General features: G+C 64.7%; 51 protein-coding genes and 1 tRNA gene (1 of these 52 only partly in view). 24 read left to right on the forward strand and 28 right to left on the reverse strand.

Going from position 1 to position 48,305, the window contains the following annotated elements; all coding sequences use genetic code 11:
- Together AB4099_RS29820 and AB4099_RS29825 are read right to left on the reverse strand one after the other, a co-directional pair.
- Positions 1-2,291 carry the 5' portion of a hypothetical protein gene (locus tag AB4099_RS29820; RefSeq protein WP_441480763.1) on the reverse strand. 1,111 nt of this gene lie to the left of the window's left edge, so 2,291 of the gene's 3,402 nt are visible here — the first part of the coding sequence; its start codon is at positions 2,289-2,291; its stop codon lies off the left edge, out of view.
- On the reverse strand, positions 2,288-3,397 hold the full coding sequence (locus AB4099_RS29825) for a restriction endonuclease-related protein (protein WP_441480764.1): 1,110 nt from the start codon (positions 3,395-3,397) through the stop codon (positions 2,288-2,290). Before AB4099_RS29825 ends, AB4099_RS29820 begins: the two co-directional genes overlap by 4 nt.
- On the opposite strand from AB4099_RS29825, the gene AB4099_RS35245 reads away from it, so the two are divergent.
- Entirely contained in the window at positions 3,339-3,692 is a 354-nt protein-coding gene (locus AB4099_RS35245) for a hypothetical protein (protein ID WP_465248480.1), read from the forward strand. The genes AB4099_RS29825 and AB4099_RS35245 overlap by 59 nt on opposite strands.
- A 251-nt stretch (positions 3,693-3,943) precedes the next feature.
- Here the strand turns inward: AB4099_RS35245 and AB4099_RS29830 are convergent, their stop codons facing one another.
- The gene (locus AB4099_RS29830; RefSeq protein ID WP_441480765.1) at positions 3,944-4,525 is read right to left on the reverse strand and encodes a hypothetical protein; all 582 of its coding nucleotides are present in this window, start codon (positions 4,523-4,525) and stop codon (positions 3,944-3,946) included.
- A 291-nt stretch (positions 4,526-4,816) separates the two neighbouring features.
- Between AB4099_RS29830 and AB4099_RS29835 the strand changes: the two genes are divergently transcribed.
- The 3 genes from AB4099_RS29835 (at position 4,817) to AB4099_RS29845 (ending at position 7,304) form a co-directional block, all read left to right on the forward strand.
- Entirely contained in the window at positions 4,817-5,203 is a 387-nt protein-coding gene (locus tag AB4099_RS29835; protein WP_441480766.1) for an ArsR/SmtB family transcription factor, read from the forward strand.
- A gap of 21 nt (positions 5,204-5,224) precedes the next feature.
- Positions 5,225-5,665: an SRPBCC family protein gene (locus AB4099_RS29840; RefSeq protein WP_113514690.1), complete on the forward strand. Its 441-nt coding sequence runs from the start codon at positions 5,225-5,227 to the stop codon at positions 5,663-5,665.
- Between the two features lie 61 nt (positions 5,666-5,726).
- On the forward strand, positions 5,727-7,304 hold the full coding sequence (locus tag AB4099_RS29845) for an MFS transporter (RefSeq protein ID WP_441480767.1): 1,578 nt from the start codon (positions 5,727-5,729) through the stop codon (positions 7,302-7,304).
- A gap of 35 nt (positions 7,305-7,339) precedes the next feature.
- Here AB4099_RS29845 and AB4099_RS29850 read toward each other — a convergent pair whose 3' ends face one another.
- Positions 7,340-8,566: an SMP-30/gluconolactonase/LRE family protein gene (locus AB4099_RS29850; protein ID WP_441480768.1), complete on the reverse strand. Its 1,227-nt coding sequence runs from the start codon at positions 8,564-8,566 to the stop codon at positions 7,340-7,342.
- A 312-nt stretch (positions 8,567-8,878) separates the two neighbouring features.
- Here AB4099_RS29850 and AB4099_RS29855 point away from each other — a divergent pair, with 312 nt between their 5' ends.
- Together AB4099_RS29855 and AB4099_RS29860 are read left to right on the forward strand one after the other, a co-directional pair.
- Positions 8,879-9,712, forward strand: a complete 834-nt coding sequence (locus tag AB4099_RS29855) for a sulfite exporter TauE/SafE family protein (RefSeq protein WP_113514694.1) — start codon at positions 8,879-8,881, stop codon at positions 9,710-9,712.
- A gap of 36 nt (positions 9,713-9,748) precedes the next feature.
- Complete coding sequence (locus AB4099_RS29860) at positions 9,749-10,225, forward strand: GNAT family N-acetyltransferase (protein ID WP_113514696.1); 477 nt, start codon at positions 9,749-9,751, stop codon at positions 10,223-10,225.
- Here AB4099_RS29860 and AB4099_RS29865 read toward each other — a convergent pair.
- Together AB4099_RS29865 and cobS are read right to left on the reverse strand one after the other, a co-directional pair.
- On the reverse strand, positions 10,222-10,416 hold the full coding sequence (locus AB4099_RS29865; protein ID WP_113514698.1) for a DUF1289 domain-containing protein: 195 nt from the start codon (positions 10,414-10,416) through the stop codon (positions 10,222-10,224). The two genes, AB4099_RS29860 and AB4099_RS29865, sit on opposite strands and share 4 nt — an antisense overlap.
- On the reverse strand, positions 10,413-11,267 hold the full coding sequence (cobS, locus tag AB4099_RS29870) for an adenosylcobinamide-GDP ribazoletransferase (protein WP_113514700.1): 855 nt from the start codon (positions 11,265-11,267) through the stop codon (positions 10,413-10,415). The genes AB4099_RS29865 and cobS overlap by 4 nt, the downstream gene beginning before the upstream one ends.
- A 111-nt stretch (positions 11,268-11,378) precedes the next feature.
- Here cobS and cobT point away from each other — a divergent pair, with 111 nt between their 5' ends.
- Positions 11,379-12,398, forward strand: a complete 1,020-nt coding sequence (gene cobT, locus AB4099_RS29875) for a nicotinate-nucleotide--dimethylbenzimidazole phosphoribosyltransferase (RefSeq protein WP_113514702.1) — start codon at positions 11,379-11,381, stop codon at positions 12,396-12,398.
- Positions 12,399-12,501: 103 nt separating this feature from the next.
- Here the strand turns inward: cobT and AB4099_RS29880 are convergent, their stop codons facing one another.
- Both AB4099_RS29880 and AB4099_RS29885 read right to left on the reverse strand, forming a co-directional pair.
- The gene (locus tag AB4099_RS29880) at positions 12,502-13,830 is read right to left on the reverse strand and encodes an MFS transporter (protein ID WP_113514704.1); all 1,329 of its coding nucleotides are present in this window, start codon (positions 13,828-13,830) and stop codon (positions 12,502-12,504) included.
- A 438-nt stretch (positions 13,831-14,268) separates the two neighbouring features.
- Entirely contained in the window at positions 14,269-15,786 is a 1,518-nt protein-coding gene (locus tag AB4099_RS29885) for a sensor histidine kinase (RefSeq protein WP_441480769.1), read from the reverse strand.
- Positions 15,787-15,871: 85 nt separating this feature from the next.
- Between AB4099_RS29885 and AB4099_RS29890 the strand changes: the two genes are divergently transcribed.
- The 5 genes from AB4099_RS29890 (at position 15,872) to AB4099_RS29910 (ending at position 18,715) form a co-directional block, all read left to right on the forward strand.
- Positions 15,872-16,423, forward strand: coding sequence for a thermonuclease family protein (locus tag AB4099_RS29890; protein WP_113514708.1), 552 nt, complete (start codon positions 15,872-15,874; stop codon positions 16,421-16,423).
- A 96-nt stretch (positions 16,424-16,519) separates the two neighbouring features.
- A complete protein-coding gene (locus AB4099_RS29895; protein ID WP_441480770.1) occupies positions 16,520-17,131 on the forward strand; it encodes a glutathione S-transferase family protein in 612 nt (203 codons plus the stop codon).
- Complete coding sequence (locus AB4099_RS29900) at positions 17,131-17,598, forward strand: hypothetical protein (protein ID WP_113514712.1); 468 nt, start codon at positions 17,131-17,133, stop codon at positions 17,596-17,598. Before AB4099_RS29895 ends, AB4099_RS29900 begins: the two co-directional genes overlap by 1 nt.
- Complete coding sequence (locus tag AB4099_RS29905) at positions 17,595-18,065, forward strand: hypothetical protein (protein WP_113514714.1); 471 nt, start codon at positions 17,595-17,597, stop codon at positions 18,063-18,065. Before AB4099_RS29900 ends, AB4099_RS29905 begins: the two co-directional genes overlap by 4 nt.
- Entirely contained in the window at positions 18,062-18,715 is a 654-nt protein-coding gene (locus AB4099_RS29910) for a uracil-DNA glycosylase family protein (protein WP_441480771.1), read from the forward strand. The genes AB4099_RS29905 and AB4099_RS29910 overlap by 4 nt, the downstream gene beginning before the upstream one ends.
- On the opposite strand, the gene AB4099_RS29915 is transcribed toward AB4099_RS29910, so the two are convergent.
- The 7 genes from AB4099_RS29915 to AB4099_RS29945 all read right to left on the reverse strand — a co-directional run bounded on the left by AB4099_RS29915 (position 18,702) and on the right by AB4099_RS29945 (position 24,198).
- Positions 18,702-19,088, reverse strand: a complete 387-nt coding sequence (locus AB4099_RS29915) for a hypothetical protein (protein WP_441480772.1) — start codon at positions 19,086-19,088, stop codon at positions 18,702-18,704. The genes AB4099_RS29910 and AB4099_RS29915 overlap by 14 nt on opposite strands.
- Positions 19,089-19,129: 41 nt before the next feature.
- On the reverse strand, positions 19,130-19,996 hold the full coding sequence (locus AB4099_RS29920; protein ID WP_113514719.1) for an NAD(P)-dependent oxidoreductase: 867 nt from the start codon (positions 19,994-19,996) through the stop codon (positions 19,130-19,132).
- 112 nt (positions 19,997-20,108) lie between these two features.
- Positions 20,109-20,825, reverse strand: coding sequence for an ABC transporter permease (locus tag AB4099_RS29925; RefSeq protein ID WP_113514721.1), 717 nt, complete (start codon positions 20,823-20,825; stop codon positions 20,109-20,111).
- Positions 20,822-21,550, reverse strand: coding sequence for an ABC transporter permease (locus AB4099_RS29930; RefSeq protein ID WP_069877202.1), 729 nt, complete (start codon positions 21,548-21,550; stop codon positions 20,822-20,824). The genes AB4099_RS29925 and AB4099_RS29930 overlap by 4 nt, the downstream gene beginning before the upstream one ends.
- 80 nt (positions 21,551-21,630) lie before the next feature.
- On the reverse strand, positions 21,631-22,407 hold the full coding sequence (locus AB4099_RS29935; protein WP_113514723.1) for a transporter substrate-binding domain-containing protein: 777 nt from the start codon (positions 22,405-22,407) through the stop codon (positions 21,631-21,633).
- A 220-nt stretch (positions 22,408-22,627) separates the two neighbouring features.
- A complete protein-coding gene (gene rocD / locus AB4099_RS29940; RefSeq protein WP_441480773.1) occupies positions 22,628-23,848 on the reverse strand; it encodes an ornithine--oxo-acid transaminase in 1,221 nt (406 codons plus the stop codon).
- A gap of 131 nt (positions 23,849-23,979) precedes the next feature.
- The gene (locus tag AB4099_RS29945) at positions 23,980-24,198 is read right to left on the reverse strand and encodes a hypothetical protein (RefSeq protein WP_441480774.1); all 219 of its coding nucleotides are present in this window, start codon (positions 24,196-24,198) and stop codon (positions 23,980-23,982) included.
- 101 nt (positions 24,199-24,299) lie between these two features.
- Here AB4099_RS29945 and AB4099_RS29950 point away from each other — a divergent pair, with 101 nt between their 5' ends.
- On the forward strand, positions 24,300-24,902 hold the full coding sequence (locus tag AB4099_RS29950; RefSeq protein ID WP_441480775.1) for a TetR/AcrR family transcriptional regulator: 603 nt from the start codon (positions 24,300-24,302) through the stop codon (positions 24,900-24,902).
- A 29-nt stretch (positions 24,903-24,931) separates the two neighbouring features.
- On the opposite strand, the gene AB4099_RS29955 is transcribed toward AB4099_RS29950, so the two are convergent.
- The 3 genes from AB4099_RS29955 to speB form a co-directional block, all read right to left on the reverse strand.
- Entirely contained in the window at positions 24,932-26,176 is a 1,245-nt protein-coding gene (locus AB4099_RS29955) for an MFS transporter (protein WP_441480776.1), read from the reverse strand.
- A gap of 159 nt (positions 26,177-26,335) precedes the next feature.
- The gene (locus AB4099_RS29960) at positions 26,336-26,821 is read right to left on the reverse strand and encodes an Lrp/AsnC family transcriptional regulator (protein ID WP_043240876.1); all 486 of its coding nucleotides are present in this window, start codon (positions 26,819-26,821) and stop codon (positions 26,336-26,338) included.
- A complete protein-coding gene (gene speB / locus AB4099_RS29965) occupies positions 26,818-27,870 on the reverse strand; it encodes an agmatinase (RefSeq protein ID WP_113514733.1) in 1,053 nt (350 codons plus the stop codon). The genes AB4099_RS29960 and speB overlap by 4 nt, the downstream gene beginning before the upstream one ends.
- Positions 27,871-28,196: 326 nt before the next feature.
- Here speB and AB4099_RS29970 point away from each other — a divergent pair, with 326 nt between their 5' ends.
- From AB4099_RS29970 to AB4099_RS29980, 3 genes are all read left to right on the forward strand, one after another.
- Complete coding sequence (locus tag AB4099_RS29970; protein WP_113514735.1) at positions 28,197-29,282, forward strand: TRAP transporter substrate-binding protein; 1,086 nt, start codon at positions 28,197-28,199, stop codon at positions 29,280-29,282.
- Between the two features lie 291 nt (positions 29,283-29,573).
- Entirely contained in the window at positions 29,574-30,668 is a 1,095-nt protein-coding gene (locus AB4099_RS29975) for a TRAP transporter substrate-binding protein (protein ID WP_113514737.1), read from the forward strand.
- Between the two features lie 191 nt (positions 30,669-30,859).
- Entirely contained in the window at positions 30,860-31,240 is a 381-nt protein-coding gene (locus AB4099_RS29980; protein ID WP_113514807.1) for a porin family protein, read from the forward strand.
- 74 nt (positions 31,241-31,314) lie between these two features.
- On the opposite strand, the gene AB4099_RS29985 is transcribed toward AB4099_RS29980, so the two are convergent.
- The 5 genes from AB4099_RS29985 to solA all read right to left on the reverse strand — a co-directional run bounded on the left by AB4099_RS29985 (position 31,315) and on the right by solA (position 37,145).
- Positions 31,315-33,027, reverse strand: coding sequence for a TRAP transporter large permease (locus tag AB4099_RS29985; protein WP_441480790.1), 1,713 nt, complete (start codon positions 33,025-33,027; stop codon positions 31,315-31,317).
- A 104-nt stretch (positions 33,028-33,131) separates the two neighbouring features.
- A complete protein-coding gene (locus AB4099_RS29990) occupies positions 33,132-33,731 on the reverse strand; it encodes a TRAP transporter small permease subunit (RefSeq protein WP_113514808.1) in 600 nt (199 codons plus the stop codon).
- Between the two features lie 118 nt (positions 33,732-33,849).
- Positions 33,850-35,040 (reverse strand): multidrug effflux MFS transporter, encoded by a 1,191-nt coding sequence (locus tag AB4099_RS29995; protein ID WP_113514810.1) that lies wholly within the window; start codon positions 35,038-35,040, stop codon positions 33,850-33,852.
- Positions 35,037-35,939, reverse strand: coding sequence for a DMT family transporter (locus AB4099_RS30000; protein WP_441480777.1), 903 nt, complete (start codon positions 35,937-35,939; stop codon positions 35,037-35,039). The genes AB4099_RS29995 and AB4099_RS30000 overlap by 4 nt, the downstream gene beginning before the upstream one ends.
- 63 nt (positions 35,940-36,002) lie before the next feature.
- Positions 36,003-37,145: an N-methyl-L-tryptophan oxidase gene (solA, locus tag AB4099_RS30005; protein ID WP_441480778.1), complete on the reverse strand. Its 1,143-nt coding sequence runs from the start codon at positions 37,143-37,145 to the stop codon at positions 36,003-36,005.
- A 212-nt stretch (positions 37,146-37,357) separates the two neighbouring features.
- Between solA and AB4099_RS30010 the strand changes: the two genes are divergently transcribed.
- Complete coding sequence (locus AB4099_RS30010) at positions 37,358-39,130, forward strand: methyl-accepting chemotaxis protein (protein ID WP_441480779.1); 1,773 nt, start codon at positions 37,358-37,360, stop codon at positions 39,128-39,130.
- Positions 39,131-39,256: 126 nt separating this feature from the next.
- Positions 39,257-39,790, forward strand: a complete 534-nt coding sequence (locus AB4099_RS30015; protein WP_441480780.1) for a GrpB family protein — start codon at positions 39,257-39,259, stop codon at positions 39,788-39,790.
- 295 nt (positions 39,791-40,085) lie between these two features.
- On the opposite strand, the gene moaA is transcribed toward AB4099_RS30015, so the two are convergent.
- Positions 40,086-41,087, reverse strand: coding sequence for a GTP 3',8-cyclase MoaA (gene moaA / locus AB4099_RS30020; protein WP_113514865.1), 1,002 nt, complete (start codon positions 41,085-41,087; stop codon positions 40,086-40,088).
- A gap of 174 nt (positions 41,088-41,261) precedes the next feature.
- On the opposite strand from moaA, the gene AB4099_RS30025 reads away from it, so the two are divergent.
- On the forward strand, positions 41,262-41,630 hold the full coding sequence (locus AB4099_RS30025; protein ID WP_441480781.1) for a gamma-butyrobetaine hydroxylase family protein: 369 nt from the start codon (positions 41,262-41,264) through the stop codon (positions 41,628-41,630).
- A gap of 93 nt (positions 41,631-41,723) precedes the next feature.
- Here the strand turns inward: AB4099_RS30025 and AB4099_RS30030 are convergent, their stop codons facing one another.
- Positions 41,724-42,305, reverse strand: coding sequence for a L,D-transpeptidase (locus AB4099_RS30030; protein WP_113514822.1), 582 nt, complete (start codon positions 42,303-42,305; stop codon positions 41,724-41,726).
- A 172-nt stretch (positions 42,306-42,477) separates the two neighbouring features.
- On the reverse strand, positions 42,478-43,470 hold the full coding sequence (locus AB4099_RS30035; RefSeq protein ID WP_441480782.1) for a lytic transglycosylase domain-containing protein: 993 nt from the start codon (positions 43,468-43,470) through the stop codon (positions 42,478-42,480).
- Positions 43,471-43,587: 117 nt separating this feature from the next.
- Here AB4099_RS30035 and AB4099_RS30040 point away from each other — a divergent pair, with 117 nt between their 5' ends.
- Positions 43,588-43,788 carry a hypothetical protein gene (locus AB4099_RS30040; protein ID WP_113514826.1) on the forward strand — a complete coding sequence of 67 codons (201 nt, stop codon included), beginning with the start codon at positions 43,588-43,590 and terminating at the stop codon, positions 43,786-43,788.
- Between the two features lie 392 nt (positions 43,789-44,180).
- The gene (locus AB4099_RS30045) at positions 44,181-44,636 is read left to right on the forward strand and encodes a hypothetical protein (RefSeq protein WP_113514828.1); all 456 of its coding nucleotides are present in this window, start codon (positions 44,181-44,183) and stop codon (positions 44,634-44,636) included.
- 84 nt (positions 44,637-44,720) lie between these two features.
- Here the strand turns inward: AB4099_RS30045 and AB4099_RS30050 are convergent, their stop codons facing one another.
- A complete protein-coding gene (locus AB4099_RS30050; protein WP_113514830.1) occupies positions 44,721-45,026 on the reverse strand; it encodes a hypothetical protein in 306 nt (101 codons plus the stop codon).
- Between the two features lie 371 nt (positions 45,027-45,397).
- Here AB4099_RS30050 and AB4099_RS30055 point away from each other — a divergent pair.
- Positions 45,398-45,472, forward strand: a tRNA-Val gene (locus tag AB4099_RS30055).
- Between the two features lie 142 nt (positions 45,473-45,614).
- Here AB4099_RS30055 and gph read toward each other — a convergent pair.
- On the reverse strand, positions 45,615-46,316 hold the full coding sequence (gene gph, locus AB4099_RS30060; RefSeq protein ID WP_113514867.1) for a phosphoglycolate phosphatase: 702 nt from the start codon (positions 46,314-46,316) through the stop codon (positions 45,615-45,617).
- A gap of 131 nt (positions 46,317-46,447) precedes the next feature.
- Between gph and AB4099_RS30065 the strand changes: the two genes are divergently transcribed.
- Both AB4099_RS30065 and AB4099_RS30070 read left to right on the forward strand, forming a co-directional pair.
- Positions 46,448-46,852, forward strand: coding sequence for a hypothetical protein (locus tag AB4099_RS30065; protein ID WP_441480783.1), 405 nt, complete (start codon positions 46,448-46,450; stop codon positions 46,850-46,852).
- A gap of 117 nt (positions 46,853-46,969) precedes the next feature.
- Positions 46,970-48,305 (forward strand): NAD-dependent succinate-semialdehyde dehydrogenase (locus AB4099_RS30070; RefSeq protein ID WP_441480784.1); only part of this gene is annotated, 1,336 nt, incomplete at its 3' end.

A 48,305-nucleotide genomic window follows, 5' to 3' on the forward strand; every position in this document is an offset into this window, starting at 1 on the left:
CCGTCGTGACGAAACATCTCTTGCAAACGATACATGAGCACCCGGGGAGCGCCGCGGAACGCAACGTACTGGATCTTCGCGCTTGGCTGTTCCTTTCCCTCGTCCAAGTGGTAGCGAACGCCGGACATCCTGCCGATCAAGGATTCCGGGACGACGTGCGCAAGATCTTCAGAGATGCCCTTTTGGAATAGTGGCGCGCTGTGGATGCCTTCCGCCACCATGGCTTGTTGGGCGGGAATTAGTGCCAGAAACTGCATTACAACCGTGGTAACCCCGACAAGGAAACGGAAAAGGTCGGCGGCTTCCTCCCGACCAAGATCTGCCCTCGGCGGGATGAGCGCGAAAAGTCGGGCCCTCATCTTATCTAGAGTGGCATCTTTCTCCGTCTGGAGCGGCTCAGAAATCCAGTCTCGCATCGCGTTGGCGATGAAGACGGCGGCCTCCTCGACGTCCTGTTGGGACCGGCCTATCGCCGGCGCGATCTCCATGGGTTCGAAGGTATAGTCGTCATCATCGGCGGCTGTTCGCCGAAACATGGCAGCGCGAACGCAGCCGTCCCAGAACTTGTTTATGGCGTTGAACCGGTGATCCTCGATCACTCGGTCCTGTCCCTCCAATAGAGAAATGTCTGGTGGGCAGAACAACGTGGTGACGACGTTGTTACTGGTGATGAAGGTGTCCTTGAAGCGGCTGAGCGGCCCTTCAGAACCGTGGCGGGCACGGTCGGTCTGGATGTTCATCACGAGATTTTGGTTGAGCGCTCGGAAGTCTGAGGCTGCCATACTGTACTGCCTCACGTTAGAGGCAGTCATTGCATTCCTTCCGAGCGACACCGGCGTAAACAGGTCGCGCATCAGAGCATGCTCGTAGCTTTGTTCACTTCCCGTCAGGTCGAGGTCCGAGATCGCCTTCTTGTCGAGAACGGCCTGCGCCCCGTCTGCCTCGTCGATAATGACGAGATCAGCTGAACGGGCGATGGCCTCGAAATGCCTGATTTTCAAATCTGTGAAGTGTGGTTGGATGCGAGTGTCCATGGACAGCACATGACCGAGCCAAATCCGCTTTCGGGTCAACTCGCGCGGCGCGCGGAGGCGCCCGCACCAACCAGCGACTGGGCAGAGGCGTGTAGATTCAGCTTCGCCTTCGGTCCCGTCTTTCCTCAGCGGCCGCTGCTTAATCGAGGTGCAGGGCGGCTTTAGATGCGGGAAGTCCCGCCCCGCGTCAGGGTCCGAGTCAAACGCGCCGATCGCGCAGTTCAGGGCGAGCAGACTAGCGCCCGGTGCCGTTCTGCCGAAGCCGTGAAACTCGTCGCCGGCCAATCGCTCAGCTAGCTTCCGCGCGTGTTCGATCCGGGTCTCGGGGGACTGCCCTACCAGGAGGCCGACCTCGGCGCCGTAAAATGATAGATCGGAAAGGAGATTGAGCGACGTCTCGATCGATGGGAGCAGAACGACGCTACGGTAGTCATTCCGATCGAGCCACATCAGCAAGAGCACGATCAACGTGGTCTTGCCCGTGCCCGGTAGTCCGATCAGATGCTTGAGCCCCTCTAACCGGATGCTTTCGGTTTCGATCAAGCGCCCGGCTGCCCTATCGGGGACCAGGACATGTACCTTGCGATTGCCGGTAGATTCGCGCAGCCGCGCGAGCCAGTTCCCCTTGGGACGGCCTGGCGCGGCATCATCGCGAGCATCTAACTCGGCGGCTACCGCTTCGAGGTCTGCGATTGGAACCTCGATAGGCCCACGAGGTCGGCGTTCATGATCATGCGTCGGAGGCGCGGGCAGAGCGGGCAATTCACTCAGGTCAAGGCCGATGCGCTCAGTGCGTTCTCCTTGGCCGGTGATCACGCTCATCCGGCGGGCAGGGTCCGCGCGCCGGATCGTCTCCGGGTCGAAGGGAAGCCCAGCTTGCAGCTTCGCGATCATTCCCGCGAGCGTTGGGTCGTCCGACCTGACACGGCAAAAAAACGGATAGCCAGCGCGATCGGCCTCGATCCGGTAAGGCGGCTCGATGTATCCGGGACTTCCGGCGTTATCGTATTCCCAGCCCACCGCGTCGTATATGAACTGCCGAAGTTGGATGTCCGAGGCTGGGGCGACGCCCATCTGGCGCAAAGAAAACAACGCGCGGGAAGCGTCCGCGCTGCGTGGGTGATCGAGGATTGAACCGAAGCCCGACATAAGCGCCGGAACATTGGTCATGTCGGTCTGCCCGAGAAGCTTGTCCAGGACGACACACAGCCACTGGGCGCCCATCGCCTGTACGAAGCCTTCGGGCTTCGTCCTCACGAGCCGAACTCCCGCATGATCTGTGAAACAAGGAGGAACTCGATGGTTTGATCTCCGCCGTAGCTGCTTCGCAATTGTTGGATGTAACTCGGATTGCGTTGCAGCTTGTCGTCAGGGATCGCCACAATTCGCCTGTCGAACATCGGCAAGCGCCCGAGCGACCTTGTCAGCTTGCCGCCGAGTAAGATCGGGCTAGCATAGGTTTTGACGTCGATCCCGACTGCCAGCCCATCGACACCGACGTCGGCTGCGTCGGAAAAGGGATATAAGACGACGTCCTTGCCGGCTGTCTTCAGGGCATCATGAATCCTGATCTCGTCGATACCCGGCCCAACCCAAAACGCCAGAACCGCTGTAGTTGCCAGGCGCCAGCGGCGCGGCTCGTCCAGCACTTCTCCCAGCTGAGCGTCCGGATTCGCCAACCGGCACTGACGCACGCGGCAACGACCTTGGGGATAGCTCTGCCGGTCTGCATCCGGCCACAAGAGGGAACGGCAGTGCGCGCAACGGTGGGCGACTTCGCCGAATAGCGCCCCCAAAGGGATAGGCCGATAAAATTCCATGATGGTGCGAGCCGCTGCGATGTGGCTGCCCAGAGCGATCTTCGCATGCAGATCGTCCTCATGGATCAACGGATGACGGACGCACAGCTCGCGGATGTCGGTGTATGCCTTTGCTCTAGCTTTCTGGGACAGGTCCCTTATCGCTGCCTGTAATCTCTCGTGATGGATCTCCTCCAGCGCGGCTATCTCGATGCCGCCGCCGGCCCTCGCCATTTCCCGACAGTCCTCGGTGGGAGCGCCGGTATCGGGATCGACCAAGCTGACGTCGGCATAGCGGAAACCTTCCGCAAAGGCTGGAAGGCCCCAATCGCGGAATGGCTCGGCCGCTTTCGCCATCAGGTCATGGATACTCGCGCCGAGGTCAAGTTGGTCGGGCCCTGCCAATAGACATTGCGCGGAAAGTAGCGCCAACGCACGTCTAGCTGAAGCGGGCAAAGTCGCGTCCTGGCGAACGGGTATTGCGTCGTTGACGACGCGCCCATGAATGTCCGTCAAACCCTTCGCGAGACGCAGGGCAGTAACTTCCGCCTCAAGCCCGCGCATAGTGCCCAATGATCGGCATCGGAGTTTCGCGGATTTCCTCGTAGGACAGATTGCTCGGGCGGAACCGGGCAAATCCTATCCGTGGATCGATGGGGGCCCGGATATCCTTTGGCATGAGACCATCGTCCTCGGGCCACACGAGGAACTCAGTAAGCCGCAACGGGCGGCAAGCGAGCTGGAATTTGGAATGAGGAAGGGAGAGAGAATCATTCCCGTGCGCAAGGGCCTCGTCGTCTACCTCTTGGCAAGGCTTGGGCTGCTTGATGCCGTGCGACAGGGTCGGGATGTCGAATAGACACGGGGCATAAGGTGTCTCAATCCGACTGAACTGACCCAATTCCCGCCTTGAGGCAGGGTGATCAGATCCTATCCTCAATGAGTATTGCATACCTGCCCCCAAGTCGGCGGCCTTCTTGTGCCGCTCGTCGAGCCCAATGATCGACGACTATCGTATAGGTTGCAAGTTGCGAATGCAGTCAATTAACATCAGCTTCGCCTGAAACTGGCTGGCTCGATGTCGAATTATTGATTGCCGACAAGTTCCACTTAATGAAACCAGTGGAACGGCCGATCGTTCAGTTTCGCTGGAGGTCGCGAATCAGGGCATCCCAATAATACTCCGCGGCCCCCTCGAAGGTCAGGTGCTGCTTCGGGCTCGCCGCCGAAATGCGACATGCCCATGATGGGCTTCAGGAACATCCCCTGGGCGTCGGTCTCGACCGCAAGGCTGTCGTTGCAGCGGTTGTCGTTGGCCTGGTCGTTCGAGGAATACGAGATGCCCCGACCGAGCATTCCTCCGAGCACGATCTTGCAGCGCGAGACGGCCTTACCGTTCCTATAGATCACGGCGGTGAAGCGGTTCGCGTCGATGCGCTTGAAGGTGGTGTCGATTTCCGGATTGCGCGCCTTGAGCTCCGAAAGGGATCCCTCGAAGAACTTGGCCATGAAGTGGAACGCCTCGTCCAGGAAGCGGTCCTGGTCGGCTTCGGTGAAGGCCTTGCTGATGCGCAGGTTGCTGGATCGAGGCCTTGGGCCGGCGAGGGGAATGGAATGGGAGGCCACCATGGGACTGGCTCGGGCCGGGGCGACGGCCGCCTTCGGCAGGGCGTCTCGGATCTTCTTGGCCACGTCGAGGAATGCCTCGTCGAGATCGGGCCGGGATCGGATGGCCTTGCCGTCGCGAGGGGCAGCGATCAGCCTGCCGAAAGGCGTCGGATGCCAGTCGCAGCCTCGCAGGATCACGGGTATGATACATGCCTCGTCGGCATGGTGTCGTTCCACGGCATGCGGACATACTTCACTCACAAGCGCCGACACACTACCCTCTTGTGCCGACAAAATTCGTGCGTCGGCACAAACGTCGTTTCCCCTTAGGTCACAAGCTTGACGTAGCCCGCGCCGACTCCTAAACTTAACTCAATGGTTAAGTATCAAGAGCCGTCGCTCGACCGCACCTTTGCCGCTTTGGCCGATCCGACGCGGCGGGCACTTCTGGCGCGGCTCGAGGAGGTAGATTCCGTCTCGGTCAGTGATTTGGCGCGACCCTTTCCGGTCACGCTACCGGCCATCATGAAGCATCTCGACGTGCTGTCGGATGCCGGGCTGATCACGCGGGAAAAGACAGGCCGCACGGTATCATGCCGCCTGAACGCCGCACCGATGGAGGAAGCTATGGGGTGGCTGCGCCGCTACGAGCGCTTCTGGCGCGAAAGGCTCGATGCGCTCGAGGCCTATTTCAACCGCCCGCGCAAGGATCGGGAGCCTGATCGCGGCGCTCCACCACGCAAGACCAGCGACAAGACCTGATCGATCGACCGGAGGATAGTCATGGACAAGAAGGTCGAGACCGCGCCCAGCCTGACGATGAAGCGGCGGCTCAATGCGACGCCGGCCGAGGTCTACCGCGCCTGGACGCAACCGGAACTGCTCGCACGCTGGTTCGGGCCGGAGAACGTCCGGGCCGAGAAGGCGGAGATCGATGCGCGCGTCGGCGGCTATTATCGCATCTCGATGCGCGGCAGCGACGGTGAATTGCATCAGGTGTCCGGCGAGTATCACGAGGTCGTCGAGAATGAGCGCCTCGTCTTCAGCTGGGCCTGGATCTCGACGCCGGAGCGCGTCTCGCGCGTGACGGTGACGCTCAAGCCGGACGGGGATGTCACCATCCTGACGCTGCTTCACGAACAGTTCTACGACGAGGCTGCTGCGGGCCGCCATGTGCATGGCTGGACGGGGTCGCTGGTCAAGCTGGAGCAGCTCTTCTCCTGACAGAGACGGGCGAGTTCAAGGGACATTATTGTCAAAGGGCGGCAACGCCCCCGGAGCCTTCATGACGATGCATGATCAAGCCCCTCAGGCCGGTCGGCGCGAATGGATCGGCCTTGCCGTCATCGCTCTGCCCTGCCTGCTCTATTCGATGGATCTGACGGTCCTGAATCTCGCTGTGCCCCAGCTCAGCGCAGTGCTCAGGCCCAGCGCCTCGCAGCTGCTCTGGATCGTCGATATCTACGGCTTCATGATCGCCGGCTGCCTGATCACCATGGGCACGCTCGGAGACCGGATCGGCCGGCGCCGGCTTCTGCTGATCGGTGCTGCGGCGTTCGGCCTCGCATCGATCCTGGCAGCCTTTGCCCATAGCGCCGGCACGCTGATTGCGGCGCGCGCTATATTGGGAGTGGCGGGGGCGACGCTCGCGCCCTCGACGCTCTCGCTGATCCGCAACATGTTCCTCGATCCCCGCCAGCGGACCGCGGCCATCGGCATCTGGATCGCCAGCTTCTCGGCGGGCGGCGCGATCGGCCCGCTGGTCGGCGGCATCATGCTCGAGCATTTCTGGTGGGGCTCGGTCTTCCTGATCAATGTGCCGGTGATGGTGCTGCTGCTCGTGCTTGGCCCCATGCTGCTCCCGGAGTTCCGCGACCCGAATGCCGGCAGGCTTGATTTCGTAAGTGCTGCCATGTCGCTCGTTTCGGTGCTGGCCGTCATCTACGGGTTGAAGCGAATCGCCGAGGATGGCCTGGGCTGGCTGCCCATCATGGTGATCCTGGCGGGAATGGCGCTTGCCGGCCTCTTCCTGCGTCGGCAGGCGCGCGTGGCCGAGCCGCTGGTCGATCTGACACTGTTCCGCTCCAGGGCCTTCAGCGCTTCGCTGACGGTCAACATCCTCGGCTTCTTCATCGCCTTCAGCAGCTTCCTCTTCACCGGCCAGTATCTGCAGCTCGTGCTGGGAATGAAGCCGCTGGAGGCCGGGCTCTGGTCGCTGCCATCTGCGCTTGGCTTCATTCTGGGATCGATCTTCGCGCCCCGTATCCTCGGCAGCGCAAGCCCTGCGCATGTCATGGCAGGCGGCTTTGCGCTGACCGCCCTGGGCTTTTCGACACTGGCCGGGATCAGCCATGTCGAAGGCCCGATGATCATTGTCATCGGCACGGTGCTGCTCTCGCTGGGCCTGGCACCGATCGTCACCCTGACGACGGATCTCGTGGTCGGCAGCGTTCCGCCCGAGCGCGCCGGAACTGCGTCGGGCCTGTCCGAAACGAGCGCGGAATTCGGCGGCGCTCTCGGCATCGCCATCCTCGGAAGCGTGTTGACGGCGCTATACCGCTATCAGATGGGCCTGGCCGTGCCGTCTGGCGTGCCGCCGGAAGCTGCCGCTGCTGCGCGCGATACGCTCGGTGGCGCGCTGACCATCGCAAAGGAGGTCGCAGGGACGACTGGGGCCGATCTGCTCGCGACGGCGCGTGTGGCCTTCACACGTTCCTTCGCCATCACGGCCGGGCTCTGTTCGGCGATTGCGGTCCTTGCCGGTCTCTTCGCGGTCGTGATGCTGCGTGGCGTCGGCGGTGGACCGGATCAGAATGGCGAGGCCAGCGGTGCGGACGCCGCGCCTGCGCCGGTTGCGCGCTAGCCGCGGCTAAGCGGCTAGCGCTACATGGCGAAGGCTCAGCCCGGCCCGGCGCCCTGCGTGTTGACATAGACCGCGTAGATCGACTGGCTCGCCGCCATGAACAGGCGGTTTCGCTTCGGCCCGCCGAAGCAGATGTTGCCGCAGACCTCCGGCAAGCGGATACGGCCGATCAGCTTGCCCGCCGGGTTGAACACCTGCACGCCGTTATAGCCGACGGCGCGGCCGGCATTGCTCGAGACCCAGAGATTGCCGTCGACATCGCTACGTATCCCGTCGGGCCCGCATTTCACGCCGTCGAGCATGCAGTCGGAGAACAGCTTCTGGTTGCCGAGCTTGTTGTCGGCGCCGACATCGAAGACATGCAGGTCGCCCTTGCCGCCGGGGCCGGTATCACCCGGCCCCTTTCCGGTCGAGACAACGTAGAGCTTCTTGAAATCAGGCGAGAAGCAGAGCCCGTTCGGGTCCGGCACCTGCTCCTCGGTGACGACGCGGTCGATGCGGCCGGACGGGTCGATGCGATAGCAGTTCGTCGGCAGTTCGCGCTTGGCCGTGCCAATGCCGGCGATCTGGCCGAGCCGCGGATTGAGCCGCCCGCTCGTGTTGCTCGGACCTCCGGCGGCGTCCGGCGCGCCCTCGTAGAGCTGGCCGCCATAGGGCGGATCGGTGAACCAGTAGCTGCCGTCGGGATGGGCAACGATGTCATTGGGCGAATTCAGCTTCTTGCCCTCGAAATTGTCGGCGAGCACAGTTGCCGACCCGTCGAGCTCATAGCGCACGATACGGCGGTTCAGGTGCTCGCAGGAGAGCTGGCGGCCCTGGAAGTCGAAGCTATTGCCATTGCTGTTGCCTGACGGTGTGCGGAAGATGCTGACCCGCCCATCATCCTCCAGCCAGCGCAATTGCCGGTTGTTGGGGATGTCGCTCCAGACCAGATAGCGACCCTGCGCGTTCCAGGCCGGTCCTTCGGCCCAGAGTGCGCCGGTCCAGAGCCGCTGGATCGCGCTGTTGGGCTGGGCATAGTTGTTGAAGACCGGGTCGATCGCGAGGATGTCGGGATCGGTGAAATAGGTCGTCGGGGCGCCGTTGCGGCTGAAATCCCGGGGAGGGCTGGTAATCGTGCTGGGCGGTCCGATCGGGCCGGGCGGGGCCTGCGCGAGGGCCGGGTTCGTCGCCATGGCGAGCGCTCCGGTTCCCATCGCAGCGATGAGATGTCTCCGTGAGAGCTCCGGGCGTTGCTGCGTGTCGGTCAGTTGATCTGTCATCTTTAACCTCCCTGAGTGGCCTTTGATGAGATATCCCCCCGATCCTGTGGCCTTCGTCTCCGTGCGAATATTGTCCTTTCCTGTCAGATCCGACTTGAGGCCGCACTCAGCACTGCAACGCTGCAGCAACCGGCCGAGCCTTTGCCGTTTGCGGGCGGGATTGCAGCAACGGCATGGACAGGCAGTCCCCTGCGCGCCCCGGGCCATACAATCACCGAAACTGCCGCAGACATAGCGGCCTTGCCGCGCAAGCCTTGCCCCGGCGTGCAAAATCGCCCAGAGGTGGCCGCCCGCCGCCAACGGAACGTTTCGATGATTGCTGGAATCCCCTTGGGCGATCTCGCCTTTCTTGCCGTGTCGCTGGTTCTGGCCGGTGCGGTCACCGGTGTTCTCGCCGGGCTTTTCGGTGTCGGCGGCGGCGCGGTCATCGTGCCGATCCTCTACGAAGTCTTCCGTGTCATCGGCGTGCCGGAGGAGGTGCGCATGCCGCTTTGCGTCGGCACCTCGCTCGCGATCATCATCCCGACCTCTATCCGTTCCTTCAACGCCCACCGGGCCAAGGGCCTGGTTGATCTCGACATTCTCAAGGTCTGGGCGGTCCCTGTCGTGCTCGGTGTCATGGGCGGCAGCTATATCGCGCGCTATGCGCCGCCCGACCTGTTCAAGATCATCTTCGTGCTGGTCGCCGTGGTGAGCGCGATCCGCCTGCTCTTCGCCTCGGACCGCTGGAAGCTCGGCGACGACATGCCGGGCAAGGGGCTGATGACCGTCTATGGCGGCATCATCGGCGTGCTCTCTGCGCTGATGGGCATTGGCGGCGGTCAGCTCTCCAGCCTGTTCATGACCTTCTATGGCCGGCCGATCCATCAGGCGGTGGCGACCTCCTCAGGCCTCGGCGTGCTGATCTCGATCCCGGGAGCGCTCGGCTATATCTATGCCGGCTGGCCGAAGATGGACGTTCTGCCGCCGCTCTCGCTCGGTTACGTCTCCTTCATCGGCTTCCTGCTCTTCATCCCGACCAGCATCTGGACGGCCCCGATCGGAGCGCGGCTGGCGCATCGGCTCTCCAAGCGCAAGCTGGAGGTTGTCTTCGGCATCTTCCTGCTCTTCGTCGCGAGCCGCTTCATCTGGTCGCTGCTGTTCTGATCCACCCAATAATGTGCATGCGGGACGAGAACGCGCATGGTCACGACCCGACTGGCGACACCGGCTGACCATCCCGGGCTGATGGCCGTGTTCGTGGAGATGCAGGGCCACTACGCGGTGCCCTGTCCGACGCCCGAGGCCATTCTGGCAGGGCTTCGCGATCGCCCCGCCGGCACCGACATCCTGCTGGCGCTGGAGCACGGCACGATCACCGGCTTCGCCGCCGTCGCTTCGATCTATCCCGGGCCAGGCCTCCAGCCTGGCTTCTTCCTCAAGGAGCTCTATGTCACCGCGTCCGCGCGCGGCAGCGGTTCGGGGAAGGCGCTGATGCGTGGGCTGGCGCGGCTGGCGCTCGAACGCGGCTTCCGGCGCATCGACTGGACAGCGGCGCGTGACGATCTTGGCCTGAGGGGCTTCTACGAGGCGCTCGGGGCTGCGCCGCATCCCGACAAGATCTTCTATCGGCTGACCGGCGATGCCTTGCAGCGCCTGGGGAGCGAAGCCGAGGTTTAATGCCTCGGCGGCCCCGGCCTATCTGGAGGGATCTTGCGGCGCGGTAGCTCGGCCATGATGGCCAGGCGCTCGGCCTCGCTCAGCCGCGACCAGTCGGCGATCTCCTGAAGCGTTCGCAGGCAGCCTTCGCAGAGCCCCGATCGAGGGTCGATGACGCAGATCAGCACGCAAGGGCTGGAGACGCCACTCATTGCCAGGCTGACCCCAGCGCGAAGGCAACGCCGCAGGTGAGCGCGATCTCGGCGAGCTGCTGCGCGGCGCCCAGAATGTCGCCGGTCTGACCGCCGATCAGGCGGCGGGCGAGCCGGGCGAGCCCCGCAAGGACGAGCACCGAGAGCGCCAGCCCAAGCGCAAGGCCTGTACCCGGCAACCCGGCGGCGAATGTTCCTGCGACGGCGAATGCGACCGCCAGCGCCAGCGCCGTCCAGGCTGTTGCGCCGGTCGGCTGGCCCACCGCGGCCGAGGCGCCGGATCTTCGGGCAGGAGGCTCGGTGGCGAGCAGATAGAGCGCCGTGGCGCGCGACCATGGCGCCGCAATCAGCAGCGCTGCTGCTGCAGCCAGAGGTCCGAGTGCCTGGAGAATGGCCGCGAGTGCCGTCACCCGCAATAGCAGGGAGAGCGCCAGCGCCATCGCTCCGAAGGTGCCGACGCGGCTGTCCTTCATGATCTCCAGCCGTCGTTCCGGGGTATGCCCTCCGAACAGCCCGTCGGCCGTGTCGGCGAGGCCGTCCTCGTGGAAAGCGCCCGTCGTCAGTGCCGCGACCGTGACGGCAAGCGCGGCCGCCAGCGGCGGGCTGATGCCGGCCGCACCAGCAGCCAGGAGGACAAGCGTCGCGGGCAAGGCGATGACGAGCGCAGCCAGCGGCACGGCGCGCGGCACCAGCCTGAAATCCGGCAGGCCATGCGCCGAATCCTCGCCGGGCAGGCGAGGCACCGGGAGGCGCGAATAGAAGCGGATGCAGATTGCGGTCGCGATCAGCCAGCCCGGCCAGTGCGGCCGCCCGGTTGGAATATCCGAGATGTCGGGAGGGGCGTCGGCCATGCGGTCTCGGTATCCTCGATTGTCTTCCGCCGCCCAAGCCTATAGCAGCAGCGGCAACCCGGCGGCCACGCCGCATCACGCCCGATTCCATCTTTCGCGAGACATCCAGCGATGCCCGCTTCCGGTCTTCCCTTCGACGATATCCGCAGCCTCGTCGCCAGCATGCCCGGCCCCGATATGGGCGCCGCCAATGCCGTGCGGGCCCGGGACAAGGAACTCACCAAGCCGGCCGGCAGCCTCGGCCGTATGGAGGAGATCGCCGAATGGCTCGCAGCCTGGCAGGGCAAGGCGCCTCCGCGCGTCGACCGGCCGCTGGTCTGTGTCTTCGCCGGGAATCACGGCGTCGTGGCGCAGGGCGTCTCGGCCTATCCGCAGGCGGTGACGCGCCAGATGCTGGAGAATTTTGCCGCCGGCGGTGCTGCGATCAACCAGATCTGCGCGGCCTTCGATCTCGGCTTCAAGGTCTTTGACCTCGCGCTTGACCTGCCGACCGGCGATTTCACGCAAGGCGATGCGCTCGACGAGAAGGCCTGCGTCGCGACCATGGCCTTCGGCATGGAGGCGCTCGCCGGCGGGGCCGATCTGCTTTGCCTCGGCGAGATGGGCATCGGAAACACCACGTCGGCGGCTGCGATCTACGCAGCGCTCTATGGCGGGGGCGCTGCGATGTGGTGCGGGCGCGGCACGGGCGTCGATGATGATGGCCTCAAGCGCAAGATTGCTGCTGTCGAAGCGGGCCTCGCATTCCACGCCGCACACCTGAACGACCCGTTGGAAGTCCTGCGCCGCCTTGGCGGGCGCGAGATCGCGGCGATTTGCGGCGCGATCATCGCCGCCCGGCTGCAGCGCATCCCGGTGATCCTGGACGGCTATGTCGTCACCGCCGCTGCTGCGATCCTGCACGCCATCGAGCCGTCCTCGATCGACCACTGCCTCGCCGGTCATCTCTCAGCCGAAGGCGCCCATCGCGAAGCGCTGCTCCGGCTCGGCAAGCAGCCGCTGCTGGCGCTCGACATGCGGCTCGGCGAGGGTACGGGCGCGGCGCTTGCGGCAAGCCTCGTCAAGGCCGCCGCCGCCATCCATTCCGGCATGGCGACCTTCGATCAGGCCCAGGTCTCGAAGAAGGACTGAACCTGCGAGAGCCTGACGGCAGTGTTGCTCACAATGCTCGTCTCGAACTCAGGCTTTCACGCGTCGGGCAGAATCCCGGCAGCCCCGCAGATGCGCGACCTCGTCAGGTTGCGGCTTTCGTCTCGAAGGGCTCCCAGATACTGATCTGGCGCGTTTCCGGCATCAGGAAGAGGCAGAGCACGAAGCACACGGCCGGAACGGCGATCGGGTAGATCAGCGCATAGCCGACGCTCCCGGTCGCCGCGAAAGCTGCCGACGTGATGAATGGCACCAATCCGCCGCCCCAGCCATTTCCGATGTGATAGGGGACCGATACCGACGTGTATCGGATCCTGGCGGGGAAGTACTCGGCGAGGAAAGCCCCGACCGGCCCGTACACCATCCCGACATAGCAAACGAGGATGAAGATGATGAAGATCGCGGTCGGATAGTGGACGCTGCCGGGTCGCGTGACCGTTCCCAGCCACAGATAGAGCGGATAGTACGTGATCGCGGCGAGCAGCATGCCGCCCAGGATCACTGGCTTGCGGCCGATGATGTCGGACAGCCAGCCAAAGAAGATCATGCTCGGGGCTGCGAGGAGCAGCGCTGCTCCCACGATGTAGGACGAGGTCAGCGGGTCCAGCTTTGAAACCTGCTGCAGGAAGTACAACGCCCAGAACTGGCCACTGTACCAGACCACACCTTGTCCGATCAGCACGAGGGTGGCGATCCCGACATATTTGATGTTGGAGCTGAGGAAGGCTTCCTTCCAGGGGTTCCGGGTCATCTGCCCCCTGGCCTTGATCGCCTCGAAGATCGGCGTCTCCTGGAGCTGGAGCCGGATGTAGATCGCGACGGCGACCAGAAGGAAGGAAATCAGGAACGGAACGCGCCATGCCCATGCGTTGAAGGTGGCCTCGCCGAAATAGGTGCGCGTCGCGATGATCACCATGAGCGATGCCACGATCCCGAGCGTCGGGGATGTCTGCAGCCAGCCGGTATAGTAGCCGCGGCGCGCGTCCGGGACATGCTCGGCGACATAGGTGATGGCGCCGCCATACTCACCGCCCAGGCACAGTCCCTGGATGATCCGCAAACCGAAGAGAATGAATGCGGCAGTCAGACCGATGGAGTCGTAGGTCGGGATCAACCCGATCGCCCCGGTGCCCAGCCCCATTCCACTGAGCGTCACGAGGAAGGTGTATTTGCGGCCGATCCGATCGCCCATCCAACCAAAGAGGAATGCTCCAAGCGGACGGATCAGGAATCCGGCGGTAAACAGCGCGATCGTGCTCAATAATGCCGCGACCGGATGACTCTGTTCGAAGAACTTGACCGACAGAATAGCGGCCAGGCTGCCGAATATGTAGAAGTCATACCATTCGATGACGTTCCCCACCGATGCAGCGACGATCACGCGGCGGAAATCACTCGGGATCTGGACGGGCATGACGCCCTCCCTTTACTTCACGGCACGTCCTCGGAGGTTCCACGCTTGGTGGCTCGCAATGCGAAATCCGCGTGCGACAGCCGTGGGGTGCCGTCAGGGGCGCTTGCCATGTGGAGTTCCGAACCGCTTGAGGGGAGCTCCAACCGCCTAGGGCGCCGCGAGCCGTCATTCCCTCCTACTCGCCGTGAAACAAGGGCGTAGATGTCATTATAATCCCGAATCGGCGGTTCCGGTTATCAATTTTCCGTTTGAAACCAACTGAGTGAGCGGTGACCCAAGAATTGCTGAAGGCTTCAAAGTGATCGGTTCGGCTAACCGTCACGATTGTGCTGGCAGGCTTCCAGATACGCCGCGACACTTGCTCCGGGCCGTTTCAACGACCTCTTTCCGTCCAGGGTGGAACGACGCTCCGGCGAGCGCATCTCGTGAGCGCAATTCCTAAGCCGCCGATCGTGCCGGCTCGGGCAGCGCCGCAAGCGTGTCCATCACGCGCTCCGGCGGCAGGGTGATCGTCACCTCGGTGCCGGCGCGCGGCCTGGACTTCAGGTGGAAGCCGCCATTGTGGAGATCGAGCAGGCCCTTCACGATCGGCAGCCCAAGGCCGGAGCCCTGTTCGGCGGTCTTGATGGCGAGCGAACCGCGCCCGAAGGTCTGCAGCACGATCGGGATTTCATCCTCGGGAATGCCTGGTCCGGTGTCCGTGACCGAGACATACTGTCCGCCATTGGCCGTCCAGCCGACCTTGATGGTGATGTCGCCGCCCTGCGGCGTGAACTTGATCGCGTTGGACAGGATGTTGAGCACCGCCTGCCGGATCGCGCGCTCATCCGCCCAGACCTTCGGCAGATCGGGCTCGGCCGCCTCGCGGATCGTTTGCCCCTTGGCCTTGGCGCGCAGCTTCAACATGTGTCGGCATTCGTCGACCACGCCGGCCAGGCTGAGGGCCTCCTCGTTCAGCGCGTATTTGCCCGCCTCGATCCGCGAGAGGTCGAGAATCTCGTTGATCAGGTTGAGCAAATGCTGGCCGGAACCGTGGATGTCGCCTGAATATTCCTTGTAGGCCGGGTTGGCGTGAACGCCGAAGATCTCGTTCTTCATCACCTCGGAGAAGCCGAGGATGGCGTTGAGCGGCGTCCGCAGCTCATGGCTCATCGTGGCGAGGAAGCGGGATTTGGCGAGGTTGGCCTCTTCCGCCTTGCGACGCGCCTCGTCGGAATTCGCGGTCGCGGTCTCGAGTTCGGCGATCAGCGCGTCCTTTTCGGCGCGGAACTCGATGGTTGCGACCGAACTCGAATAGAGCCGGTGCGCGAGGAAGATGAAGAAGAGCTGGGCGGAGGCCGCCATCAGCGCCATGGTGATGCTGTCGATGTCGGAGCGGCCCCAGAAGAACAGCGTGATGCCGAGCGTCACCGGCCCCAGTCCGGAATAGACCGCGAGCGGGATCGTCGCCGCCAGCATCACGGTCAAGGCGCTGACGACGAGCAGCGTCGTCATCACGAAGACCTTGGCGCCCGGCCCATCGACCTGCGCGAACAGGACGAGGATCAGGGTCCAGGACAGGCCATGAAAGGCTTCCGCGGCCGGCAGCAGACGGCGCCAGCGCCGAATGTTCACCTCGCCGGCCGGCTGCGCCAGGAAGCGGCGGCAGAGCAGGACCATGACGGCCGAGGCAAGGATGACGACGCCGAGCCAGGTGGTGACCTGGTAAGCCGGGACCCAGAACCAAGCGGCGGTCGCGATGCACACTGCCAAGACCAGCGCGCCAACCGAGCCGTGCATCCGGTACTGGGCGAAGACCCGCAGCAATTCGTAGTCGAAGGCACGTTCGAGGCCGGTCGTCGAGGTCAGCCGCTCGCGCACGGACTTGACCTCGCGCGTGACGAGCTTGCGCCGCGCCAACGCCGTCGGGTCGGGACCGCGCCCTCGCTGGATCTGTTCGGCCGTCACTTCCGCCATAATCGGAACGCATGTACCTCTTCCGGCGGCAGACCCTGCACGCCCGGCTCGCCATTATGGTCTCGAAATCGTTAAGCTCTTACTGATGGCGCGCTTCGGATTCGGACGATCTCGATATGGACCCTTCGGTTGGCGCCGCGTCAGCCGCCCGGTCGATTTGGTCGTCGCACTTGGGCTGCTCGGGCTGCTGGCGATTGCCGGCGCCGTCCTGCAATACAAGCTTGGCCCCGCCCGCATGCTTGTGGGCGCCGCCCAAGCCATCGATGGCGATTCGCTGCGGCTGAATGGCGAGGAGCTCAGGCTCGAAGGCATCGATGCGCCGGAATTCCGCCAGATCTGTCGCGACAGCGCGGACAGGGACGTGGATTGCGGCCGGGCCGCCCGCCGCGCTCTGCTGTCGCTGATCGGGCGCGGTCTCGTCACCTGCGATATCGGCCGGGTCGATCGCTACGGCCGGGGTCTGGCACGCTGCAGGCAGGGCGAGACGGACATCAACGCCGCGATGGTGAGGCAGGGCCACGCGGTGGCCTATGGCGATTATCGCAGCGAGGAGAACGAGGCGCGGGCCGCCGGTCGCGGCATCTGGGCACTGCAGTTCGAGCGACCGGAGGCGTGGCGCAAGGCTCACCCACGGTAGCGAGCATGGCTGCGGCATCACGAATGGGTTTGAAATGGTTGACCGCCGGACCTCCGCCATGGTCGGGTTCGCACGCGGTTTCCGATGAGGTCGACGATGAAGCTCTATGATGGCGGGCGCGCGCCCAATCCGCGGCGGGTCCGCATCTTCTTCGCAGAGAAGGGGGTTCCGCTGCCGGAGCTCGTGCCGGTGGATATTACCCGGAAGGAACACCTCACGCCCGAATTCGCCCGCATCAACCCACTGAAGCGCCTGCCGGTGCTGATGCTCGACGATGGAACGGCGCTCGCCGAGACGATTGCGATCTGCCGCTATCTCGAAAGCCTGCATCCGCAACCCGTGCTCTTCGGCGGGGACGCCAAGGAACAGGCGCAGATCGAGATGTGGAACCGGCGCGTCGAGCTGGGCCTGTTCACCAGTGTCATGTCCGTCTTCCGGCACAGCCACCCCTCCATGGCCGAGCTCGAACATCAGGTTCCGGAATGGGCGGAGGCCAGCCGTGAGCAGATCGATGACCACCTTCTCATCATGGAGCTCCAGCTCGCCGGCAATCGTTTCCTGTCCGGGGATCAGTTCACGGTGGCCGATATCACCGGAGGCATCGCCGTCGACTTCATGAAGCCGTCCCGGGTTCGGCTGCCGGAGGAGTGCGTCAACATCCGCCGGTGGCATGACGAAGTGTCAGCGCGGCCAAGCTGGAAGGCCTGATGCGACGGGTTTTCGCCGTTCTGGCGCTGCTGGTGCTGGTCCAGCCGTCCCTCGCAGCCGAACGGCTGAACGGCGAGGCGATCAAGCGAGCCTTCGAGGGCAACACGGTGAGCGGCCGCTACACCAATGGCGGGTTCTTCACCGAGTATCATGAGCCGGATGGCCGCGCGCTCGGCCATAATGGCTGGCAGCCGAACAAGGATGCCTGCTGGATCACGAAGGAGGATCAGGTCTGCTACTACTATGGCCCGCCGAGCGACCGCACCGTGCATTGCTTCACGGTCGAGCTGACGGATCGGCTCTACGTCCTGCGCAATGTCTCGAACGGGCAGATCAATGCTCTCGCGACCGTCGAGCCCGGCAATCCCCGCGGGCATTCCGACAAGGGCGAGCCCTGGTATTGCGACGGCCTGATCTCCAAGGCACCTGACGTGCCGATGTCGCGCCGCAGGCTTGCCTCGCGATGATGCGTTTGCTGCTCCTTGCGGCCGCACTCGTGCTTCAGGTCGCCGCCAATTGTCCAGTGCAGGCTGCGGAGCGCCTCAACGGCGAGGACATCCGCCGCATTTTCGAAGGCAATACGGTCAGCGGTCGCTACAATAACGGCATGCCGTTCAGCGAGTACCATCACGCCGACGGCCGGGCGAGCGGACATAACCGGCATGTGCCGAACCGCGACGCCTGCTGGACGACCACGCCGGACGCGGTCTGCTATTACTACGGACCGCCCGAGCAGCGCCGCACCTTTTGCTTCACGGTCGAGCGCAGTGGAGGCCTCTATGTCCTGCGCAACCGGCCGAGCGGTCGCATCAATGGCGTCGCCACGATTGAGCCGGGGGACCCGCATGGCTATGCGACCAGCGCCAAGGTCTGGACCTGCGACGGCCTGATTTCGCAGCGGCGCGGGGCGCCTTCCCGCGTGGCGGCGCGATGAAGCCGGATCGGGAGCGCGCGCCGGAAACGCTCGCCTCGGTGCTGCAGGAACTGGCTGCCTGTCGCATCTGTCGCGACGAACCGCGTTTCCAGCCGCCGCTTCCGCACGAGCCGCGCCCGGTGATCCAGGCCTCGTCGACGGCCAGGCTTTGCATCGCAGGCCAGGCGCCCGGCACCCGCGTCCACGCCAGCGGCAAGCCGTTCACCGATCCGTCCGGTGTCCGGTTGCGGCAATGGCTCGGGCTCGACGAAGCGGCGTTTTACGATGCGGCCAGAGTCGCGGTCGTGCCGATGGGCCATTGCTTCCCGGGTCTCGACGCGCAGGGCGGGGATCTGCCGCCGCGCCGCGAATGCGCGCCGATCTGGCGCACGCGCGTGCTTGCCGCGATGCCGCAGATCGAACTCGTGCTCGCCATCGGCCGCTATGCGCAGGCCTGGCATCTCGGCGCGAAGGCGGGCACCAACCTCTCCGCCACGGTCGCGGATTGGCGCGCGATCCTGGCGGAGCCGCGCCGTCCGCGCGTGCTGCCGCTGCCGCATCCCTCCTGGCGCAACAATGCCTGGCTGAAGCGCAATCTCTGGTTCGAAGCGGAGCTTCTGCCGGTGTTGCGCGAGGAGGTAGCGCGGCTGTTGAGGCCTACTGCACCGTGATCACATAGGTGTAGTCGGTCCTGACATCGGTGCGGCCGTTATGGAGGAAGGTGGAAATGACCACTTGATCCGTGCCGCGGAATCCGGGCTGCGACCGATAGTAGATGCCGAAGCCTCTAAAACTCTGGCCAAGACAGTGCGAGGATCGGTTCGTGACCTTGAACGTGTTCAGGCGAAACTCCACGTTTCCATGGCGCGCGGCTTGGGCGATGACGGGCTGCAGGCTCATTGCCTGGCAGGTTTGACTGCTTATCGAACCGTTCCGGCCAATCATCCGTTCGACGCCACTCTTTACGTTGACGTTGGCTGCGCTCGCGTCAGCTACCATGGCCAGCAGCAATCCTGCTGCCAGCCCCAATCTCGCAACGGCCATTCTGTATCCCCCCGGGGAGTGTTCCCCAGGGTCAGGATGCACTAATCCTCGAGACGCGCAATCAGGCTGGACGTATCCCAGCGCTTGCCGCCCATCTTCTGGACTTCGGCATAGAACTGGTCGACCAGCGCGGTGACCGGGAGCTGGGCCCCGTTGCGGCGCGCCTCCTCGAGCACGATGTCGAGGTCCTTGCGCATCCAGTCGACGGCGAAGCCGAAGTCGAATTTCCCGGCATTCATCGTCTTGCCGCGGTTCTCCATCTGCCACGAGCCGGCGGCACCCTTGGAGATCACCTCCAGCATGGACTCGACATCGAGGCCGGCGCGCTTGGCGAAATGGATGCCTTCGGACAGCCCCTGCACCAGTCCGGCGATGCAGATCTGGTTGACCATCTTGGTGAGCTGGCCAGAGCCGGCCGGGCCCATCAGCTTGCACATCCGCGCGAAGGCGCCGATCACCGGCTCGACCCGGGCATAGGTCTGCGGAGCGCCGCCGCACATCACGGTCAGCACGCCGTTCTCGGCGCCGGCCTGACCGCCGGAGACCGGCGCATCGATGAAGCCGAAGCCGCCGGCCTTCGCGGCCGCGTCGAGCTCGCGGGCAACGCCAGCGGAGGCCGTGGTGTGGTCGACGAAGACAGCGCCCTTCGCCATGCCCGCGAAGGCTCCTGCTTCGCTGGTGGTCACCGAGCGCAGATCGTCGTCATTGCCGACGCAGGCGAAGACGATCTCCTGGCCCCTGGCCGCCTCGGCCGGTGTCGGGGCAGATGTGCCGCCATGCTGCGCCACCCAGGCCTGGGCCTTGGCCGCGTTGCGGTTATAGACGGTGACGTCGTGGCCCTTGGCCTTGAGATGACCGGCCATGGGGTAGCCCATGACGCCGAGACCGATGAAGGCAACCTTAGCCATGTTCCGCTCCGCTGATAGGTTCTGGTTTCGCTTCGGCCTGTAGCGCGCGCAACCCACCGGGGGAAGTCGCGTGCACGCCAAGGCATTTTGTCGGGGATGGAGAGCGCGCCCCTCAGCGCAGCGCCATATGCCGCGTCAGCCTGAGTTCGAGCCGGTCCCAGACCCGCCGGATCACCTCGACCAGGAGAAGATAGATCAGCGCGGCGTAGAGATAGATCGTGAGATCGAAGGACCGGGCGAAGGCGAGCCTCGTTGCCCCCATCAGGTCGAACAGCGTGACGAGCGAGGCGATTGCGCTGGCCTTGATCATCACGATCAGCTCGTTGCCGAGTGGCCTGAGCGCCAGGATCATCGCTTGGGGCATGATTACAAGGCGCAAGGTCGACCAGCGATGCAGCCCGAGCGCCATGGCGCCTTCGAACTGGCCGCGCGGGATCGACTGGATCGCGCCGCGCAGGATTTCGGCCTGATAGGCGGCCGTGTTCACGGTGAAGGTCAGCAGCGCGCAGTAGAACGGCTCGCGGAAGAACCACCACAGGCCGACATCCTGCCAGAACAGCCGGAACTGGCCGAGGCCGTAATAGACCAGGAAGAGCTGGCACAGCAGCGGCGTGCCGCGGAAGAAGGTGGTGTAGCCGTTGATCGCGGCCTTGGCCCAGCGCGGCCCGTAAAGCCGTGCGATGGCGAGCCCGAGTGCCAGCACAAAGCCGATCGCGACCGAAATCACGACAAGCTCGAAAGTCACCCACAGGCCGCTCGCCATCCGGCAGCCGTAATTCTGGAAAACCTCGCTGCCGAAGAGATAGCCCGGATATTCGCACCAGCTCATCGCGTCGCTCCACCGAAGGCAGCAAAGCCGCGATTGGCACGGATCTCGAGACGCCCGACGCCCCAGGCCGAGATCAGCGAGAAGAACAGATAGATCAGCATCGCCGCACCGAAGAACAGGAACGGTTCCTTGGTCGCGACATTGGCGCGGGTGGTGATGAACATGATGTCGGGCAGGGTGATGACCGAGACCAGCGAGGTCTCCTTCAGCAGCACCATCCAGTTATTGCCCAAGCCGGGCAGCGCCACCCGGATGAGCTGGGGGAACACCACGAGGCGGAAAGCCTGCCCCTTGCTCAGGCCGAGCGCGGCGGCTGCCTCGCGCTGACCCTTCTGGATCGAGTTGAGCGCACCGACCCAGACCTCGCTGGAGAAGGCGGAGAGCACCACGCCGAGCGCCACCATGCCGGCGACGAAGGGGGGCATGCTGAAATTGCCGGGCAGGCCGAGCGAGACCCAGGCCTTCTGCAGCACGATCTGGATGCCGAAATAGATGATGTAGAGCGTCAGAAGCTCCGGAACGCCGCGGAACACGGTCGTGTAGACCGTGGCCAGCCAGCGCAAAACGATGTTCTCGGAACGCTTGCCGAGCGCGACGATCAGGCCCAGCAGCAGGCCGAAAGGCAGGGTTGCCAGCGCGATTGCGATGGTGATCCCGGCGCCCTGGAGCAGGGCGAGGCCCCAGCCGCCGTCGCCGAAACCGAGCAGTGCGAGTTTGTCGAACATGGATAAGCCGGCGAGGGGAGGGAAATGGACCACCGCCGGCGCGCAAGGCACGCCGACGGGGTTCGGTCAGCCGGCTATTGTCACAGGATAGGGAACTTGAACCACTTGTCCTGGATCTTCTTGTGCGAGCCGTCGGCGATCGATTCGGCAATCGCCTTGTCCCACATCGCTTTCAGCTCAACATCGGCCTTGCGCACCGCGCCGGCCGTGCCGGGGCCATGGATGGTGGCGTCACGCGGAACGTCTGCCGCCTTCTTGCAGCAATCCTTGCCCTTGCCATTGAGGAAGTCCTCGAGCGAGAGCGAGTCGGCGATGATGTAGTCGAGCCGTCCATTGGCCAGGTCGAGATTCGCCTCTTCCTGGGTCGGATACAGGCGGATGGTCGAATCCTTGTAGAACTTCTCGAGGAAGTTGGCGTGGATGGTCGAGCCCTGCGTGCCGATGGCCTTGCCCTTCAGCGCAGCCGGCGAGATGTCGCTTCCAGCCGACTTGGCGCTGATCGCCCAGATCGGGGTCTTGGTATAGACCGCGGTGAAATCGACCTGCTTCTTGCGCTCATCGGTGGCGTTCATGCCGGCGATGATGATGTCGTATTTATTAGCCAGCAGCGCCGGGATGATGCCGTCCCAGTCCTGGACCACCCAGGTGCATTTCACCTTCATCTTCTCGCAAAGCATGTTGGCGTAGTCGATCTCGAAGCCTTCGAGTTCCTTCTTGGCGTTGAGATTGTTGAAGGGGGGATAGGCGCCTTCGGTGCCGATCCGGATCTCCTTCCACTCCTTTGCCTGGGCCAGGACGCCAGTGGCGCCGGCAGCCGTCAGCACAGCGGCGGCGATCAAACGAACGAAACCTTTCATGGTACCTCCCACAGGTTTGACCGGCCGGGCGTTTCGAGTTCCCGTGTCCGGCTTGTGCTTACAGATTGTGCGATCCTGTGCCCTGCCCGCAAGTGGGGGCATGCAGCTTTTCTGAGCGAAGCCGCTTAAAGGGAGGGCAGCACAAAACACTGATTTTATTGATTGTTTATGCCCCTGCCTGATTCCGCGCGGATTGTGCCTGCGCGCTTCGACACCGTACTCAGGCCGCGCTGGCCCTGCGCTGTCCGCCAAACGCTGCAAAGACTGCCTCGCAGCGGCCGAGTCCCCAGTCCAGTTCCGCCCGGCTGATCGTCAGCGGCGGGGCGAATCGGATGACCGTCTCGTGGGTTTCCTTGGTCAGCACGCCGGCGCTGGCCAGTGCCTTGACGAGCGCCTTGGCGGAACCCACTGCCGGATCGATATCAACGCCGATCCACAGACCGGCTCCCCGGACGTCGCGCGCGATACCCCGGGTCATCGCGGCAAGGCGCTGCTTCATGTGAGCGCCCTGTTCGGCGGAGCGCTGCACCAGCCGCTCTTCCTCGATGATCTTGAGCGACTCCAGCCCGATCGCGGCGGCGAGCGCGTTGCCGCCGAAGGTCGAGCCATGCGAGCCGGGCTCGAACAGGCGCATGACATCCCGAGAGGCAAGGAAGGCCGAGACGGGATAGACACCGCCGCCCAGCGCCTTGCCGACGATCAGGCCGTCCGCTCGGATGCCCTCATGCTGATGCGCGAACCAGCGCCCGGTGCGTCCGAGCCCGGACTGGATCTCGTCGAGGATCAGCAGGATGTTGTGGTGGTCGCAGAGTTCGCGCAACCGCTTGAGATAGCCCGCCGGCGGCATGACGATGCCCGCCTCTCCCTGGATCGGCTCGATCATGATGGCGGCGGTGCGGGGCGTGATCGCCGCCTCGACGGCCGCAGAATCCCCGAAGGGCACCGTCACGAAGCCTGGTGCGAAGGGGCCAAAACCGTCGCGATAGCTGTCCTCGGAGGAGAACCCGACGATCGTCGTGGTGCGCCCGTGGAAATTGCCGGCGGCGACGATGATCTCGGCCTGATCCCTGGCGATATCCTTGACCCGGTAGCCCCAACGCCGTGCCGCCTTGATTGCGGTTTCGACTGCCTCGGCGCCGGTGTTCATCGGCAGCGCCATGTCCTGGCCCGATACGGCGCAGAGCTTCTCGAGGAACGGGCCGAGCGGTTCGCAGTGGAAGGCCCGGCTCGTCACCGCGAGCTTGCGCGCCTGTTCGCTCAGGACCTTGAGAATGCGCGGGTGACCGTGGCCCAGGCTGACGGCCGAATAGCCGCTCATCATGTCGAGCCGCTTCACCCCGGAGGTATCGGTCAGCCAGACACCCTCGCCATGTGAGAGCATGATCGGCAGTGGCGCGTAATTTGCGGCACAGACCTGCTGCTCGAGCGCGATTGCATCCATGGTCGTTCTCCCTCGTTCCAGCGAGGGTAAATCTGCCGAGACGACCGGTTAGTGTTGGAATCAGCTCCATCGGCGGCCGATTCTGTCGAGTGGGCGACAGAATCGGACACGCCAGCGCCGGATCGACGTGGCTAGGCCGTGCCGCGACGCGCGATCGGTATCACGAGATAGACCATGCCGAGCACCATGGGCGGCACGGCCAGCGCGGTGACCGACCAGGTCGACCAGCCGGCGGTCAGGGGGGCAAGCAGGGTCAGCAGGGCGTTGATGAGGAGATAGGCGCCGACCATGAGCGTGCCCAGGAAGCGAAGCCTGCCGAGGAGGCCGGGGAGTGATGACGATTGAGGCATGATCTTCTCCAAAACGAAACGTACCGTTTCGATATATTGATATGCACGGCCCGTTTCGTTATGCAAGAGGTCGGATGACAGAAGGAACTGCGTCGTCACTCATGAGCGGGATCGATCAGCCCACGCCACGGCGTGCCTCGATTGGAGCCAGGCGCAGTCCGGCTTCGGAGGCTGCGATTCTCGCCGCCGCGCGCGCCGTGCTGGCCGAAGGGGGCTATGCGGGCTTCTCGATCGACGCCGTCTCCCGGCGCGCCGGTGCAGGCAAGCCGACGATCTATCGGTGGTGGAAGACGCGGGCCGATCTGCTCATGGACGTCTATGACGCCGAGAAGGCGGCTATGCTGACGCAGCCGATGACCGGGGACCTGACGGGCGATCTGGTTGCCTATACCGCGGGGCTCTGGGACTTCTGGTCGGCAACGCCGTCTGGCCGGACCTTTCGCGCCCTCATCGCCGAAGCGCAATCGAACAGCGCCGCTCTCGACGCCCTGCGCCTGAAATTCCTGCCGAAGCGGACACTGCATCTGAGCAAGCTCTTCACCGCTGCGGCCGGGCGAGGCGAGATTGCCGAAAGCGAGATCGAGACGCGGCTCGCGCTCTATATCGGCTTCAACTGGTACTATGTCCTGACCGACCGCCTCGACGAGGGGCGGGCGGCAATTCCTGCGGCCATGCGTCTGATCGCAGCGCCAGCGTCCCGCTGATGGGGCTTGGCAGGGGCTTATTGGAGCCGCTACTCGCCCGGGACGAGCGCTACCCTGCCTGCCTTGCTCATCTGCATGTCCCACAGCGTCAGAAGCCAGATCGCGAAACCGCCGAGCGCCAGCGCGCTGCCGACCCAGCCGGTCGAGGTCCAGCCATAGCCCCCGGCAATCGCCATCCCGGCGAGCAGGGGCCCCAGCGCATTGGCGAGGTTGAAGGCGCTGTGGTTCAGCGCGGCAGCAAGGGTTTGCGCGTCCTCCGCGACATCCATCAGCCGGGTTTGCAGAGGCGTGCCAAGGCCGCCGCCGCAGCCGATCATGAAGACCACGATCGAGACGGTCCAGATATTGCCGGCGGCGAGTGGGAACAGGGCGAGCGAGGCGGCGCTCCAGAGCAGGATGCCGCCGACCGACGGCATCAGGGCCCTGTCTGCAGCCCAGGCACTGACGAGAGTGCCCACAGTCATGCCGAGCCCGAAGATGGCGAGCACGACAGGCACCATGCCGGGCGCGACCTGCGTGACCTCCATCAGCGTCGAGGCGACATAGGTGTAGACCGCGAACATGCCGCCGAAGCCGATCGCGCCGATCGCCAGCGTCAGCCAGACCTGCCGGTGCCGAAGCGCGCCGAGTTCGCGCAGCGGGCTCGCCCCGGGCTGCGGCCTGTCCTTCGGCGCGAAGGCCGCGACCAGAATGACGGTGAGGAGAGCCAGCGCCGCAACGACGCCAAAGCCCCAGCGCCAGCCGAGCGCGAGGCCCAGCCAGTTGGCGAGAGGCACGCCGAGAATGGTGGAGATCGTCAGCCCCAGCATGACGCGGGCGACCGCCTGCGACCGCCGGTTCGTCGGCACCAATGAGGCGGCAACCAGGGCTGCGACGCCGAAATAGGCGCCATGCGGCAGGCCGCTCAGAAAGCGGAAGACGAGCATCCAGCCATAGGTGGGAGCAAGCGCGCTCAAGCCGTTGGTGATGGCGAAGGCCGCCATCAGTCCGATCAGCAGCGTCCGCCGCGAGAGTTTGGCCGCGAGCACTGCAATCACGGGGGCACCGGCGACGACGCCGAGCGCGTAGGCGCTGATGACGTGCCCGGCCGTCGGCCCGTCGACGCCGAGGCCGACCGAGAAATAGGGCAGCAGGCTCATCACCGCGAATTCGGCCGTCCCGATGGCGAAGCCACCCATCGCCAATGCGAACAAAACGAGGCTGGTGCGTTGTGCCGGTGCGGCAAGCGATCCTGTTGCGCGCGCGACAGCCGCTCCCGTGATGGAGGAGGTCATGGAATTCGTCCGGATGATGAAGGCGTTATGCTGCGGCGCGGTGTTCGCGCTGCGCTGCAATATATTGTCTCTGACATGCGCTCGGCGCAAGAGCCTAAGGGCCCAATCGCGCGTGGGGCAGGGCGCCATGAGTTCAGGGCATGGCGCCTGCCGCGCTGCTTACTGCTCCGCCAAGGGGTATCCCTCGAAGTCCTTCAGCGCCTTCAGTGCAAAGGTCGTGGCGATCTTAGCCACGCCGAGCTGCGCATCGGCCAGCCAGGTCCCGGTCAGTTCCTCATATTCCGCCAGTGAATCCGCGACGATGCGGGCAAGATAATCCGCCTCGCCGCTGACCACCTGCACCTCGACCACGTCGGGGCAGGCCCTCAAGACCTTCTCGACCCGCTCGCGCCGCCCGACCGAGTGGTCGCGCAGGGAGATCTGAGCGAAGGCTACGATGGCGTGGCCGGCGATCTCTGGCGACAGCCTCGCGCCATAGCCGAGGATCAACCCCGAGGCCTCGAGCTTGCGCACGCGCTCGAGGCAGGGCCGGGCGGACAAACCGACCCGCTCCGAGAGCGCCTGATTGGTGATGCGGCCCTCCGCGCGCAGGATCGTGACGATCCTGCGGTCGATCGCGTCGAGCTGGACGGCCTTGCGTTTCACGGCCTGCCCTTGCCGGCCGCGCGCGCCTCGGCGATCAGGCAGAGTTCGGCGAACAGGACCTGCGCCGCGCATTGGGCAGTGTTAGAGGTCGCGTCATATTGCGGCGCGACTTCAACCACGTCAGCCGCGACGATATCGCGGCCTTTGAGACCGCGCAGGATCGCAAGGGCCTCGCGCGGCGTCAGTCCGCCGACCTCGGGCGTGCCGGTGCCGGGCGCGAAGGCCGGGTCGAGCGAATCGACATCGAAGGAGACATAGGTCGGCCCGTCGCCGATCACGGCAAGTGCCTTTGCGATCACCGCATCGAGCCCCATGCGGTCGACTTCGTCGGCATGGATCACGGTCATGCCGGATTCGTAGGAGAACTCCCAGAGATACTCGGCGCCGCCGCGGATGCCGATCTGGATGACGCGCTCGGGATCGAGCACACCATCGAGCACGGCCTGCCGGAACGGCCCGCCATGATGGAATTTCGAGCCTTCATAGGGCCCGGACGTGTCGCAATGCGCGTCGATATGGACCATGCCGACCGGGCGTCTTTCGCCGACGGCCTTGAGGATCGGATAGGTGATCGAATGGTCGCCACCGACCGCAAGCGTCGAGACGCCGGCCTGCACGATCGTCTTGAAGGTCGCTTCGATATCTTCGTGGCAGCTCTCGAGCGAATAGCGCGAGCGGAAGGGCACGTCGCCGATATCGGCAACCTTGAGCTGGCCGAAGGGCGCCATGCCGGTGACGTGATCCATCGGCCCCATGCGCTCGACGGCGCGGACCGCGCGCGGCCCCAGCCGCGTGCCGGCGCGGTTCGTGACGCCGAGATCCATCGGCAGGCCAATGATCGCGACGTCGAGCCCGCCGAGATCGGGCTTGCTCAGCGCGTCGGGCTGGTAGGGCGCGCTGATGAAGGTCGCAACGTCGGAGAAGGGCCATTTCCGACGGTCGCCCTTGAACTGGTCGGCAGCGACCTTGGCGAAGCGCGGGTCGTGGATGTCGCCCCCGCTCGCGCCGGCATAGCGGGCTCTCAGCCTGGCGAGTTTGTCCTGATCCATGTCGCGTCTCTCATCAATTTGTCTGCATTGGGCGATCGGAGGTTGACCGGGCCCCGCGAAAGTACCATGCGCTTCGTGTGCAGCCGTGCCATGCCTTGAGCGCAATTGTCGAGGCGTCTGGGTTGGTTGACGGTGATGCGATGTTTGGGGAGAGCTGCGCAAATTTTGTGCAGGCATGGATCGGCGGCAGGAATGAAAGTTTGGATCAACCAAACGTGCCCGCAAGATCAACTGCGCACCGAGCGATAATGATCCTTGAAACTTCGCCGTAACGGGGCCGAACCCGCCTGCGCATCGCAAAGTCGAAATCCGAGGAGATGTCCATAATGAAGCGTCGTCAATTTATTCAGGCCGCTACTGCAGGCGTTGCGGCCTCCGCTGTCGCCATGCCGGCCGTTGCGCAGTCGAACCCGGAAGTGAAATGGCGCCTTGCGTCGAGCTTCCCGAAGTCCCTCGACACGATCTATGCCGGCGCCGAGATCATGGCCAAGATGGTCTCCGAGCTGACCGACGGCAAGTTCCAGATTCAGGTTTTCGCGGCGGGCGAAATCGTTCCCGGCCTGCAGGCCGCGGATGCCGTCACCAACGGCACGATCGAGATGGCGCATACCGTCTCTTATTACTATGTCGGCAAGGATCCGACCTTCGCGATTGCCGCGTCGGTGCCGTTTGGTCTGAACGCCCGCATGCAGAATGCCTGGCTCTATCAGAACGGCGGCAATGAGCTGTTCAACGAATTCTTCAAGAAGTTCAACATCTACGGTCTGCCCTGCGGCAATACCGGCGCGCAGATGGGCGGCTGGTTCCGCAAGGAGTTCAAGACCGTCGCCGATCTTCAGGGCCTGAAGATGCGCATCGGCGGCATCGCCGGTCAGGTTCTCGCCAAGCTCGGCGTCGTGCCGCAGCAGCTCGCCGGTGGCGACATCTATCCGGCACTGGAAAAGGGCACGATCGACGGCGCCGAGTGGGTCGGCCCCTATGACGACGAGAAGCTCGGCTTCTCCAAGGTCGCGCCGTACTACTACTATCCGGGCTTCTGGGAAGGCGGACCGACGGTCCATGCCTTCGTCAACCTGGAGAAGTGGAACGCGCTTCCCAAGGCCTATCAGGCTGCCCTGACCGCCGCTTGCACCTATGCCAACACGCAGATGGCTGCACGTTATGATGTCGTGAACCCGCCGGCGCTGAAGCGCCTGGTCGGCGCCGGCACGCAGTTGCGTCCGTTCTCGCAGGAGATCCTCGAAGCCAGCCTCAAGGCCTCGAACGAACTCTATGCCGAGATCTCGGCCAAGAACCCGGACTTCAAGAAAGCCATCGATACGATGACGGCCTTCCGCTCCGACCAGTATCTCTGGTGGCAGGTCGCGGAACTGACCTTCGACGTCTTCCAGGTGCGTTCACGCGCGCGCTGAATTCGACGACATCCGGCCGAGATCTTCTCGGTCGAGATCAACGCGAAAGCCCGGCGCAAGCCGGGCTTTTTCTTTGGTCGTTCGCACGAGATCGGCTTTCCCTTGGGGACAGGCTGACCGGTTTTGTTCGCCGGAACTCGGTTTCCTCTGCGACGAAAGTACTATCCTGCGTAAAATGCATAGGGGGCATGCTTTCCACTTGCGCGGATCGCAGGACCTGCTTTTCTGGGGCGCGGCGCAAAGCCGGATCAACCGGTGCCGCTGAACGTCTCTGAGGGGAGAAAAATCCAGATGAAGCGTCGCCATTTCCTGAAGGTTGCCGGGGCCGGCGCTGCCGCCGGCGCCATTGCCAGCCCAGCCATCGCCCAGCCTATGCCTGAGCTGAAATGGCGAGTGACCTCGTCATTCCCGAAGTCCCTCGACACGATCTACGGCGCTTCCGAGATTCTCGCGAAGGCCGTGTCCGAGGCGACTGACGGCAATTTCCAGATCCAGGTCTTCGCTGCCGGCGAAATCGTTCCCGGCTTGCAGGCGGCCGATGCGGTAACCAACGGCACCGTCGAGATGTGCCACACCGCTTCCTATTACTATGTCGGCAAGGATCCGACCTTCGCTTTCGGCACTGCGGTGCCGTTCGGCCTCAATGCGCGCCAGCAGAACGCCTGGTTCTACCATGGCGGCGGCAATGAATTGCTCAACGAATTCTACAAGAAGCACAACATCTACGCCATTCCCGGTGGCAATACCGGTTGCCAGATGGGCGGCTGGTTCCGCAAGGAGATCAAGACCGTTGCCGATATGCAGGGCGTGAAGATGCGCATCGGCGGCTTCGCCGGGCAGGTCATGAGCAAGTTGGGTGTCGTGCCGCAGCAGATCGCCGGTGGCGACATCTATCCCGCGCTGGAAAAGGGCACGATCGACGCGGCCGAATGGGTCGGCCCGGCCGACGACGAGAAGCTTGGCTTCAACAAGGTTGCGCCGTTCTATTACTATCCGGGCTGGTGGGAAGGCGGCGCTGCGCTGCATTTCTTCATCAACCAGGCGAAATGGGAATCGCTGCCGAAAGTCTACAAATCGGTGCTGACCACGGCGGCGGCACTGGCGAATGTCGACATGCAGGCCAAATACGATGCCAGGAATCCCGCGGCCCTGAAGCGTCTCGTCGGCGCCGGTGCACAATTGCGACCGTTCTCGCAGGAGATCATGGAAGCCTGCCTCAAGGCATCCAAGGAGGTCTATGCCGAGACCTCGGCCAAGAATCCCGACTTCAAGAAGGTCTATGAGGCGATGTCGGCCTTCCGCGGCGACGAATATCTCTGGTTCCAGATCGCCGAATACAGCTTCGACAACTTCCTGATCCGCGCGCGCGCGGCCAATCAGCTCTGAAGAGAGCGACCCGCCGGGAAACCGGCGAACTCGATCCCTGTCGGACCCCGGCCGCGAGGCCGGGGTTTTTCGCCTGCGCTGGGCATGCCGCCGGACCGGCAGCCGGCCATTGCATTGCCGCGCTTGCGGGCTAGACTCAGGGCTGGTTACGCCTTGCGCGCGTTTGCGCATCTGTTCGGGAAGTCTTGCGAATGCCGCGTCTGATTGTCGGTCTGCTCGCCGTGTTCGCTGCAACGGTCCCCGCCGCGGCTCAGTCGATCGGCGAGCCCCTCCCTGGCCGCGGCGCCCCGTCGGCCAAGTTGCCTGCACCCAAGCTGGACAAGGCGACGCGTCCCTGCCCGGAATACGGCCCCGGCTATGTCAGGGTCGATGGTTCTTCGTTCTGCGTGCGCGCGGGCGGCTCGGTTCGGGCCGAATTCGGCAAGCGCTCCGATAATCGCTATGGCTCTGCGGTCGGTGCCACGGCCCAGCTCGAGGCGCGCGGCGAGTCCACCCTCGGGCCGGTGCGTGCGATCGTCCGCGGTAAGGTTCAATCCGATCGCGGCTTGCTGGGCGACAGCTTCTATCGCTGATCCCAAGGGATGCCATTCAGACATGAAAAAGGCGGGGATCGCTCCCCGCCTTTTCTGTTTCCGGTGACCGGCGCCTATTTGAGATTGAGCGTCGGCGGGGCGTTGAGGTCGAGGCCCGGCATGCTGCCGCCTCCGCCCAGCCCCGGGATTTGGATCGAGTCGAACTGCTTGTCGATCGACTTCTGGTCGAGCTGAATGGCGGATGCCTTGTAGTGCATCACCATCTTCGGGAAGATGATGACGAGCGCCACCATGATGCACTGGATCACCACGAAGGGCACGGCGCCCCAATAGATCTGGCCGGTGGTGACGGGCTCCATCTGCAGGCCGGTGACCTTGTCCTTGTACCGGTGCTTTGGCGCGACCGAGCGCAGGAAGAACAGCGCAAAGCCGAAGGGCGGGTGCATGAAGCTCGTCTGCATGTTCACACCCAGGATGACGCCGAACCAGATCAGATCGATGCCGAGCTTCTCGGCCGCGGGGCCGAGCAGCGGCACCACGATGAAGGCCAGCTCGAAGAAATCGAGGAAGAAGGCCAGCAGGAAGACCATCACGTTGACGACGATCAGGAAGCCGGTCGCACCGCCGGGCAGCCCGACCAGCAGATGCTCGACCCAGACATGGCCGTTGACGCCGTAGAAGGTCAGCGAGAACACGCGCGCGCCGACCAGGATGAAGAGCACGAAGGCCGAGAGCTTGGCCGTCGACTCCGTCGCCTGCTTCAGCAACTCGAAGGAGAGGCGCCGCTTGCTGAAGGCGAGCAGGATCGCGCCCGCCGCGCCCATCGCTCCGCCTTCGGTCGGTGTCGCGACACCGATGAAGATCGTGCCGAGCACGAGGAAGATCAGCGCCAGCGGTGGCACCATCACGAAGATGACCTGCTCGGTCATCCGCGACAGCAATTTGAGACCCAGCATCTTGTTGATCAGCGCGATGACCAGCGAGACGCCAACCATGATCGACATCGTCAGCACGACGAAATCGGCGCCGGCATCGACCTTGGTGTAGAGCTTCATATAGGCGTAGGCGACGCAGAAGGAGAGGATCGCGACGACCAGCAGCGAGAACCGGCGTGTCTTGCCGTCGGCATCGCGCAGGGTCTGTGCCTCCGGCGGCAGGCCGGGCGCACGCTTCGGGTAGACGATGGTGACAAGGAAGACGTAACCGGCGTAGAGCGCGGCGAGGACGAGGCCCGGGATGAAGGCACCCTCATACATGTCGCCGACGGAGCGGCCGAGCTGGTCGGCGAGCACGATCAGAACCAGCGAAGGCGGGATGATCTGCGCCAGTGTTCCAGACGCCGCGATCACGCCTGAGGCGAGTCGGCGATCATAGCCGTAGCGCAGCATGATCGGCAGCGAGATCAGGCCCATCGAGATGACCGAGGCGGCAACCACGCCGGTCGTGGCGGCGAGCAGCGCGCCGACGAAGATCACGGCATAGGCGAGGCCGCCACGGACGGGACCGAAGAGCTGGCCGATCGTGTCGAGCAGGTCTTCCGCCATGCCCGAGCGCTCGAGCACCAATCCCATGAAGGTGAAGAAGGGAATGGCGAGCAGCACGTCATTGTTCATCGTGCCGTAGATGCGCTCCGGCAGCGCCTGCAGGAAGTTCTCCTGGAACATGCCGAGCTCGATGCCGACCAGCGCGAAGAGCAGCCCGTTGGCGGCAAGCGCGAAGGCTACGGGATAGCCCAGCAGGAGGAAGAGCACGAGGGCGGCGAACATTACCGGCGCCATGTTGACGCGCAGAAAATCGCCGATCCCGGCGGCATGGGCGTCACCCATATGCAGGCTGAGGAAGGCGGTCAGGGTGAGCGCGAGCAACAGCCCGGCGGCGCGCGCGAAGCGGGAAGCGGTCATCGGCGGTTTCCGGAGTTCTTCTGGGTTGCTCACGAAGCCAGGCCCTGGGCCTTGGCTTGATCCAGCAGGCGTTGCGCTTCTGCTTCCGCCGCGGCTGCGTGGCCGCGCAACGTCTCTTCGTCCTCCAGGAGGCCGCGCATGATCGCGATCTGCTTGATGACTTCCGAGATGCCCTGGCAGAACAGCATGAAGAAGCCAATGATCAGGAGCCCCTTGGCGGGCCATTGCGGCAGGCCGCCGGCCGAGAGCGACTGCTCGTTGACCGCGTAGGAGCGCCAGAAGAACGGCCAGGAATGGTAGATCATCAGTGCGCAGAACGGCAGCAGGAACAGGAGATGCCCGAGCAGGTCGATCCATTGCTGAACGCGCTTCGGCAGCTGGCTGTTCAGGATGTCGATGCGGATATGCTCTTTCACCTGCAGCGTCCAGGATGCGCACATCAGGAAGACGGCGCCGAACAGCATCCATTGCAGCTCGAGCCAGGCATTCGACGACATATTGAAGATCTTGCGCACGATCGCGTTTACCGTCGCGACAATGACGGCCAGCAGGATCAGCCAGGCAACTTTCTTGCCGATCTGACCGTTGATCGCGTCGATGATGCGGCTGACCTTGAGAAGTCCCTGCACACCCGCTCTCCCAGATTATGAATGCACGCGGCGCATGAGGGCCATGTCGCGCTGGTTATGCGCTGGTTATACGAAGGTCTGGAGCAGCACAAGATTACGCAGGGCGACGGGTTGAGGATCAGCTGTGTCGCCGGAAGCTGCTGAAACGCAAGGAAAATAGCCCGATCGCCATCATCAGCCACATCGTCGCGATCAGGGACTGCGGCCAAAGTATGACAAGCCAACTGATCACGATCGTCGCCAGCGCGCCGACACCGAGCTGGATGGCTCCCATCAATCCGGCTGCGGAGCCCGCAAGCTCGGGTTTGGCGGAGAGCGCTGCAGCGGCCGCCCCGGGAATTGTCAGCCCATTGCCGACCGAGCTGATCGCCAGCGGCAGGAAGAGGGTCAGCGGCGTCCAGTAATCGCTCATCGCGAACAGCATCGCGATGCTCATCATCACGACAGAAATGATCAGGCCAGTCCGCACCAGCGGAGCAGCCCCGCGCCTGACCGCGAGCCGCGACATTGCGAAGTTCCCGACCATGTAGCCGAACGCGCTCAGGATGAAGTAGGCGCCATAGACATCCGAGCCCCGGCCCATCGTCTCGACAACGATGAAAGGGGCACCGGCGACAAAGGCGAAGAACGCTGCCGATGTCATCGAAAGCGCGATGACATTGACGATGAACTCCCGGTCGAGCGCCAGGAGCGGGAAGGAGCGGAAGACGCCGAGCAGCGATGTCCTGACGCCGACATTCGGAGCGGTTTCCGGCAACCGGGCTGCCGTCAGCAGGAGAACGAGCACGCCGGCTGCGGTCATCGCCCAGAAAATCATCCGCCAGCCGAACCAGGTTTCGATATGGCCGCCGAGATAGGGCGCGATCATCGGCGCCACCACCATGACCATGGTGACGCTGGCGATTTGGCTCGCCGCCTCGTCGCGATGGGCGCTGTCGCGAATGATGGCACGGGCGAGCGCGAAGGTCGTACCGGCACCTGCGCCCTCCAGCACGCGCGCCGCCAACAGGACTTCGGTGGTGGGGGCCAATGCTCCGAGGATCGAGCCGAGAATGAAGACGATGATTCCGGCATTGACGCAGGGGCGCCGCCCGAAGCGGTCGGAGAGGGGGCCGATCAGCAACTGGATCAGCGCGACCGAGACGAGGTACAGCGTGAGCGTGAGCTGGATCGTCGCGTAGTTCGTGCCGAAATGGCGCGCCACGGCCGGTGTCGCAGGCGCGAGAAGGTTGAGGGCGATCGGCTGCAGGGTCGAGATCGCGACGAGGACGAGCAGGGCGGGCTTCGCTGCGACAGGCTGGCCGCTCATGACGGCGTGCCGCCCTCGATCTTCAGCTTGGCGCTGGGAGCGACGCGCTGGCGATGCAGGGTGTAGAGGCCGCTGCCGGCGATCAGCGCGATGCCGGTCACGGCCCAGGCGTCGGGAACCTCACCCCAGAGCAGGTATCCGATCAGCACCGCGAAGGCGACGCCGGAATAGCGGTAGCCGGTGACGACCCCGACATCGGTGTTCCGGAAGGCGTTGACGATGCAGAAGCTGCCGAGCGAAACCAGCACGGCCGCGCCGCCGACATAGAGGGTCTCGATGCGGCGGATCGGCACCCAGGTTTCGAAGAAGCCGAGGGTGAATGCGGATAGTCCGACAATGATCGTTGCGGTGAGCGAGATCACCGTCGAGGGAACGTGGTTGCCGATCCTGCGGGTGACGAGATCACGGATCGCGGCCAATATGGCGCTGACGAGTGCCGTGATCGCGGCGATGTTCATGTGCTCGGGCGTCGGCCGGATGACCACCAGCACGCCGATGAAGCCAACCATGACGGCGACGGTCCGGCGCCAGCCGACCTTCTCGATGCCGAGCACCACCGCGAGCACGAGGATGATGAGCGGGGAGGCCATCAGGATCGCGGTGATGTTCCCGAGCGGGAGCTTGGCCAGCGACCAGATGAAGATCAGGGCGATCGCGGCCTCGATCATCCCGCGCAGCAGCACCAGCGGCCTGAACATTTCGCCGAGCTTGCGCGCCTCGCCCATGAACCAGACCATCGCGAGGGCTGTCGTCACCGCAAAGGCGGCCCGCAGCGAGATTGCCTGCCCGACGGGGTAGGCTTCGCGTGCCAGCTTCATGAGCGCGTCGTTGCAGGTGAAGAGAAGCATCGCCAGCAGCATGGCGATGATTCCGCGACGATTTTCGGCTGAACTGGCCAAGGCAAGGTCCTGGTGGCGTCGAGAGACCGTCGCGCAGGCGTTCTGCGCCGGGCTCGCGGCGGCTCACGCTTCCGGAAAGCGGCTGAGCGAGAAGGGTTTGAGATCGAAAGCGGATTGGCCGGTGGTGGAGAGGTCGGCGAGGATTTCGCCGATGGCGCTGGCGAATTTGTAGCCATGGCCGGAACAGGCGGATGCGAACACGGCCTGCGGCACGCCCGGCACGGCGTCGATCACGAAATCCTCGTCCGGCGTCACGGTGTAGACGCAACCCTTCAGGCTGAGCGGTTCTCCGGCGGCATCGGGCAGGTAGCGGGCCAGGCAATCGCGGATCAGCGCCACCTGGCGCGGGCTCGGTGTGCGGTCCGGCTCGCGCGGATCCATCGGCTCGCGCCCGAAATGCGGGCCGCCGAGCTTGAAGCCCGGATGCTCGTAGAGCGGAAAGCCGTAGAAGGTGCCTTCCTCGACACTGAGGATGAAAACGGGGAAGGCGCCAGGGCGATACAGCTCCGGCCGCCGCGTCGTGAACCAGCCGATCGCCTGCCGCACGGTCGAGACATTCGCGGCCAGCGCCGGGACGGCGTCGGCGATCCAGCCACCGGAGGTGATCACCAGCCGGCCAGCCGAATAGGTGCCGCGCTCCGTGCGCACCACCACGCCGCCTTGTGCGGTCGGTGTCCAGTCGAGCAGCGGCTCATTGGTGCGGATTTCGGCGCCGCGGGATTGGGCGAGGCCGACATGGGCATAGATCGCCTTCTCGGAGGCGACGAACCCGCCATCGGGCTGCCAGAGACCGACATGCCCCGCCGGCAGCTGGAAACCGGGGAAACGTCGTGCGATCTCCGGGCCCGAGAGCACCTCATGCGTCAACCCGTGGTCGAGGCAGGAGCGCAGGGAGGATTCAACCGGCCCGGCGCCTTCGGGCGCGAGATCGAGCGAACCGGTGACGTGCAGCAACTGCATGCCCGCTTCCGCGCCGGTCTCTGACCAGAGCTGATGCGCCCGCCGGACGATCGGCACGTAATGCGAGCCTTCGAAATAGGCGAGGCGGATGATCCGCGTCATGCCATGGGACGAGCCCATCGCATGGCCGAGGTCGAAGCGCTCGAGGCCTAGCACCTTCAATCCGCGCCGCGCGAGATGCCAGCATGCGGCGGAGCCCATGGCGCCGACACCGGCAACGATCACGTCGTAGCTATGACTGGTCATGGGCTGGCCTGGGGGAGGGCGAAGCGGATGATCAGAGCTTTAGCTGCAGCCTTGCATTGGGTCCATGCCGGCGCAGGACGGCGAATCCCGCTTCCGGCGCATGGCATTTCGCGTTTCCGAGCTTTCCCTGGGGCAAGTCGCGGCTTCGGGAGAAGCTTTGTTAACATTGCCCCACCATAAAGGTTCGACTTTGCGCTGTCCGGGATTGGCTGATGTTTCGCGAAAGGGTCCGGCGCTGGTTGGGCACCCAAGACCGTACGGTTGCAGCCGGGCCTGTCGTTACAGCTGATCCTGCCTCACCGGCAGAGGCGCTTGAGCTTCCCGATCCGCTTGACGATGCCTCGATCCGCGAAGCCGTCAATGCGCTCGAACAGGATGTCGTTGCCGCCCTGCGGCGCCTCACCGGGCGCTTGTATGAGGCAGAGCACACCTCGAGCCAGGCCGAGGGTGGCTCGATCGGCATCCACAGGCGCACCGGCGATCTGAGGCAGGCGGCCGAGACGGCCAGCATGAATTCGAGCGCGCTCGCGACCGCCACCCAGCAGGTCTCTGACGCGGCCGAGCAGGTCGGCAGCTCGATGAACGGCGCGCGCGACATGCTGGAGGCCGCGGCCATGCGGGCCGGCGAGGCGACGCAGATGATGACCGGCCTCGCCACCGCCACGGTCGAGATCCGCAGCATCGTCGATTCCATTGCCGAGATCGCGCGCCAGACCAACCTGCTCGCCTTGAATGCGACCATCGAAGCGGCGCGCGCCGGCGAGGCCGGCCGCGGCTTCGGCGTCGTTGCCCAGGAAGTGAAGGCGCTCTCCATCGAGGTGCGTGACGCGGTCGACCATATCCGCAACCGTGTCGATCGGTTGACCCAGACGGCCCAGGGGTCGGCTGCGATCGTCACCGACGCGCTGCAGATGGTCCGGGACGTCAACCCGGTGATCGCGGCCATCGGTAGCGCCTCGCATGAGCAGGCAGCGGCGGCGGCGGAACTCTCGCGCAGCGCCGACGAGACGGCCCGCTTCATCGATACGGTCTCCCGGCAGGTCGGCGAGATCGACGAAATGGCTCTGGGCGCGGCGGCTCGCAGTGCTGAGGCGCGCGCCGCCATGTCGGATGGCGCACGGCAGGCCGAAGGGCTGATGGGGCGTTTCGTCCCGTTGCTCCGGCACACGGTCTTCGCCGACCGCCGCCAGCATGACAGGTTCCCTGCCGAGTATCCGGTCGAGGGACGCTTCGGCGCCACGACCTTCAGCGCGCAGACGATCGACCTCGGGCTGGGGGGAACGCTGCTGCTCGCCCAATCCGATCCCGGCATCCGCCCAGGCACGGGCGGGACGATCGCCATCGGCGGCTTGCCGCCATTGGCCTGCCGCCTGATGGCGTCGAGCCAGCTCGGTCTGCACGTCGCCTTCGGCGAAGCGACGGTCAGGGAGCATGAGCCCCTGCGCCGTCTTCTCGACGAAATCGAAGAATCCTATCGGCCACTGATCGAACGCGCGCAGCTTTTCGCGGTGCACCTGGGCACTCTCTTCGAGCAGGCGCTGCGGGACGGGAAACTGTCGGAAGCCCAGCTCTTCGACGTCAACTACCTGCCCGTGCCGGAAACCGAGCCGCAGCAATACACGAACAGCGCGTTGCCGGCCCTCGAGGCGCTGCTGCCGCCGGTGCTTGCCGAGCAACTGGCGGGTGATCCGCGTCTGGTCTTTGCCCTGCCGATCGATCGCAACGGCTATATTCCGGTGCACCATCCCGAATTCGCCCATCCGCAGCGCAAGGGGGATCCAGCCTGGAATGCGCCGCATAGCCGCAACCGCCGCATGTTCCACGATCGCGCCGGCATCATGTCGGCCCGCTCGGTGCGCCCCTTCCTCGTTCAGTCCTACCGGCGCGACATGGGCGACGTTACTCAGCTCATGCGCGAGGTCGATGCGCCGCTCCGTGTGAACGGTCGCCATTGGGGCGGTGTGCGGATGGCCTACCGGATGTAAGCAGGCCATTGCGCCTCCGTGACGGGCCGGGGCGATCTGAAGGCGAATGCGTCCGCTGCATGCTCGTCCTTGCGCCGGGCCGTCGGATCGCCGAAAGAGCTCGGCCGTGAATGGAAGAGCACCGGCATGCCGCCGCCCATCAAAGTCGAACTGCACCCCCATGATCCCCATTGGTCCAAACTCGCGGAGCGTGAGGCAGAACGTCTCGCTGAGGCCATCGGGCCATACCTGCTCATCGTTCATCACGTCGGTTCGACAGCCGTCCCGGCCATTCACGCCAAGCCGATCCTGGACCTGATCCCCGTCGTCACGAGCCTTGCGGCGCTGGACGCCCGGCAAGGCGAGCTGGAAGCGCGCGGCTACGAATGGTGGGGAGAGCTTGGCTTGGCCGGCCGGCGCTACCTCACGAAATCCGATGAGGAAACCGGACGGAGGCTCGTCCAGCTTCATTGCTACCCTGAAGGCTGCTCAGAGATCACCCGGCATCTGGTGTTCCGCGATTATCTCCGCGCACATCCCGACATCGCAGCCGCTTATGATCGCGTGAAGGCGGATTGCCGGAGCCGGCATCCCGACGACTCCCATGCCTACGGCGACTGCAAGGATACGTGGATCAGGCAGGCGGAGGCGGATGCCCTCGCGTGGCATCAAAGCCACTGAGCCTGGAGATGTCTTCGGGACCAGTCGGCCCGGCCTGAGCGGCACGGGCCGGCCTCAGCAAAGCCCTCTCAGAAGCTGACCCTGACCTGGGCCTGGCCGCCGAGGCGGTTCGTGCTGCCGGAGAGTTCGCCGTCGAGGCGGGCGCCGAGCGTCACGGCGGGGCTGAGTTTGAGGTCGAGCCCGGCGGCAAGCAGCGCGCTGTTGCGGGCGGGCCTGGCGCCCTCGATCGCAAATCCCGAACCGGTCAGGCCGGCACTCGAGGCGGAGAGGCCGGCATCGCGCTGGTCGTAATGCGCTAGCCCCCTGTCACGCTCATATGGCGCCCGACGGCTGGGCGGGCATGCCTGCGGTCGATGACGAAGTCATGGCCCTTCGGCTTGCGCGAGATCGCCTCGTCCATGGCGCGGTAGAGCAGGGCGTCGTCGCTGGACGCGCGCACGGCCGCGCGCAGATCGGCGGCGTCCTCCTGGCCAAGGCACATATAGAGCGTGCCGGTGCAGGTCAGGCGCACACGGTTGCAGCTTTCGCAGAAATTATGGGTCATCGGCGTGATGAAGCCGAGCAGCCCGCCGGTCTCGCGGACCCGGACATAGCGCGCCGGTCCGCCGGTGCGATAGGGATCGTCGTCGAGCGTATAGCGGTCCATCAGCCTCGCGCGGACGATCGAGAGCGGCAGGAACTGGTCGATGCGGCCGGGCTCGATCTCGCCGAGCGGCATCACCTCGATCAAGGTGAGGTCCATGCCGAGTCCATGGGCCCATTGCATCAGGCCCTCGATCTCATCCTCGTTGACGCCCTTCAGCGCCACCGCATTGATCTTGACCCTGAGCCCGGCCTCGCGCGCAGCCTCGATGCCGCGTTGCACTTTGCCTAGATCGCCCCAGCGCGTGATCGTGCGGAATTTGTCCGGATCGAGCGTATCGAGCGAGACATTGATGCGCCGCACGCCGCAGGCCGCGAGCTCGCTCGCATAGCGCTCGAGCTGCGAGCCGTTGGTCGTCAGGGTCAACTCGTCCAGCGCGCCGCTGGCCAAATGCCGTGAGAGCGAGCGGAACAGGTTCATGATGTCGCGCCGGACCAGCGGCTCGCCGCCGGTGATGCGCAATTTGCGGGTGCCGCGCGCCACGAAGGCGGTTGCGACCCGGTCGACCTCTTCCAGCGTCAGCAGATCACGCTTGGGCAGGAAGGTCATGTCCTCGGACATGCAGTAGACGCAGCGGAAATCGCAGCGATCCGTCACGGAAATGCGCAGATAGCTGATCTCCCGACCGAACGGATCGATCAGCGGCGGGCGCATCACGGGCTTGTGGGAGTCGATCAGCACTCTGGTTTCGTCTCTACAGCGTTTCCACCATCCGCTGCTCGCACGTGCGTGGTGGCAGCCGCATAGCTATATCATGTTCAGACATTGGCACTGGCGTGCGCGGCGTCAATAGCTGCGATCGTCACATCCCCTTGGTGAAAAACGAAGATGTCAGCCTGGCCCACCGAAATCCGCCTCTCCAAGGATCGGCGCATCCTCCACATTGCCTTCGAGGACGGTGCGAGTTTCGCACTTGCGGCCGAGTTGCTGCGGGTGGAAAGCCCGTCCGCCGAAGTCCAGGGCCATGACCCGAGCCAGAAGAAGACTGTGCCGGGCAAGGCCGAGGTCGAGATCATCGGCGTCGACCCCGTTGGCCACTACGCCGTCAAGCTCTCCTTCGACGACATGCACGATACCGGCATCTTTGCCTGGGACTATCTGCGCGAGCTCGGCGAGCATGCGCAGGAGAAGACGCAGGCCTATCTCGACGCTCTCGCCGCCAAGGGACTGTCGCGGGAGCCTGTCCGACGGAGGTGATCGGCTTCCGAACCGGCGCGGTCAGGACCGCCCGGCTCGAACAACAAAAAGGCCGGCACGAGGCCGGCCTTCCTTATCCGGGGAAACGGTCGCTCAGCGGGCGACGACGACCCGGGTGCCGACCTTGGTACGCTCGTAGAGGTCGATCACGTCGTCGTTCAGCATGCGGATGCAGCCCGACGATACGGCCTGGCCGATCGTCTCCGGCTCGTTCGAGCCATGGATGCGATACAGTGTCGAGCCGAGATACATGGCGCGGGCGCCCATCGGGTTCTCCGGGCCACCGGGCATGAAGCGCGGCAGGTCGGGGCGCCGCTTCAGCATCTGCGACGGCGGGGTCCAGGTCGGCCACTCCGCCTTGCGGGTGATGGCCTGCGAGCCGGACCAGTCGAAGCCGGGGCGACCGACGCCGACGCCATAGCGCACGGCCTTGCCCTCGGGCAGCACGAAATAGAGCCGGCGCTCGGTGGTGTTGATCACAATGGTGCCGGGCCGCTGCCTGGTGTCATAGGACACGATCTCGCGGGGAATGGCGGTAGCCTGCGCCTTGGCGGCCTCAGGGTTCTGCATCAATGGCTGGCGCGTCAGCGGATCGATCTCATAGGCATTGGCAGTCGACGCGGCAGCCATCAGGCCCAAGCCTGCGAACATGGCCATTCGGAAAGAGCGGTTCATCGGGACCTCAGGGCGTGGATTCGCGCGGACATGAAGTTGACCGGAAAAAGTCAACATCTCCTCAATCTCCTGTCAGACTCACGTTTGGCGTGCAATCATTGTGGCATCACATCGACGCGAGGCACGGGCTTTCGACCGCCGCGTTGCGCACCTGCAACATAAAGTTGGCCGCTCAGCTCTTGAGCACGACGCACGCCCCGTTCTGCGCCTGGATGCGACGGCACAGCGCGGTTGCCTCAGTCCGGGTGGCGGCCGGCAACCGCACCCGATAAAAGGCCCGCGTCCCGCGACTGCGGAGCCGCGTGCCGATGATCATCGGTTGCAGCTCGGCAATGATCGTCCGGTGCTTCTCACTGGCCCGCTGGAACGACGCCAACGCCCGTGCCTTCGAGAAGTTTCCGGCCAATTGCACGCCCCATGGCGCGAAGGGCGCCTCGCGGAGCTCGAGCGGCTTGCTGCCGGCGCGGATCGCCACGACCGTCGTTGCGCAGAACGAGGTTTCGTCTTGCGTCGCGCGCCGGGCAGGGCGGTCGCGCCCATCGCCATTGGTTGCGGCGCGCGCATCCTCGGCCCAGGTCTCGGCGGCGACGCCAGTGATCGAGAGCACATAATTCTCGGTCTCGAATGGCAGGCCGCCGCGACCGGCAAGCCAGGATGCGACCCGGTTCGGGCCGCCATTATAGGCGGCGGCGGCAAGTCCCCAATTGCCGAAGCGCTGGCGCAGCTCCGCCAGGAAATGAGCGGCCTTCGGTACGGCCTGCTCCGGGTCGAACGGGTCGAGCAGACCGCGCTCGCGGGCCGTGCCCGGCATGAACTGCGCCACGCCTTGCGCTCCCGCCGGGCTGGTGACGCCCGCGCGAAAGCTCGATTCCTGAAAGATCAGGCGGGTGAGGAAAGCGGCCGGAACCCCCTGGCCCCGCGCCGCTTCGTCGATCAGCCGGCAGAGAGCCTGGTCGATCCCCGACGAGGCGGGCTCCTCCGGAGCTGCCAAGGCCGGGCAGGCGAGCAGCGCGCCTGCAATGCATGCCACTGGGGCCAGAGGGCGGTGACGCTGAGCAACGAAAGGGGAGGCCCTACCGAACCGTCGCAACAGGTGCGGCAGGATTTCGGCTGCGGCCTCAAAGGCGTCAGCGATCACGGTTCGAGGCGCTGGGCGGATCGGCATGGCTCTGTATCGCATGGGCGCACTGATTTGCTCGACACATCCCGCCGGTCTCGGTCACAATCGATCTCGGGTCCGGAATCTGTGTTTGACCGGACAAGTCTGCGGAAGGGCCTAACGATGTTCAACTGGATCATTCAGGCATTGCTGGCCTTGGCCGGGATCATCGCCGCATGGTTCGTTGCTCCCAGCGCTCCCAATTTCGATTTTGTTCAGATGGTGGTCGCGCTTCTCCTGCTGACGGTCTTCGTGGCGCTCGCGGCCTTCTGGCCGACCCTGGCTATCTGGCGCCGGAACCGTCGGCCCCGCGACCGGGCATAGTCAAGCGTCCGAGGGACGCGTCCGCTGCCGGATCGGGGCGAGGCCGAAATCAATCGGGCAATTGCGCGTAGTTGCTACAGCAGCAACCGCCATAGGGAATATCTGTGTGCCACCTGCGTAAGGAGCCCGTGGATGCTGCGGCGAGGGTGGCCGAGGGCGGTCGCCGGATACAGCTTTCCGTGGAGGAGCAGGCGCTCGTCGGCTCTATCGGTCGCATTCATCAGAAAGCCAGCGAAGCGTCATCCGCCATGCCGACGCTGTGCGGGATATCGAGATCCTGTTCCAGCGCGCCTCTGTGACGGACCCAGGAAGCCGGGTGCATGGACACATCCCCGCATCGACGACACACTCGGAAATTGTGAGCAAACCAATCCAGCGAAGGAGTTAGCTCAATGTCGATCGGGTCGCCTCTGCCTGTTCTTGCTGCAGTTTTCCTTGCCATCGCCTCGGCCGCCGCACCCGCCGCGGCCCAGCAGAGGACGCTCGGTCCGCCGACCGGATCGGTCCGCATCCAGCAGGTCCAGGTCGCCTTCATCGGCTCCGGCGAAGTCGGCGGCGGGACGCTGAACTTCGGTGGCCGGTCCTACGGCATCACTGTCGGCGGTGTGGGTTTCGGGGGCTTCGGCGCCTCGCGGATGACGGCGACCGGGACGGTCTATGGTCTTCACCGCTTGCAGGACTTCACCGGGGCCTATGTCCAGTTGCGCGAGGGGTGGGCGCTCGGAGCACAGGGCAAAGGCAGCGTCTGGCTGCGCAACAGCAATGGCGTCACGATGAAGCTGAACACACGCCGCCAGGGCCTTCAGCTTGCGCTTGGGGCTGACGGCATCCTGATCGGTTTCAAGTGATCAGGAGGCGAGGGCCGTCGCTCTGACACGACCGGACCTGGCGAGATCGCGGGCCTTGAAAGGCACGCGATCTCGCAGGGATCTTCATTGAATGGCACCGCGCTTGGGGCCGAAACCGTCGAAATAGCAGCGGCAGGGGGCGCCCCTTGGCGATGGCGGCGCCTCGCAGGAGCCGCGGGAGGTGACGCACATGTCGCCATAGCGCGGCTGGCGATAGGGGCGCTCATAGCCGTAGCGCGGCGGCGGTGGCCGGTCGTAGTCCCAGCCGCGATCATAGCCGTAGCGCGGCGGCGGGCGGTCATAGGGGTCATAATACTGTGCGTGCGCCGCTGCCGCCGGGATCAGCGCCGAGACCACTGCCGACGTGAGGATCAGTTTTCTGAGCAGCATCGATTGGGTCCTCCGATTCGAGGCGTGAATAGCTCGCTGCGGATGAACGGAACGTGACCCGCTCTGTTCCCTCCAGCGCCAAGGTGCGCTTTCGCCCAAGGCAGCGGATATGCGCGGCGTGACTGGCAGGTGACGCAGCGTGCGGCCTGGCGACCCGCTTCGGCGGAGACAATCCCAGCGCCCGCACATGCGCAGTGCCGCCCGCACATGCGCAGTGCCGGCTGTGCGGCGTTGCAGCCCAACATCGCGCGGGGAGGGCCTCCTACAGCACTGCGACCGGATCGGTGCGGAGATTTCCCCGGCTGTGTGCGGACCTGACGGAACTGCTCCTTGACGCCGCAGATGTCCGCGACTAGGAGAAGCGCCGGTCCGGGCGGCTAGCTCAGCGGTAGAGCACTCCCTTCACACGGGAGGGGTCACAGGTTCGATCCCTGTGCCGCCCACCATTCTCCCTCCGCATATTGCAATCAAATGCTGTCTCGCACGCGTGGCGCAGGATTGCGCCGATTCTTCTCAGCGACGCGCTGCGCCCCCTCAACAACCTGACCGCGGTGACAACGGAGCCGATCAACAAGGCCCCGCCGATCGCTATTTCATGACTGCGCTGAGCGCGGGCGCCGGCTCCAGCATCTGCCGCACTGCGCCGTGCAGCTCGTCGAAATGCTGGATCACGAGATCGGGCTCAAGCTCCTCGATCGGGACATCGGTATAGCCGAAGGGGACGCAGATCGATGGAATTCCGGCGGCACGCGCAGTGGCGATGTCGGTTCGCGAATCGCCGATCATCACCGCGCGCCTCGGGTCGCCGCCGGCCGCTTCAATGGTCAGCGTCAGATGGCGGGGGTCCGGCTTGTGGAAGGCGAAGCTATCGCGCCCGGCGACGGCGGCAAAATGCTCGCTGATGCCGAAATGCTCAAGGATCAGGCGCGTGTGCAGGATCGGCTTGTTGGTGCACACGGCGAGCGCATATCCGTCTTCCGCCAGTGCCTCCATGGCCGCGACGACGCCCTCATAGAGATAGCTGTTCGAGGCGACGTCCTCGGCGTAGATTCGCAGGAAATCCTGGAACAGCCGCTCCAGCGTCTCTTCGTCGAGCGGCCGTCCGGAGACGCGGAAACCACGTTCGATAAGGGCGCGCGCGCCGGCACCGACGAGTTCACGCGCGCGTTCCAGCGGCAGGGGCGAGAGCTCTTCCTGCTCGAGAATGACGTTGAGCGTGCGCATGATATCGGGCGCGGTCTCAGCAAGGGTGCCGTCGAGATCGAAGACGACGATGGGGAGCAAGCTCATGGGCGGGGTTCCGGTGCGCAGATGCTTTGGGCCTCTAAAGGCGGTCTGGGCCGGTTTGGCAAGCGAGCCGCGCCGGATCGTCATCTTGGCAGGCAGCAACAATGCTATCTTTGCCGTGATTCGCGTGAAGGATGGCAGTGGTGTCTGAATATCTTGAAAACGCCGGCTTCCGCCGGCCGGTGCTCGGGGCGCTTTTGGCGCTCGGCACCTGCATCGTGCCGCACGTCTCCGCCCAGGCCGCGCCCTTCGAGTTCGCGCCTGCGCCGCAGACGGATCTCAACCGTGTCTACAGGGTCGATCGCGCCACGGGCGAGGTCGGTGCCTGCCAGTTCCAGCTCAAGGAAGGCGGCGTCGGCGTCACGGTCTGCTTCCCGGCGGGGGAGGGGGCTGGCCCGCAGGCACCGAGCGACTACCTGCTCATGCCGTCGCGCCACGAGCGCGAAGGCGGCATCTTCCGCGTCAATGTTCGCACCGGCGAGATGAGCATCTGCTACGTTTTCGATGACAAGGTGGTGTGCACGCCGCAGACGAAATAGCGGCGGCCGCCCCGTCCTGCGCTTCGAGCACCTGCAGCATGCGGCATTTTGAATCGGCGCGACGCGATCGCTCGTGCTAGAGGCCCGGGCATGTCCGTAATCGCGTCGAGGCCCGCCATGCTCAAGCTGAATGATCCGTCGCTCCTGAAATCGCAGTGCTATGTCGACGGTGCCTGGATCGGCGCGGGCGTTGATGCGGTCGACAATCCCGCGACCGGCGAGCTGCTGGCCAAGGTACCGCGCTTCGGCGCCGATGAGACCACCGCTGCGGTCGAGGCCGCCTCGCGTGCCTTCAAGCCTTGGGCGAAGAAGAGCGCCAAGGAGCGCTCGGTGATCCTGCGCAAATGGTTCGACCTGATCATGGCGAACCAGGAGGACCTGGCGCAGATCATGACCGCCGAACAGGGCAAGCCGCTGAGCGAGGCGCGCGGCGAGGTGGCCTATGCCGCCTCCTTCGTCGAGTTCTACGCGGAAGAGGCCAAGCGCATCTACGGCGAGACGATTCCCTCGCCCTTCCCGAATTCGCGCATCATCGTGCAGAAGCAGCCAGTCGGCGTCTGCGCCGCGATCACGCCCTGGAATTTTCCGGCGGCGATGATCACGCGCAAATGCGCTCCCGGTCTGGCCGCCGGCTGCACCTTCGTGGTCAAGCCGGCTCCGGATACGCCGCTGACCGCGCTGGCCCTGGTCGAACTGGCCGAGCGGGCCGGTTTCCCCAAGGGTGTCATCAATCTCGTCACCGGCGACGCGCAGGCGATCGGCGGTGTCATGACCTCGCATCCGGCCGTGCGCTTCATCGGCTTCACCGGCTCGACCCCGGTCGGCAAGCTCCTGATGCAGCAGGCCGCCTCGACGGTGAAGAAAGTCGGGCTCGAACTCGGCGGCAATGCGCCCTTCATCGTCTTTGACGATGCCGATCTCGATGCCGCGGTGCAGGGCGCGATCATCGCCAAGTACCGCAACATGGGCCAGACCTGCGTCTGCACCAACCGGCTCTTCGTGCAGGACGGCATCCATGACGATTTCGTCGCGAAATTCGCCGGCGAGGTCGCGAAGATGAAGGTCGGCAACGGCGCCGAAATCGGCGTCGTGCAGGGGCCGCTGATCAATGAGCGCGCGGTCGAGAAGGTCGAGCGTCATGTCGCCGATGCCGTCGCCAAGGGCGCGAAGGTCGTGGTCGGTGGCAAGCGCCATGCGCTTGGCCGCACCTTCTTCGAGCCGACCGTGCTCGCCGGCGTCACCACGAAGATGCTGGTGACGCGCGAGGAAACCTTTGGCCCGCTCGCCCCGGTCTATCGCTTCAGCAGCGAGGACGAGGTCGTGGCCATGGCCAATGACACGCCCTTCGGGCTCGCCGCCTATTTCTACACCCGGGATCTCGGTCGCGCCTTCCGCGTCGCCGAGGAGCTCGAATACGGCATGGTCGGCATCAACTCCGCCATCCTCGGCACCG

The organism is Allobosea sp. 2KB_26 (assembly GCF_052115715.1).
Classification (GTDB): Bacteria; Pseudomonadota; Alphaproteobacteria; order Rhizobiales; family Beijerinckiaceae; genus Allobosea.

What these genes read in the sequence shown, in the direction of transcription:
- AB4099_RS29900 (WP_113514712.1), top strand. Translation starts at nt 17,131, where the DNA reads ATGCGACGGGTTTTCGCCGTTCTGGCGCTGCTGGTGCTGGTCCAGCCG.
- AB4099_RS30025 (WP_441480781.1), top strand. Translation starts at nt 41,262, where the DNA reads ATGTCAGCCTGGCCCACCGAAATCCGCCTCTCCAAGGATCGGCGCATC.
- AB4099_RS29995 (WP_113514810.1), bottom strand. Translation starts at nt 35,040, where the DNA reads ATGAGCGGCCAGCCTGTCGCAGCGAAGCCCGCCCTGCTCGTCCTCGTC.
- AB4099_RS30050 (WP_113514830.1), bottom strand. Translation starts at nt 45,026, where the DNA reads ATGCTGCTCAGAAAACTGATCCTCACGTCGGCAGTGGTCTCGGCGCTG.
- speB (WP_113514733.1), bottom strand. Translation starts at nt 27,870, where the DNA reads ATGGATCAGGACAAACTCGCCAGGCTGAGAGCCCGCTATGCCGGCGCG.
- AB4099_RS29910 (WP_441480771.1), top strand. Translation starts at nt 18,062, where the DNA reads ATGAAGCCGGATCGGGAGCGCGCGCCGGAAACGCTCGCCTCGGTGCTG.
- AB4099_RS29905 (WP_113514714.1), top strand. Translation starts at nt 17,595, where the DNA reads ATGATGCGTTTGCTGCTCCTTGCGGCCGCACTCGTGCTTCAGGTCGCC.
- AB4099_RS29840 (WP_113514690.1), top strand. Translation starts at nt 5,225, where the DNA reads ATGGACAAGAAGGTCGAGACCGCGCCCAGCCTGACGATGAAGCGGCGG.
- AB4099_RS29835 (WP_441480766.1), top strand. Translation starts at nt 4,817, where the DNA reads ATGGTTAAGTATCAAGAGCCGTCGCTCGACCGCACCTTTGCCGCTTTG.
- rocD (WP_441480773.1), bottom strand. Translation starts at nt 23,848, where the DNA reads ATGGATGCAATCGCGCTCGAGCAGCAGGTCTGTGCCGCAAATTACGCG.
- AB4099_RS29860 (WP_113514696.1), top strand. Translation starts at nt 9,749, where the DNA reads ATGGTCACGACCCGACTGGCGACACCGGCTGACCATCCCGGGCTGATG.
- solA (WP_441480778.1), bottom strand. Translation starts at nt 37,145, where the DNA reads ATGACCAGTCATAGCTACGACGTGATCGTTGCCGGTGTCGGCGCCATG.
- AB4099_RS29945 (WP_441480774.1), bottom strand. Translation starts at nt 24,198, where the DNA reads ATGCCTCAATCGTCATCACTCCCCGGCCTCCTCGGCAGGCTTCGCTTC.
- AB4099_RS30015 (WP_441480780.1), top strand. Translation starts at nt 39,257, where the DNA reads ATGCCGCCGCCCATCAAAGTCGAACTGCACCCCCATGATCCCCATTGG.
- AB4099_RS29865 (WP_113514698.1), bottom strand. Translation starts at nt 10,416, where the DNA reads ATGAGTGGCGTCTCCAGCCCTTGCGTGCTGATCTGCGTCATCGACCCT.
- AB4099_RS29980 (WP_113514807.1), top strand. Translation starts at nt 30,860, where the DNA reads ATGCCGCGTCTGATTGTCGGTCTGCTCGCCGTGTTCGCTGCAACGGTC.
- AB4099_RS29970 (WP_113514735.1), top strand. Translation starts at nt 28,197, where the DNA reads ATGAAGCGTCGTCAATTTATTCAGGCCGCTACTGCAGGCGTTGCGGCC.
- AB4099_RS29825 (WP_441480764.1), bottom strand. Translation starts at nt 3,397, where the DNA reads ATGCGCGGGCTTGAGGCGGAAGTTACTGCCCTGCGTCTCGCGAAGGGT.
- AB4099_RS30010 (WP_441480779.1), top strand. Translation starts at nt 37,358, where the DNA reads ATGTTTCGCGAAAGGGTCCGGCGCTGGTTGGGCACCCAAGACCGTACG.
- AB4099_RS30035 (WP_441480782.1), bottom strand. Translation starts at nt 43,470, where the DNA reads ATGCCGATCCGCCCAGCGCCTCGAACCGTGATCGCTGACGCCTTTGAG.
- AB4099_RS35245 (WP_465248480.1), top strand. Translation starts at nt 3,339, where the DNA reads ATGTCCGTCAAACCCTTCGCGAGACGCAGGGCAGTAACTTCCGCCTCA.
- AB4099_RS29920 (WP_113514719.1), bottom strand. Translation starts at nt 19,996, where the DNA reads ATGGCTAAGGTTGCCTTCATCGGTCTCGGCGTCATGGGCTACCCCATG.
- AB4099_RS29885 (WP_441480769.1), bottom strand. Translation starts at nt 15,786, where the DNA reads ATGGCGGAAGTGACGGCCGAACAGATCCAGCGAGGGCGCGGTCCCGAC.
- AB4099_RS29895 (WP_441480770.1), top strand. Translation starts at nt 16,520, where the DNA reads ATGAAGCTCTATGATGGCGGGCGCGCGCCCAATCCGCGGCGGGTCCGC.
- AB4099_RS30065 (WP_441480783.1), top strand. Translation starts at nt 46,448, where the DNA reads ATGGCAGTGGTGTCTGAATATCTTGAAAACGCCGGCTTCCGCCGGCCG.
- cobS (WP_113514700.1), bottom strand. Translation starts at nt 11,267, where the DNA reads ATGGCCGACGCCCCTCCCGACATCTCGGATATTCCAACCGGGCGGCCG.
- AB4099_RS29880 (WP_113514704.1), bottom strand. Translation starts at nt 13,830, where the DNA reads ATGCCCGTCCAGATCCCGAGTGATTTCCGCCGCGTGATCGTCGCTGCA.
- gph (WP_113514867.1), bottom strand. Translation starts at nt 46,316, where the DNA reads ATGAGCTTGCTCCCCATCGTCGTCTTCGATCTCGACGGCACCCTTGCT.
- AB4099_RS29950 (WP_441480775.1), top strand. Translation starts at nt 24,300, where the DNA reads ATGAGCGGGATCGATCAGCCCACGCCACGGCGTGCCTCGATTGGAGCC.
- moaA (WP_113514865.1), bottom strand. Translation starts at nt 41,087, where the DNA reads ATGCGCCCGCCGCTGATCGATCCGTTCGGTCGGGAGATCAGCTATCTG.
- AB4099_RS29915 (WP_441480772.1), bottom strand. Translation starts at nt 19,088, where the DNA reads ATGGCCGTTGCGAGATTGGGGCTGGCAGCAGGATTGCTGCTGGCCATG.
- AB4099_RS29855 (WP_113514694.1), top strand. Translation starts at nt 8,879, where the DNA reads ATGATTGCTGGAATCCCCTTGGGCGATCTCGCCTTTCTTGCCGTGTCG.
- AB4099_RS29845 (WP_441480767.1), top strand. Translation starts at nt 5,727, where the DNA reads ATGACGATGCATGATCAAGCCCCTCAGGCCGGTCGGCGCGAATGGATC.
- AB4099_RS29935 (WP_113514723.1), bottom strand. Translation starts at nt 22,407, where the DNA reads ATGAAAGGTTTCGTTCGTTTGATCGCCGCCGCTGTGCTGACGGCTGCC.
- AB4099_RS30030 (WP_113514822.1), bottom strand. Translation starts at nt 42,305, where the DNA reads ATGAACCGCTCTTTCCGAATGGCCATGTTCGCAGGCTTGGGCCTGATG.
- AB4099_RS29955 (WP_441480776.1), bottom strand. Translation starts at nt 26,176, where the DNA reads ATGACCTCCTCCATCACGGGAGCGGCTGTCGCGCGCGCAACAGGATCG.
- AB4099_RS29925 (WP_113514721.1), bottom strand. Translation starts at nt 20,825, where the DNA reads ATGAGCTGGTGCGAATATCCGGGCTATCTCTTCGGCAGCGAGGTTTTC.
- AB4099_RS29890 (WP_113514708.1), top strand. Translation starts at nt 15,872, where the DNA reads ATGGCGCGCTTCGGATTCGGACGATCTCGATATGGACCCTTCGGTTGG.
- AB4099_RS29985 (WP_441480790.1), bottom strand. Translation starts at nt 33,027, where the DNA reads ATGGGTGACGCCCATGCCGCCGGGATCGGCGATTTTCTGCGCGTCAAC.
- AB4099_RS29975 (WP_113514737.1), top strand. Translation starts at nt 29,574, where the DNA reads ATGAAGCGTCGCCATTTCCTGAAGGTTGCCGGGGCCGGCGCTGCCGCC.
- AB4099_RS29850 (WP_441480768.1), bottom strand. Translation starts at nt 8,566, where the DNA reads ATGACAGATCAACTGACCGACACGCAGCAACGCCCGGAGCTCTCACGG.
- AB4099_RS29930 (WP_069877202.1), bottom strand. Translation starts at nt 21,550, where the DNA reads ATGTTCGACAAACTCGCACTGCTCGGTTTCGGCGACGGCGGCTGGGGC.
- AB4099_RS30040 (WP_113514826.1), top strand. Translation starts at nt 43,588, where the DNA reads ATGTTCAACTGGATCATTCAGGCATTGCTGGCCTTGGCCGGGATCATC.
- AB4099_RS30045 (WP_113514828.1), top strand. Translation starts at nt 44,181, where the DNA reads ATGTCGATCGGGTCGCCTCTGCCTGTTCTTGCTGCAGTTTTCCTTGCC.
- cobT (WP_113514702.1), top strand. Translation starts at nt 11,379, where the DNA reads ATGCCCGCTTCCGGTCTTCCCTTCGACGATATCCGCAGCCTCGTCGCC.